This window comes from Nostoc sp. (assembly GCF_036917515.1).
Classification (GTDB): Bacteria; Cyanobacteriota; Cyanobacteriia; order Cyanobacteriales; family Nostocaceae; genus Nostoc.
The window spans coordinates 57,672-115,342 of sequence record NZ_JBALDE010000025.1 but is presented as its reverse complement, the minus strand read 5'-3'; the positions used below and the strand labels follow the sequence as shown (position 1 = coordinate 115,342).

Annotated in this window: 46 protein-coding genes, 2 tRNA genes and 3 pseudogenes (1 of these 51 only partly in view); 30 read left to right on the top strand and 21 right to left on the bottom strand. The window is 40.9% G+C overall.

Annotated features, from left to right (window positions below; genetic code table 11):
* The 3 genes from V7K89_RS03395 to V7K89_RS03385 form a co-directional block, all read right to left on the bottom strand.
* Window positions 1-367 carry the 5' portion of a right-handed parallel beta-helix repeat-containing protein gene (locus tag V7K89_RS03395; RefSeq protein WP_335184330.1) on the bottom strand. Its footprint begins 1,031 nt before the window's first position, so 367 of the gene's 1,398 nt are visible here — the first part of the coding sequence; the start codon lies at window positions 365-367; its stop codon lies beyond the left edge, outside the window.
* Window positions 368-1,195: 828 nt separating this feature from the next.
* Entirely contained in the window at window positions 1,196-2,665 is a 1,470-nt protein-coding gene (locus tag V7K89_RS03390) for an SLBB domain-containing protein (protein ID WP_335184329.1), read from the bottom strand.
* A 496-nt stretch (window positions 2,666-3,161) separates the two neighbouring features.
* The gene (locus V7K89_RS03385) at window positions 3,162-4,145 is read right to left on the bottom strand and encodes an ABC transporter ATP-binding protein (RefSeq protein ID WP_335184328.1); all 984 of its coding nucleotides are present in this window, start codon (window positions 4,143-4,145) and stop codon (window positions 3,162-3,164) included.
* Between the two features lie 227 nt (window positions 4,146-4,372).
* On the opposite strand from V7K89_RS03385, the pseudogene V7K89_RS03380 reads away from it, so the two are divergent.
* A pseudogene (locus V7K89_RS03380) lies at window positions 4,373-4,510 on the top strand (tetratricopeptide repeat protein); the annotation flags it as partial.
* A 45-nt stretch (window positions 4,511-4,555) separates the two neighbouring features.
* Here V7K89_RS03380 and hisB read toward each other — a convergent pair.
* Complete coding sequence (gene hisB, locus V7K89_RS03375) at window positions 4,556-5,197, bottom strand: imidazoleglycerol-phosphate dehydratase HisB (protein WP_335184327.1); 642 nt, start codon at window positions 5,195-5,197, stop codon at window positions 4,556-4,558.
* 96 nt (window positions 5,198-5,293) lie between these two features.
* Window positions 5,294-6,070, bottom strand: coding sequence for an enoyl-ACP reductase FabI (gene fabI / locus V7K89_RS03370; RefSeq protein WP_335184326.1), 777 nt, complete (start codon window positions 6,068-6,070; stop codon window positions 5,294-5,296).
* A 378-nt stretch (window positions 6,071-6,448) separates the two neighbouring features.
* Here fabI and ntcA point away from each other — a divergent pair, with 378 nt between their 5' ends.
* From ntcA to V7K89_RS03355, 3 genes are all read left to right on the top strand, one after another.
* Window positions 6,449-7,120, top strand: a complete 672-nt coding sequence (ntcA, locus tag V7K89_RS03365; RefSeq protein ID WP_094347373.1) for a global nitrogen regulator NtcA — start codon at window positions 6,449-6,451, stop codon at window positions 7,118-7,120.
* Between the two features lie 168 nt (window positions 7,121-7,288).
* On the top strand, window positions 7,289-8,779 hold the full coding sequence (locus tag V7K89_RS03360) for a DUF3084 domain-containing protein (protein WP_335184325.1): 1,491 nt from the start codon (window positions 7,289-7,291) through the stop codon (window positions 8,777-8,779).
* A gap of 143 nt (window positions 8,780-8,922) precedes the next feature.
* Complete coding sequence (locus V7K89_RS03355) at window positions 8,923-9,375, top strand: resolvase (protein ID WP_335184324.1); 453 nt, start codon at window positions 8,923-8,925, stop codon at window positions 9,373-9,375.
* 87 nt (window positions 9,376-9,462) lie between these two features.
* Here V7K89_RS03355 and V7K89_RS03350 read toward each other — a convergent pair whose 3' ends face one another.
* A complete protein-coding gene (locus V7K89_RS03350) occupies window positions 9,463-9,726 on the bottom strand; it encodes a DUF3146 family protein (protein WP_069070640.1) in 264 nt (87 codons plus the stop codon).
* A 1,381-nt stretch (window positions 9,727-11,107) separates the two neighbouring features.
* Between V7K89_RS03350 and V7K89_RS03345 the strand changes: the two genes are divergently transcribed.
* The 3 genes from V7K89_RS03345 (at window position 11,108) to V7K89_RS03335 (ending at window position 13,435) form a co-directional block, all read left to right on the top strand.
* Complete coding sequence (locus tag V7K89_RS03345) at window positions 11,108-11,308, top strand: heavy-metal-associated domain-containing protein (protein WP_334848121.1); 201 nt, start codon at window positions 11,108-11,110, stop codon at window positions 11,306-11,308.
* Window positions 11,309-11,729: 421 nt separating this feature from the next.
* Window positions 11,730-12,596: an aldo/keto reductase gene (locus V7K89_RS03340; protein ID WP_335184323.1), complete on the top strand. Its 867-nt coding sequence runs from the start codon at window positions 11,730-11,732 to the stop codon at window positions 12,594-12,596.
* Window positions 12,597-12,991: 395 nt separating this feature from the next.
* A complete protein-coding gene (locus V7K89_RS03335; RefSeq protein WP_335184322.1) occupies window positions 12,992-13,435 on the top strand; it encodes a Uma2 family endonuclease in 444 nt (147 codons plus the stop codon).
* Between the two features lie 53 nt (window positions 13,436-13,488).
* Here the strand turns inward: V7K89_RS03335 and V7K89_RS03330 are convergent, their stop codons facing one another.
* Window positions 13,489-13,965, bottom strand: coding sequence for a surface-adhesin E family protein (locus tag V7K89_RS03330; RefSeq protein ID WP_335184321.1), 477 nt, complete (start codon window positions 13,963-13,965; stop codon window positions 13,489-13,491).
* A 400-nt stretch (window positions 13,966-14,365) separates the two neighbouring features.
* Window positions 14,366-15,457 carry an alanine dehydrogenase gene (gene ald / locus V7K89_RS03325; RefSeq protein WP_335184320.1) on the bottom strand — a complete coding sequence of 364 codons (1,092 nt, stop codon included), beginning with the start codon at window positions 15,455-15,457 and terminating at the stop codon, window positions 14,366-14,368.
* A gap of 574 nt (window positions 15,458-16,031) precedes the next feature.
* Here ald and V7K89_RS03320 point away from each other — a divergent pair.
* From V7K89_RS03320 to V7K89_RS03295, 6 genes are all read left to right on the top strand, one after another.
* Window positions 16,032-16,202 carry a hypothetical protein gene (locus V7K89_RS03320; RefSeq protein ID WP_099099534.1) on the top strand — a complete coding sequence of 57 codons (171 nt, stop codon included), beginning with the start codon at window positions 16,032-16,034 and terminating at the stop codon, window positions 16,200-16,202.
* Window positions 16,203-16,567: 365 nt separating this feature from the next.
* Window positions 16,568-16,861, top strand: coding sequence for a hypothetical protein (locus V7K89_RS03315; protein WP_335184319.1), 294 nt, complete (start codon window positions 16,568-16,570; stop codon window positions 16,859-16,861).
* A 283-nt stretch (window positions 16,862-17,144) separates the two neighbouring features.
* Window positions 17,145-18,152 (top strand): WD40 repeat domain-containing protein, encoded by a 1,008-nt coding sequence (locus V7K89_RS03310; RefSeq protein WP_335184404.1) that lies wholly within the window; start codon window positions 17,145-17,147, stop codon window positions 18,150-18,152.
* A 662-nt stretch (window positions 18,153-18,814) separates the two neighbouring features.
* On the top strand, window positions 18,815-19,867 hold the full coding sequence (locus tag V7K89_RS03305; protein ID WP_335184318.1) for a permease: 1,053 nt from the start codon (window positions 18,815-18,817) through the stop codon (window positions 19,865-19,867).
* Window positions 19,868-19,931: 64 nt separating this feature from the next.
* Window positions 19,932-20,705 (top strand): TIGR03943 family putative permease subunit, encoded by a 774-nt coding sequence (locus tag V7K89_RS03300; RefSeq protein WP_335184317.1) that lies wholly within the window; start codon window positions 19,932-19,934, stop codon window positions 20,703-20,705.
* A gap of 87 nt (window positions 20,706-20,792) precedes the next feature.
* Window positions 20,793-22,292 (top strand): Ig-like domain-containing protein, encoded by a 1,500-nt coding sequence (locus V7K89_RS03295; protein ID WP_335184316.1) that lies wholly within the window; start codon window positions 20,793-20,795, stop codon window positions 22,290-22,292.
* 193 nt (window positions 22,293-22,485) lie between these two features.
* Here V7K89_RS03295 and V7K89_RS03290 read toward each other — a convergent pair whose 3' ends face one another.
* Window positions 22,486-22,680: a hypothetical protein gene (locus tag V7K89_RS03290; RefSeq protein ID WP_335184315.1), complete on the bottom strand. Its 195-nt coding sequence runs from the start codon at window positions 22,678-22,680 to the stop codon at window positions 22,486-22,488.
* 630 nt (window positions 22,681-23,310) lie between these two features.
* On the opposite strand from V7K89_RS03290, the gene V7K89_RS03285 reads away from it, so the two are divergent.
* On the top strand, window positions 23,311-24,837 hold the full coding sequence (locus tag V7K89_RS03285) for a hypothetical protein (RefSeq protein ID WP_335184314.1): 1,527 nt from the start codon (window positions 23,311-23,313) through the stop codon (window positions 24,835-24,837).
* A 42-nt stretch (window positions 24,838-24,879) separates the two neighbouring features.
* On the opposite strand, the gene V7K89_RS03280 is transcribed toward V7K89_RS03285, so the two are convergent.
* Window positions 24,880-27,021, bottom strand: a complete 2,142-nt coding sequence (locus V7K89_RS03280) for an NAD(P)/FAD-dependent oxidoreductase (protein ID WP_335184312.1) — start codon at window positions 27,019-27,021, stop codon at window positions 24,880-24,882.
* 160 nt (window positions 27,022-27,181) lie between these two features.
* Here V7K89_RS03280 and V7K89_RS03275 point away from each other — a divergent pair, with 160 nt between their 5' ends.
* The 6 genes from V7K89_RS03275 (at window position 27,182) to V7K89_RS03250 (ending at window position 31,216) form a co-directional block, all read left to right on the top strand.
* A complete protein-coding gene (locus V7K89_RS03275) occupies window positions 27,182-27,415 on the top strand; it encodes a hypothetical protein (protein ID WP_335184311.1) in 234 nt (77 codons plus the stop codon).
* 588 nt (window positions 27,416-28,003) lie between these two features.
* Window positions 28,004-29,128: an alpha-hydroxy acid oxidase gene (locus tag V7K89_RS03270; RefSeq protein ID WP_335184310.1), complete on the top strand. Its 1,125-nt coding sequence runs from the start codon at window positions 28,004-28,006 to the stop codon at window positions 29,126-29,128.
* A 107-nt stretch (window positions 29,129-29,235) separates the two neighbouring features.
* Window positions 29,236-29,319, top strand: a tRNA-Leu gene (locus V7K89_RS03265).
* A gap of 33 nt (window positions 29,320-29,352) precedes the next feature.
* Complete coding sequence (locus V7K89_RS03260; protein WP_335184309.1) at window positions 29,353-29,607, top strand: hypothetical protein; 255 nt, start codon at window positions 29,353-29,355, stop codon at window positions 29,605-29,607.
* A 488-nt stretch (window positions 29,608-30,095) separates the two neighbouring features.
* A complete protein-coding gene (locus V7K89_RS03255; protein WP_335184308.1) occupies window positions 30,096-30,893 on the top strand; it encodes a WecB/TagA/CpsF family glycosyltransferase in 798 nt (265 codons plus the stop codon).
* A 251-nt stretch (window positions 30,894-31,144) separates the two neighbouring features.
* A tRNA-Gln gene (locus V7K89_RS03250) sits at window positions 31,145-31,216 on the top strand.
* Between the two features lie 88 nt (window positions 31,217-31,304).
* Here V7K89_RS03250 and V7K89_RS03245 read toward each other — a convergent pair.
* Window positions 31,305-31,784 (bottom strand): hypothetical protein, encoded by a 480-nt coding sequence (locus V7K89_RS03245; RefSeq protein ID WP_335184307.1) that lies wholly within the window; start codon window positions 31,782-31,784, stop codon window positions 31,305-31,307.
* A 231-nt stretch (window positions 31,785-32,015) separates the two neighbouring features.
* On the opposite strand from V7K89_RS03245, the gene V7K89_RS03240 reads away from it, so the two are divergent.
* On the top strand, window positions 32,016-33,314 hold the full coding sequence (locus tag V7K89_RS03240) for a hypothetical protein (RefSeq protein ID WP_335184306.1): 1,299 nt from the start codon (window positions 32,016-32,018) through the stop codon (window positions 33,312-33,314).
* Between the two features lie 85 nt (window positions 33,315-33,399).
* Here the strand turns inward: V7K89_RS03240 and V7K89_RS03235 are convergent, their stop codons facing one another.
* From V7K89_RS03235 to V7K89_RS03225, 3 genes are all read right to left on the bottom strand, one after another.
* Window positions 33,400-34,545 (bottom strand): SpoIID/LytB domain-containing protein, encoded by a 1,146-nt coding sequence (locus V7K89_RS03235; protein WP_335184305.1) that lies wholly within the window; start codon window positions 34,543-34,545, stop codon window positions 33,400-33,402.
* A 205-nt stretch (window positions 34,546-34,750) separates the two neighbouring features.
* The gene (locus tag V7K89_RS03230; protein ID WP_335184304.1) at window positions 34,751-36,943 is read right to left on the bottom strand and encodes a GumC family protein; all 2,193 of its coding nucleotides are present in this window, start codon (window positions 36,941-36,943) and stop codon (window positions 34,751-34,753) included.
* A gap of 591 nt (window positions 36,944-37,534) precedes the next feature.
* Window positions 37,535-38,494, bottom strand: coding sequence for a ribonuclease Z (locus V7K89_RS03225; RefSeq protein WP_335184303.1), 960 nt, complete (start codon window positions 38,492-38,494; stop codon window positions 37,535-37,537).
* Between the two features lie 472 nt (window positions 38,495-38,966).
* On the opposite strand from V7K89_RS03225, the gene V7K89_RS03220 reads away from it, so the two are divergent.
* The 3 genes from V7K89_RS03220 to V7K89_RS03210 all read left to right on the top strand — a co-directional run bounded on the left by V7K89_RS03220 (window position 38,967) and on the right by V7K89_RS03210 (window position 42,319).
* The gene (locus V7K89_RS03220) at window positions 38,967-39,230 is read left to right on the top strand and encodes a hypothetical protein (protein ID WP_335184302.1); all 264 of its coding nucleotides are present in this window, start codon (window positions 38,967-38,969) and stop codon (window positions 39,228-39,230) included.
* A 309-nt stretch (window positions 39,231-39,539) separates the two neighbouring features.
* The gene (locus V7K89_RS03215) at window positions 39,540-41,882 is read left to right on the top strand and encodes a filamentous hemagglutinin N-terminal domain-containing protein (protein WP_335184301.1); all 2,343 of its coding nucleotides are present in this window, start codon (window positions 39,540-39,542) and stop codon (window positions 41,880-41,882) included.
* Between the two features lie 131 nt (window positions 41,883-42,013).
* Complete coding sequence (locus tag V7K89_RS03210) at window positions 42,014-42,319, top strand: hypothetical protein (RefSeq protein ID WP_335184300.1); 306 nt, start codon at window positions 42,014-42,016, stop codon at window positions 42,317-42,319.
* A 307-nt stretch (window positions 42,320-42,626) separates the two neighbouring features.
* Here V7K89_RS03210 and V7K89_RS03205 read toward each other — a convergent pair whose 3' ends face one another.
* Entirely contained in the window at window positions 42,627-43,658 is a 1,032-nt protein-coding gene (locus V7K89_RS03205) for a hypothetical protein (RefSeq protein ID WP_335184298.1), read from the bottom strand.
* 162 nt (window positions 43,659-43,820) lie between these two features.
* On the opposite strand from V7K89_RS03205, the gene moaA reads away from it, so the two are divergent.
* Both moaA and V7K89_RS03195 read left to right on the top strand, forming a co-directional pair.
* A complete protein-coding gene (moaA, locus tag V7K89_RS03200; RefSeq protein WP_335184297.1) occupies window positions 43,821-44,807 on the top strand; it encodes a GTP 3',8-cyclase MoaA in 987 nt (328 codons plus the stop codon).
* Window positions 44,808-45,233: 426 nt separating this feature from the next.
* Complete coding sequence (locus V7K89_RS03195; RefSeq protein ID WP_335184296.1) at window positions 45,234-45,494, top strand: hypothetical protein; 261 nt, start codon at window positions 45,234-45,236, stop codon at window positions 45,492-45,494.
* A gap of 479 nt (window positions 45,495-45,973) precedes the next feature.
* Here the strand turns inward: V7K89_RS03195 and rpsD are convergent, their stop codons facing one another.
* Window positions 45,974-46,582, bottom strand: coding sequence for a 30S ribosomal protein S4 (gene rpsD / locus V7K89_RS03190; protein WP_335184294.1), 609 nt, complete (start codon window positions 46,580-46,582; stop codon window positions 45,974-45,976).
* 461 nt (window positions 46,583-47,043) lie between these two features.
* Here rpsD and V7K89_RS03185 point away from each other — a divergent pair, with 461 nt between their 5' ends.
* Both V7K89_RS03185 and V7K89_RS03180 read left to right on the top strand, forming a co-directional pair.
* The gene (locus V7K89_RS03185; protein ID WP_442941569.1) at window positions 47,044-47,715 is read left to right on the top strand and encodes a hypothetical protein; all 672 of its coding nucleotides are present in this window, start codon (window positions 47,044-47,046) and stop codon (window positions 47,713-47,715) included.
* 318 nt (window positions 47,716-48,033) lie between these two features.
* A pseudogene (locus tag V7K89_RS03180) lies at window positions 48,034-48,201 on the top strand (IS982 family transposase); the annotation flags it as partial.
* A gap of 36 nt (window positions 48,202-48,237) precedes the next feature.
* Here V7K89_RS03180 and V7K89_RS03175 read toward each other — a convergent pair.
* Window positions 48,238-48,654: pseudogene (locus V7K89_RS03175) on the bottom strand (transposase); the annotation flags it as partial.
* 1,123 nt (window positions 48,655-49,777) lie between these two features.
* On the opposite strand from V7K89_RS03175, the gene V7K89_RS03170 reads away from it, so the two are divergent.
* Complete coding sequence (locus V7K89_RS03170; protein WP_335184293.1) at window positions 49,778-50,206, top strand: helix-turn-helix domain-containing protein; 429 nt, start codon at window positions 49,778-49,780, stop codon at window positions 50,204-50,206.
* Here V7K89_RS03170 and hetR read toward each other — a convergent pair.
* Complete coding sequence (hetR, locus tag V7K89_RS03165; RefSeq protein ID WP_289795126.1) at window positions 50,121-51,020, bottom strand: heterocyst differentiation master regulator HetR; 900 nt, start codon at window positions 51,018-51,020, stop codon at window positions 50,121-50,123. The genes V7K89_RS03170 and hetR overlap by 86 nt on opposite strands.
* A gap of 1,965 nt (window positions 51,021-52,985) precedes the next feature.
* Here hetR and V7K89_RS03160 point away from each other — a divergent pair.
* Window positions 52,986-53,108 (top strand): hypothetical protein, encoded by a 123-nt coding sequence (locus tag V7K89_RS03160; RefSeq protein WP_335184292.1) that lies wholly within the window; start codon window positions 52,986-52,988, stop codon window positions 53,106-53,108.
* Here the strand turns inward: V7K89_RS03160 and V7K89_RS03155 are convergent.
* The 3 genes from V7K89_RS03155 to V7K89_RS03145 all read right to left on the bottom strand — a co-directional run bounded on the left by V7K89_RS03155 (window position 53,105) and on the right by V7K89_RS03145 (window position 57,581).
* Window positions 53,105-55,438, bottom strand: a complete 2,334-nt coding sequence (locus V7K89_RS03155) for an EamA family transporter (protein ID WP_335184291.1) — start codon at window positions 55,436-55,438, stop codon at window positions 53,105-53,107. The genes V7K89_RS03160 and V7K89_RS03155 overlap by 4 nt on opposite strands.
* 222 nt (window positions 55,439-55,660) lie before the next feature.
* Complete coding sequence (locus V7K89_RS03150; protein ID WP_335184290.1) at window positions 55,661-55,882, bottom strand: hypothetical protein; 222 nt, start codon at window positions 55,880-55,882, stop codon at window positions 55,661-55,663.
* Between the two features lie 436 nt (window positions 55,883-56,318).
* Window positions 56,319-57,581 (bottom strand): inorganic phosphate transporter, encoded by a 1,263-nt coding sequence (locus V7K89_RS03145; RefSeq protein WP_335184289.1) that lies wholly within the window; start codon window positions 57,579-57,581, stop codon window positions 56,319-56,321.
* Window positions 57,582-57,671: the final 90 nt, after the last annotated feature.

The following is a 57,671-nucleotide window of genomic DNA, read 5'->3' as shown; positions in this document are numbered from 1 at the left end:
TTCCAGAACGTTTAATACCTAGTACAGCCCCATCTTTGGGTCTATTCTTGTATTCCCCGTTCATAATAAGTACCGTGTCGCCAGGATTAGTAAGATTTGCTGCCCTTTGAAGTGTTTTAAAAGCGGATGAGGTAGAAAGCCCACTATTTCTGTCGTTTCCGTTACTACTAACATAGTATGTTGTCGCAGTTGAAATACGACTAATCAGCTTGCGGTTAGGTAGTGGTATTTCCTGAATAGTGGATGACTGCGGAACATCTTTAAATAAAGACTCTGTTATTCTCTGTCCTTGAACCAGACCTGTTAATGCCCAGGGAAGTACAAGAGATGCGCTCAAACTGAGAAAACCGAAACCATGAATCATCATAGGGAAAAATAGGGTATGTTGCAAAAACTCAATCGTTAACGGTCAGTAACTCTAGCCTTAGTTAATAACCCAGTATTAGATACGATCGTATCACTGCCACTTGTAAGTTTATACACGGTTTTATAGGTTTAAACCTGCGCATTTTCGCGTAAATATGGCTGAACCACCTTTTGAGCTTGTGTTCCAAAAAATCGCAAACATCTGAATAAGATCACTGAATAAAAAATATCAGTATCCGGAGTTACTTATCCATGAATACCAAGCAACCGCACAAATGGTGTCATTTCCAATTCGACATCATTCTACTGTGTATACGCGATATCTGTGGTTAAAATAGTATATCTGTCATCAATTAGTTAATTTACTTAAATAATTCTTATGATAATAAGAATCATTAAATGACTAAAAATAAGTTATGGACTAGTACTTATGGCATCTGTTTTCTAAAATATTCTCATTATCATAAGAAATCCGAGTATCTACAATAAAGATTGCAAAAGCTATCAATGCACATTAAGAATTTACAGTGAGAGTTGTAAATTTTATAGTATTTCTCTGTGAGTAATATTACTTGAAATTATTATAATGACGGATATGTAGAAGTGGTCAGATAGCTTAGAATATTGGCAAATCAGAAGAGAGCATCTGTCAGAGTATTTATAGCAGACTTGTCCTAACCAGTATCACAGCCCCTATAAAATGCAATTTGGAAGAAGCGATGCCTTGTGGAGCGTTTGTTATGTGTAACTTGCTTTTGATTAAAGGATAGTGCAATTTTAGGGACGAAGAGGGTTGGCCAACGTCCCCAATTTGCATCTATCTCTTAAACTAGAGTCCGAATAAGTTCAAAAGATTGAAGATAACACCTAGAGGTCCAGTTATAGTGTTGACGGTATCGCCAGTCTTGGCTGAACCAGATCGGTTGACTACTACAACGTCATTATTGCGGAGTATGGGATTAGTTTGCTCATTAATCCCAGCAGAGAAATCCACTTTTACTATACGTTTAGTGACAGAACCATTAGGGTTAAGGCGAATCAAATCAACAGCATTACTACTAGCTCTAGCATCATTAAATCCGCCAGCAGCGAGTATAGCTTGATTTAAAGAGCTATTTGGCTGAACGTCTGTTAGACCTGGTTTTTTAACTTCGCCGACTACACCAACCTGAATCCGTGTAGGAGACAAAGTAGTGGTAGCTAATTGAGTAGCTTCTGCGGGGTTAATTTCTGTTGCCGTCGGAATAACAATCGTATCTCCATCTTGCACAATGATGTCTTGATTAGCATCACCACTCTGTAATAGTTGCCAAAGATTAATATCTATAGATTGTTCTGAGCCAGTTCTTGTAGGTCGGCGTAGCTTGAGATTACGAACATCAGCTTGTGCTGTAATTCCGCCAGCTAATTGAATTACCCGTGTTACATTTGGTAAACCAGTGGGGCTGGCAGTGCCACTGTTAGGGGTTGCACCTACTTGGCTATCTGTATTACCTGGGGTGACAAGATACGAACCAGGACGGTTTACTTCACCAATAATTGTTACTGTACGGGGTGTGGTTTGACTGGCGGCAAAGTTAGATGCAAATATATTGCGTGATTCTGCCACGTTGAAGTTAGTTGCAGTTGGTACAACTATAGTGTCTCCATCCCGCAAGGTAATATCCTGCGATAAGTTGCCTGTTTGAATGAGTTCCTTCAAATTGAGGGTGACAGCTTGCTCTGAAGAACGTCCTATCTTACGCCGTAATTGAACTTGAGTCACATCCGCAGCTAAAGTCACCCCCTGTGCTGTTGTTAATGCGGCTAATACAGTAGGGTATTGTACGCCTGGATTGTTCCCTGCGCCTCCGCTCAAGCTTAGAGTGTAAGCTCCAGGACGTGTCACCTCTCCAGCAACGAAAATATTGATTGGACGAGGCGATAACAGATTGACTGAGATCAAGGGACGTTTGAGAAAGCGAGCATATCTTCTAGCTATTTCGTCAGAAGCTTGTTCAGTTGTTAGCCCTAGTACGGACACACTGCCAATTAAAGGTAGGTTGATTGCTCCACCTGGGGGAATTTGATATTCACCTGTATATTCAGGTACTTCAAATACATTTACACGAATGAGATCGCCGCCTCCTAATGAATAATTAGTATCTAATTGTGTTTGTGTAATTGGTGGTTGTGTAGTTGGTGGTAATGGTTGTCCCTGAGCTAGACTGGCAGATGACACAGCGGCATTGACAGCAGTTAACAAAGCCATACCTACAGTTGGCTGAATTAGGAATTTAGACAAACTTTTGTTAAGCATATTTATTTGAGACTCTGAAACTACAATCAATAAAGTACTGTCTAAACATTTTTATTTTGACTATACCTAAATATTCAAGTTCCCCGACACTCTTATTTTCCTAGAAAAGTGTGATTTTCCGGAGGAAATTTGTTTATTGAACTTAAATTTTTAGTGAAGTTAGCTTAAAGTTAATGTTGCTTGAATAGAGGAATATCAAAAAATATAGGATTTACGCAACTCAACCCAGTTTATACAAAAAATTGTCTCTTAGCCAACAATCAAGTAGTCACAAACAAAGTTTTCTTGTCAAGTTAATTTGATGATATTTAAAATCTATAATGAGTAGTAAGGAATTACTAAAATTAGGAACAAGTTTATTAAATAAATACAAATAACCTTGAAAAGATGTTGAAATTTTATTTTTTGTGGGTAGCGTTGGTAAAGAGAACTTAAAAAGGCAGAATTTGGGTTTTGTTCTTCAAGCCAGTCGACAATTTACTATTTGGCAGCAAGACTAATTCAATGAGTTGTTTTTTCTTTGGATCTGTTGAATAAAAAATTCTTCTAGGGAATGACGTGACAAGTTAATGGTGATAATTTTACCTTCCATCAGACGAAGACTGGCAAGAAAATCATAGTAATTATCTTGTAGTGTACCGTGCCAGGAACCATCAGGCTCAAATATGAGAGTGGGTATCCATTTTTTGAGAATTTCCCAGTCACCACCTTCACCTTTGACATAATATGTGTTTTTTCGGCCTAAGAGTTCATTAAGGGAACCAGAGCAAATTAGTTCACCTTGAGCGAGGATAGCAATGCGATCGCAAATCTGTTCTACTTCACTTAGGATGTGGCTATTGAAAAAAATTGTTTTACCAGCGGCTTTGAGCGCCAGGATAATCTCTCGCATTTGGTAGCGTCCTACCGGATCAAGACCAGACATCGGTTCATCCAGAAAAACTAAATCTGGCTCATTAATTAATGCCTGTGCCATACCAACACGCTGTAGCATTCCTTTGGAATAGCGACGCAGTAGCTTTTTACGAGCATCGGCTTGCGATAAACCGACTAATTCCAGCAGTTGGGGAATGCGTTGACGTTGGACACTTTGGGGAATTTGGAATAGCCCGGCGGCTAGCTGCAAAAATTCCCAGCCAGTAAGATAGTCATACAAATAGGGATTTTCTGGTAGATAACCGATATGTTGCTTAACACTGCGATCGCCTATTGGTTTATCCAACAACGATCCCCGTCCAGAGGTGGGATGAATAATTCCCAGCAACAATTTTAAAAGGGTGGTTTTACCAGCACCGTTAGGCCCCAGCAACCCAAAGGTTTCGCCTTTGTAAACTGTTAAAGAACAGTTTTTGAGAGATACAACTTTTTGATTTAGCCAAAAACCAGTGCGATAGACTTTTCGCAACTCAGAAGTTAGGACTACTGGCGGAATGTCTGTCGTATTAATTTGAGAACTAAGATCATCTGCAACAGACTTCATCTTGGTTAAATCACTATTTACCAGCTTGATATTAATTACAAGTTACTCAGTAGGCTGATCATAACCATCACTACCAGGTGTGTCAATTATCGGAGTGGGGAGTGGGGGGATGACGGAGACAAGGAGGACAAGGGTGACTACTAACTGGAGTTATTGAGTACTCACAACAAGTTTTAGCGCTCGCCAGAAAAATCAAAGACTGTTGAAGTGAAGAACAGTCACTAGGGAGTCTCGGTGTTGCTTACGATTCTCTAGGAGACTACAAAAAAGCCATTGACTACTATCAGCAGAGTTTAGCGATCGCCAAGCGGCTGACCGTAGTCTCCAGTATAAATAAGTTAGTGGACCCTATAACTGGGGTTTAGACTAAACCCAATGCCCTGTTTGGCTAATGCCCCATTTGACTCCTTTCATAGAACGCCCTTAGAACTGGGAATTACGCCAGCACGTCGGGGATCAATTTCTACCGCTAGCCGTGTTGCTCTTGCAAAAGCTTTAAATGTCGCTTCAATGATGTGATGGGAATTAATGCCATCCAGTTGCCGAATGTGCAGTGTCATTTGGCTATGGTTCACCAGTGCCACAAAAAATTCTCGCACCAGTTGGGTGTCATAGGTTCCTACCCTCTGAGTAGGAATTTGCAAGCCATAGCTAAGGTGAGGCCGTCCAGAAAAGTCTAGCGCTACCTGAACTAAGGCTTCATCCAGTGGTGCAAGGAAACTACCAAAGCGGACAATGCCTTTTCTGTTGCTTAATGCTTGGTTCAAAGCTTGCCCTAAAGTAATGCCTACATCTTCGTTGGTGTGATGATCGTCAATTTCCCAGTCTCCCTTGGCTTGGACGTCTATATCAATCAGCCCGTGGGAGGCAATTTGATGCAACATGTGATCCAAAAACGGAATACCTGTTGCTGCTGTGCAAATTCCTCTACCATCCAGATTGATGGTAACTTGCACATTAGTTTCACCAGTGGTGCGATGAACAGTGGCAATCCGAGAGGTTTGGGTTAAGCGATCGTAGTTTGAATTAACTTGGTGATTAGTTGTTTGCATGAGGAATGGGGAATGGGGAATGAGGGATGGAAAATGGAGAATTGGGAATTAGGATTTGTTCGCTTGCTCTGCCTACTCCCCACTCTCCAAATGATCTTACATTCCCATAATTTCATATCCTGCATCTACATAGAGAATTTGTCCGGTAATCCCACTGGACAAATCACTACATAAGAAAGCTGCAGCGTTACCCACTTCTAACTGAGTGACGGTGCGTCGTAGGGGAGCTACTTCTTCTACGTGATGAATCATATCCAAAATCCCACCCACTGCTGAAGATGCCAAAGTACGGATAGGACCTGCTGAGATAGCATTCACGCGAATATTTTGCGGTCCTAGTTCAGCAGCCAGGTAACGCACGCTCATTTCTAACCCTGCTTTAGCAACTCCCATAACGTTGTAATTGGGTATTGCCCTAACACCACCTAAATATGTCAGAGTGACGATGTTACCTCCCTCTGTCATCAAAGGTTTGGCTGCACCACTTAACTGCACTAGTGAGTAGGTACTAATTTCTAAGGCAGTGTTGAAGCCAGAACGAGAGGTTTGGCTAAAATCTCCACTTAAATCATCTTTGCTGGCAAAGGCCAGACAATGGATCAGAATATCTAGCTTTCCCCACTGTTCGCGGATTGTCTCAAAGGTAGATTTAATTTGTTCGTCATCTTGGACATTACAGGGAAGAAATAAGCTGGGGTTAAGAGGTTCTACCAACTCCGCGACTTTTTTCTCCATTTTGCCACGTTCATCTGGTAGGTAAGTAATACCGAGGTTTACTCCAGCTTTATGTAGTTGTTGGGCGATGCCCCAAGCAATCGAGCGGTTATTGGCAATACCTGTAACAAGGGCATTTTTTCCAGTCAGATTTAGCATATAAATTGTTAATGCGATTAATCATTAGGAGCATACTAGAATCTGAGGCTAGTTTGTCTTTGTTTTATACAGTATTGACAAAAATGAATATTGCTAAGGGTGTATCCTGTGAGAAAAATCTTGATTTTTTATAAAGATATTCTCAAGATATCTTTATTTGTTCTTCAAAAAACCTTTTAAATACAGCTATTGGAACTACTTATCAACAATTAGTAGCTGAAAAGATCAACAATTATGTATCATTATAAACAAAGAGTTATGAAGAGATTAGTTGGAGTATAGGAAAGTACAGAAAGGTTGACGGTGCTTTATTCATTTTTCAGGTGTATTCTTAGGTAATCAGTTTTTGTTTTTCCGGCATTGGGTAGGGGAAGGGAGATGATCGTGACACAAGATAAAGCCCTAGCAAATGTTTTTCGTCAGATGGCGACCGGGGCGTTTCCGCCAGTTGTGGAAACGTTTGAACGCAATAAAACGATCTTTTTTCCTGGCGATCCTGCCGAACGAGTTTATTTTCTTTTGAAAGGTGCTGTTAAACTTTCCAGGGTATATGAGGCAGGAGAGGAAATAACGGTAGCGTTGCTGCGGGAAAATAGTGTTTTTGGTGTATTGTCATTGCTGACAGGAAATAAGTCGGATCGGTTTTACCATGCGGTTGCATTTACTCCTGTGGAATTACTGTCGGCACCAATTGAACAGGTGGAGCTAGCACTCAAGGAAAATCCAGAATTATCAATGTTAATGCTGCGAGGTCTGTCTTCACGAATTCTACAAACGGAGATGATGATTGAAACTCTTGCCCACCGCGATATGGGTTCTAGGTTGGTGAGTTTTTTGTTAATTCTTTGTCGGGATTTTGGTGTTCCTTGTGCAGATGGGATCACAATTGATCTGAAGTTATCTCATCAAGCGATCGCAGAGGCAATTGGTTCAACTCGTGTTACCGTTACTAGGCTACTGGGAGATTTGCGTGAGAAAAAGATGATTTCTATCCACAAAAAGAAGATTACTGTGCATAAACCTGTTACCTTAAGTAGGCAGTTCACATAAAAATAATTGGAGAAAGGGGAATTGGCACGTGTTGTATTTTGAAAAATGACACTAATAGCTAGAGGTAAATCTAAAATTGAATAATTTCAGCTATTGCCAATTTCCACTTCTTTCCAGACAATGCTTAAAAGTAGTAGGCTGTATCTGAAAGGATTTCGGTAGCTAAAGATGACCACCGGATACATCCTCATCGCAGCAATTTTGATTCTGGGAGGCGTAATTGCCACTGTCGGCGATCGCATCGGCACACGAGTTGGCAAAGCCCGCCTCTCACTTTTTAAGCTCCGTCCGAAAAATACAGCTGTATTAGTAACAATTTTTACTGGTGGTTTAATTTCAGCATCAACTTTAGGTATTTTGTTCGCTGCCGACGAAGGCTTGCGAAAAGGAGTCTTTGAGTTAGAGGATATTCAAACAGACCTCAGACAGAAGCGAGAACAGCTAAAAACCGCAGAAACTCAGAAAAGTCAAGTAGAGAGCGAGCTAAACCAAGCAAGAATTGCTCAAGCAAAGGCACAACAAGACTTGCAGGCAATTAACCAATCCTTGCAGGCGGCAAATACCAAACAGAGGGAAACGCAAGCCCAGCTGAACCGCACTATTAATCAACAAGCCCAAACCCAAACTCAACTCCAACGCACTCAAGGTCAGCTAGATCGCGTTGTGACTCAATACCAAAAAGCCATAGCTGAATTACAAAGTGTTTACAACCAGAGAAAGGAACTACAGGCGGCAGTTGAACTACTGAAGACAGAACGTCAACGGCTTTATGCAGAAGCAAAAAAAGCCATTGACGAAGCCAAAACAGCAATTGAAAAACGTGATCGCGAACTTGCTAACCGTCAAGAAGCTATACAAGTGCGCGATCAAAAAATTTCCCAACTGGATCAACTAATTCAAAAGCGTAATCTAGAAATTACAGCGCGAGAGCAAGTGATTGCCAAACGGGAATCGCGCCTCAAAGAATTGGAAGCACAACAGGAGGAACTAGAACAGGAAGTTGCCAGACTGGAAAAATATTATCAGTCCTACCGCGACCTGCGTTTGGGTAAGCTGGCCTTAGTTCGTGGTCAAGTTCTGTCCGCTGCTGTAATTCGTGTTACTCAACCTGCTGCTGCTCATCAGGCAGTGGTACAACTTTTACAAGAAGCCAATCGCAACGCCAACCTCGAATTAAGCGAGCCTGGTGCAAATCCTGCAAATGTAGAGCTACTGCGTGTGACCCAGGATAGGGTCGATCAACTGAGCAAGCAGATTGGCGATGGTAAAGAATACGTCGTGCGAATTTTCTCTGCTGGTAATTACGTCAGGGGAGAAAAGCAGATAGAATTTTTCGCGGATACAGCCCAGAATCAACTGGTTTTTTCGGGAGGCGCGGTGCTAGCCACGACTACTGCTGATTCTAAAACCATGACATCTTATCAGTTACAGCAGCGCCTAGAAATACTGATTTCTGCTTCCCAATTTCGTGCCCGTAATGCCGGAATTGTTGAAAATGTGCAGGTAGAGGGGACTTTTCTGCGCTTTGTCAGCCAACTAAGACAGTATAATCAAGCCTTGGAGATCAAAGCGATCGCAGCAGAGGATACTTATACAGCCGGTCCATTGAGAGTAAAATTGGTGGCAATAGTTAACGGAAAAATTATTTTTAGTACTTAAAAAATTATTTGCACACTGTTATTAGTAAGATTTAAACATATTGAACAGCAGCCAGAATAGTTGCTGCTGCTGCATTTTTTATTTAGCAGACACTACGCGTAGCAAGATCCCTGTAAGGGTACATTTCTAATTTTTAATTTATTATGAATTTCCGTGAATTTTCACCAACCCAACCAGTCATCTTAGGGTTTGATCCAGGTCGAGATAAGTGTGGTTTAGCGGTGATGGGACTGGATCGGCAACTGTATTATCATCAAGTCGTGCTAGCAAAAAAGGCGATCACTACCATTGAGACACTGCGTCAAAGGTTTCCGATCTCCTTGATGGTCATGGGCGACCAAACTACAGCCAAACAGTGGAGACAGAAATTATATCAAGAATTGACAGAACCGTTGAGTATTATTTTAGTGGATGAGCGCTACACAACCTTAGAAGCACGCGATCGCTATTGGCAAATGTTTCCGCCCAAAGGACTAATCAAGCTATTACCACAGGGTCTACGACAGCCTCCAAGACCCATAGATGACATTGTTGCCATCCTTTTAATTGAAAGATACTTAAATCGCCTCACTGAATCAGCAACCAGCCAATTTTAGATTTTAGACTTCAGTATGAGCGCTCAGTCGAACGCTTTTTTCTTCAATCCAGAATCTAAAATTCAAAATTGAATAACTCCCTAACTTTTAAAGTTCTGCCCGAATTGTAAAAGCATAGTCTCCTCCAGGTTCTAGCTGGTAATCTTGTTGCTCCAAGAATCGACCAAGAGGTTCTTTGATTAAGGCGCGACCTTGGGAAGGCTTGACGGCAAGTTCTCCCCGGCGAAAATGCCACTGGAAATGCCACTCAAACTCACCCGCACTTACTTCACCTTCAAGGAAGCCATGTTGCCAGGATTGGCGGGTAATTCTGACATGGGCAATGGTTTCTGGCAGACGTTTTGCACTCACAATGCTTTATGTCAAGTGTGGAATAACAGCCGATGATCTAGGCTACTTATTTTATTTACCAAACATATCTTAATTAGACAAACTGACAAAGTGGGTATTTGTAGTTGACTAGTACCGCAAGGCAAAATTCAAACAGGTATACAGCATAAGCGTTTCGTTGATTTGGAATGGTGAGGCAGTCGCTCACAGGGGGTTCCCCGATGAGGAACTGCCGTTAGCGCAGCGTAAAGCCTTCTCTTCTCTTTCAGAGACGAAGACAGCGAACGAGAGGCTTGTCTGCGACACGCTGCACGTAGCTTGCTTCCACGAAGTGGTACGCCAACGGCATGGCAACTCTTGGAGAGGCTGCACCAACGCTTAGAGCGAGCCTGCGTACTCTGTAAGAATTGCAAGCTAGCAAGAGCGTCTCGTAGAGAGCGTCACTCGTTCGCCCTTGGCGTTCCCAAAGGGTAGGGGTGGTTTATTTACACCGTGCTGTACTAGGTTATATTTATAAGCAGGATGACTTCAGTATACTGAAGTCAGTCGCGCGTTACCGATAGCTTACCCCTATGGGAAAGCAAACTACGTATAGCGTCTTGTACAGAAGGATTAGGAAGTCTTAGAGCATCACAGCTCATTCTAGAGATGAGAAAATAAGTCAAAAGAAAAATGCTAATTTTTTCATTGCTTCTAGCGATCGCATTTCAACTACTGGTACATTGTAGGAATCGTTCCCATTCGCAACGTGAACCAATCTCTAGCGTAAATACTTAAATTAGCAGTGTCTAACACTCATATCATAATTGTGTCACTGAAAGTCTTTGTCGCAAAGTCCGCAGTATACAGCAAGCAGATTGCAACAGGCGTGAGGTACAGATAATCGTAGGGAACATGGCTGTGCCCCTACCCGTATACTTCATTTACCTGAAATACGCTGTATCTATGCCCCAAGATAGCTGTTTTTTAAATCTATATGTACTCCAAAAATTGTGCAAAAGTACCTGAAGTATACAATCAATTAAAAACTATAGATTAAAAAGTTTCGTGATTTACACATACACGCTTGTACAATTGGGCAGTGCTGCGAGAACAACTATGTCGAACACCAACGCCTAGAAAAACAGGAAGAATGTCTCGTGGAGTCTTCAGAACAAACAAAAAATCGGCTTTTTATAAATTAGTAGTACTAAGTGTATTTTCATAAATTACTTTATATACTTTGGAATTTTATTTTGTTTTACTGTCTAAATAATTTGTCAATAATAATTTAGGTATAACTATTGTTTATTACTATTTCTATCATGCTCAATTCCCTAACTCCAGTAAGATGTAGGCTCACTCTTAAAATCGATATTATATTGATTAAATGTAAATTCAAGTTTACGTAATGAGGTAGGTAATGGCAATTAAATTGAAAGTTCCGGATATTAAAGGTGATGAGTGCGCCAAAAAAATCACTAAATCTATTCTGACTATGGAATCTGATGCCAAAGTAGACGTGAACGTTGATACTAAAACTGTAACTGTAGATACTGCGGCTTCTGAAGAGTCAATTAAACAGATGGTTCAATCTGCTGGTTATACTATAGAGGGCTATTAACTAAATCTCTAAATTTTCTAATAAATTTAGATGAAATGATTTAGTCAGCACAATTGCTTATTAAATCTACGTACGTAAAACGTACGTAGATTTAATAAGTTACTCTACTGAATCGCAAATTTTCCTCTTTTGACAGCAGGGCAAACGGATCTAAATATTTGCAAGCCTAAATAAAAGTTAAATTTATTAACATTGCAACCAAATATGGTTTTCAGAAAATTAAATTTTAAATCTCATGTTAGTCATCCTTATTAGGTAAAAGTTAGAGTCAATCGTCACTTGTCTGTCAAAGAAAGTGGTATTCTCATACCCAGTAGAAACAAGAATTACATTCAATCACCCTCAAGTCTAAGTACTAGGGAGGATTTATGATGAATAACTAACTGATAGATAATTGGGGCAGAAAGCTATAGCTAAAAGCATGGAAACTAAACAGCTAGGAAAAACTGGTATTTTTGTAAGTGCAATTGGTTTGGGTGGTATGCCCATGTCAATTGCTAATCGTCCTCCTGAATCGCAATCAATCCAAGTTATTCATCGTGCCTTGGATTTAGGTATTACATTTATTGACACTGCCGATGCTTACTGCAAAGATGAGTCAGATAAACACCACAATGAGCAGCTAATTCACAAGGCACTTAGTAGTTATAAAGACGATGTTAGCCAAGTGATTGTAGCAACTAAGGGCGGGTTGATGCGTCCCAATGGCAACTGGACAAGCAACGGCAACCCAGAACATTTGCGCCAAACAATTCGAGCCAGTTTTGAGACTTTGGGCGGTGCTAAACCCATCGATATTTGGCAATATCATTCTCCCGATACTAATTACACCATTGAAGAATCCCTTGCACCAGTTAAAGAAGCAGTGAAGGCTGGTTTGATTCGGTTTGTAGGAGTTTCTAACTTTTCCGTTGAACAAATTAAGCGGGCGCGGGATGTGGTGGATATTGTTTCGGTGCAGAATCAATACAGCCCTTGGCAACGACAGCCAGAAAATGATGGCGTATTAAAATATTGCGAACAGCAGGGATTGACCTTTTTACCTTGGAGTCCCTTTGGTGGTAGACGTCGCCATCAGGATTTGCAGGATATTTCTGAGATCGCTAAGTTAGCTAAAGAAAAAGGTGTGTCGGTGTATAATATCGTTCTAGCGTGGTTGCGTTCCAAATCGCCTGCCATTTTGCCTATTCCGGGTGCTAGCAAGGTTTCCAGCATTGAAAATTCAACATGTGCTATCAACATGAAACTATCTGACGAAGAAGTGCAAAAAATTGATCGGGCAACTTAATTATTCGGCGTTGCTAGTTAAATGTATGAATCTAGGTGTAAAGACGTTGCAATGTAACGTTTTTATAAAAATTTTGAAATCACGCAAAATCATTTTCATAGCTGAATTTAGCAACGCCAATTATTCCACTGGCTAACGTAAATGTGGTAAAAGTTGCCTATAAAAAAAGACATGATATTAGAAACACACTGCTTGCTAATGCGTGATTTTGCACAGACAGACTGGCAGACAGTTTTTACCTATCAATCCGATCCTTTGTATTTGCGTTGAAGTTACATCAACTCTAATCAATTAGGTGGGAAAGTTTATCCCTCTTCTGTCACTTTCCGTCAGGGCGATCGCTAAAAGCCCCATGAGGCAATCAATACAAGCTATACTATTGAAAAAAATCGGTCTTGTATTTGTTATTAGAAAATAATCGCGCAATCGCCTGTTATACAAAAGCTCTAGAATTTAGAAATGGCAAAACTTTTCGGAGAGTGACAGAACAGGGTTACACTGAAGTACCTTGTCGCACATCTAAACAGGGTCGGCGTCCTGATGTGGCTTATCTGACGCCTGAATTGGTAGCTCAATTTGGCAATGTTCCCACTTTACCCCAGAGTTTCCCTTTGATTGCTGAGATAGTTTCACCCACTGATTTAGCTGAAGAATTATTTCTTAAAGCGCAGGAGTATTTGCAGTCTGGTTGTGAGGAAGTTTGGCTAGTATTTCCTGAAAGTTGGTTAGTTTTTGTTATGACTGATAATCAGGTTTGCGGGTTTAAAGCTGGTGATGTGGTTGGTACTCAAAAAGTACTACTGGGTTTTAGTGTAGCTGTAGACGAATTGTTGGGTTGAAAAGGCGATTTATCTAATAGGGATATGAATACTAATGCGATAATGTAAGATAATCACTTATACATATTTGCGACAGACTGCATCGCCTTAGTAATTGCTTCCGCGTTTGTTTGTGCCCTTCTTGTTAATGCTGCTAACTGGGGGTCTGTAGAAAAACCAGTGCAAACAGCATTTACTAACTGACTGTTTACTGTCCCCGACTGAACTTGCATTGCTGGCATATTTAACCGCTCATTTTTTGTTACTTGCCCGCTTTGGTTGGCTTCGATTATCCAAGCGTACTGAATTGCATCAGTACCACAATCAGCTGCCATATATATCCGAGTCGCAGATATGTTTCCTTGAGTGTGATCTATATGCACCCAAAAGCCATAAGCGGAACCACTTGACTGAATATTATTTTTATCAATGGAAAAAATCTCACCTTGCGCTCCTTTGGCTATAGGTATCCATTGATTAGCGATCTGGGCATTAACGGGAAGGCAAACAGCAGAAGGCAAAAGACACAAAGCAATCAATTTCTTAATCACTGCTCTAAGTTAAATTTGATACCTTCATTATCAAAGCGATCGCGCTCTGAAGCATCGGTAACTTTAGCAGTTGAGTGTAAAGACTTGAAAAACTCGTTTCAATCCCTAATAAAGATTTTATTGAATTGCAATTTCAAGGTTTAGTTGTGCGAATGAACGAATTCAAAACAAACAGAATAGTCATATCACAAGATACAAATCGCTAAAAACCAGTCTCCATAAGGTGCGCGGATGGTTTGAAAGTACCATTGCCCTCAAGTCTTATATACATGGAGCATACAGCCTTTTTTACCCCTTCTCATTTTGTACACCTACCCATCCGCGCATTTGGCAAGAAAATTAGTCTAGTTACTGATCGCTACTACCATTAAAATAAACGATCGCCTAACACTTGCATACCTTAATTGACTAAATCAGGGAATACCTCTTGTACAGCAGGATGCACTAAGCGATGATTCTGCACATTCACACCCTTAGCCAATGCTGGGTTAACTTCCAGTGCCAAAATTTCCAAATTCGCCAACTGGACAACATAAGGTAATGTACTATTATTAAGTGCCTGAGTTGCTGTCCAAGGTACTGCTCCTGGCATATTAGGAACGCCATAATGCACCACACCCTCTTCAAGGTATACCGGATTTGTATGGGATGTAGGGTGTAAGGTTTCTATACAACCGCCTTGGTCAACGGCAACATCAACTATTACCGAACCAGGACGCATTTGTTTGACAAATTCGCGAGATACTAGTGTTGGTGCTCTACGTCCTAACACTAAAACTGCACCAATAAGCAAATCGGCTTCAATAACTGCGGCTTCAATATGAGCAGAGTTGCTGTAAAGCAATTCGACTCTAGACCCAAAGAGTGTTTCTAAGTAAGATAAGCGCTCAACACTCACATCTAGAATCTGCACGTTCGCACCCATGCCTACAGCAATTTTAGCTGCTTCTGTGCCGACAACGCCGCCACCTAAAATTACTACTTTGCCTGGTTTAACTCCAGGGACACCGCCCAAAAGTACACCTCTACCACCTTGCTGACGTTCTAAGAATCTCGCCCCAAATTGTACTGCTAGCCGACCAGCAATTACACTCATGGGAGTGAGCAAGGGTAATCTGTTAGCACCAGGTTGTTCTACAGTTTCGTAAGCGATCGCACAAGTGCCACAATCAATTAAATGCTCTGTCAATTTGCGATCGGCTGCTAAATGTAAATAAGTAAATAATATCTGCCCTTTTTGCAAAAATTTATACTCAGAGGTCAGTGGCTCTTTGACTTTAACAACCAATTCCCGATTCCAAGCCATTTCTGATGTAGGGACAATCTCGGCTCCAGCAATTCTGTAATCATCATCAGAAAATCCAGCACCATTACCTGCTTGCGTCTCAACGAAGATGCTATGACCATTTTCTCGCAGCACCCGCACGCTAGAAGGACTTAACCCTACCCGAAACTCTTGATCCTTATTTTCCTTGGGAACGCCGATTTCCATATATCGCCTCAGATAATTTTTTTTGTTTAACTGTAGCCTTGCAATTTCAAGCTTGCTATTTCCATCTTGCTAGTTCCGTATTAGAGATAGCTGGATTAGAGATACCTAACTTCTGTTCTAACTTTCTCAATTCAATCTGAGTAGCCCAAACTCTTACCCTTGACTATTGCCCCAGTATTTATACAATATATAAAGAATAGTAACAATTTATTAAAAAAACGATTGTATTGCTCCCTACTAGTATTCTATCAAGCCAACCTTGCGGAGTTCGTAGCGAGGGCTAAAGTCCTAACTACAAACTTATTCATCCACCAAAGTTGATGTAGTGGATTAGTAGAAAGCTCTTGCTGAATTTATCAAGTCATCTTGGCATTCAAGCACTGCAACGCCGCTTTTAAGCTATCCTGACTTTTCACGTCATCTGTAGAAATTCAAATCTCTCTTTATACGAGAGATTTAAAGAGAAGTTTTTCAGATACCATCAAAAGTAAGTAGTGATTATACCTACATTCCCTGACTTCTACTAGAAGTCTGATATCAAGTCCCGTTTGCCAAAAAAAGGTTTCTTAAAAACATGACACAAACACAACCAACAATTACACCTAAACTAGAAGAGCCTAAGTTTGGCTTTAACGAATATGCCGAACGCTTGAATGGTCGAGCTGCAATGATTGGCTTTGGTTTGATGCTGGTGATTGAATATGTTACCAATCAAGGGGTGCTATCATGGCTGGGTCTGAAGTAGTGCTATCAACAAACACGATCTTGAAGTTGTAAGCTAGTAATTAAAAGAGTTTCAACCAGCTGGAACAACCAGTTGGTTTTGACTTCAATATATTGATAGCGGCGTACTTCGCTCTAGATAGATTAATTAAACTTATTCATAAATAACTGCTCTAGAATGTAAGCAAGAGAGGAATCTAAATATTTATTAGCGATCAAAATATCATAGACTTGCAACTAGTATATGCAAGGCGATTAATGAGCAAATTTCCTCGCCCTACTAAAAAATCATAAATTAGTGTCTGCCTTGAATGAGAAAGGCAAATTATGGGTGAGGTATTCTTGGTAAATATACACAAAAGGTGAACTGGAACCAACCAAGCTGTGATGAATGCTGTATTACCTCGTTTTTTGAAGTCAACCTACCGAAAAGAGCCACTAATCAGTGTATTGATAACGATGGGTGTTATGGATGCTATGATTGGCGGATTAAATGATAGCTGGTCGTTGTTTGCTTTTGGTTTAGGAACGGCAGGAATAGCGCTAGGCTTTAAGTTGTGGCGTTTTCAGCAGCGTCGTGCCTTACCAGAGGAGCCTGTAGTGCAACATTATTTGCCCTCTCGTTCTTCTACTGCGCCTTTACCAATGTTAAGCGTTTCTAAGAAAAAACCACCTCTTTAAGATATGCAGAGTTATTCAAGTAATAACTCTGCAAAATTTACGAAAAAAAGTTAGGTTTAAAACCTCGCCCCGGACTTTGTCCCGCTACGCTAACGTGGGCGAAAAAATCCTTGTATCACTTGGTAGGTGGAAACCCCAACCCTTGTGGGTGGCTGTATTTAATTTTGAATTTTGAGTTGATTCATTGGGTTTAACTGTATCTATAAAAAGTGAGGAATAAAGAGTGAGTAGTGAGGGAAGAGGTGGCGGTAAATTTCTCCGGCCGAATATTATCCTGGCATTTATGGCAGCTGTGGCCCTTCCAGTGATTACCTGGGAAGGGTTTTATATTCATCAAGCTCATGCTGCCATTGAAGTAACGCCAAACTTCCCAGCTAATACCAACTTTGCTAATGCTCAACTGCTTTACACACTCATCGGACATAACGGAACCATTAAATCCCTTGCTTTCACTCCAGATAGCAGAATTCTTGTGAGTGGAGGTGCAGAAAACGAAGGTATAATTCGCCTGTGGAATTTAGCAAAGGGTAAAAAGTTAGCGACTATTAACAAAGCACACAAAGAAGCCGTAGAATCTTTAGTAATTTCACCAGATGGGCAAACGCTAATTAGTTGTAGCGATGACGATACAATTAACCTCTGGAACTTGAAAAATTTAAAATTTAGCCGCTCTTTTGTCGGACATACCAGTAACGTATTATCTTTAGCGGTGTCTCCTGATAGTAAAGTTCTCGTCAGTGGAGCTTTAGATGGGATTCGTCTCTGGGATTTGCTACAGCAGCGTCCTCTAGGGACTATAGTACGCTTTGATAATTCGATTTATACTTTAGCTATTAGTCCTGATGGACAGACCTTGGCTAGTGGTGATAATAAGGGTGTAATCAAGCTGTGGAATTTGAGTACTGGTAAATTAATCAGTCAATTGGCAGCTCATTCCGATGTTGTTAGCGCTGTAATCTTTACGCCAGATGGACAAACATTAGTTAGTGCTAGCCACGATCGCACCATAAAACTGTGGAATATTAATACTGGAGAATTAGTCCGCACTCTTACAGGACATAATAACTGGGTAAATGCGATCGCTCTTAGTCCCGATGGACAAACTCTTGCTAGTGCAGGCAGAGATGGAATTAAATTGTGGAATTTAACCACAGGCGAGTTAATAAATACACTCAATGGACATACAGACTGGGTAAGCGCGATCGCTTTTAGTCCAAATGGTAAAATTCTTGCCAGTGGTGGATTCGATCAACAAATCAAGATTTGGGGGATTCCCACAAAACGTAATTAACAGCAATTGGACAAAATAATCGTCAAAGAGTAGACTATATCCCCGATTCCTTTTAAGAAGTCGGGGATATAATTTTGACGCTCCTTCCAAGGCTTAGTGACTCCCTATCACTCAATTTTTCAGATCATGTAGAAAGTTAGGCTATAGCTAACGCCACAAAATTTCCCCAATCACTTCCTGTATCTGCTAAACTTTGGTCTTGCCTTTTGAGAGTTTTTGTAGTAAAAAATCAACCAAAGCTCAGATGAAATTTTGCTATAACTGCAACCAACAGCGATGTCTACAACGGGCTACGCCTACCCAAATCTTGAAGAACTGTGAATACTTGATGAAAATACAGCCGAACTAATATCTTATCCAGCAAATTACTGTAAGTATAAACATAGGTAATTTTAAATCATATGTGCAGTTACTTGCCCTCTAAATGGGAACAATTTCTGAACTTAGACAATCTTAGAAATGGCCATCGTCAGTAAATGCACTCAGTTAAAAGTCCCGAACTTGTGTAAAACCAAGGTTTGTAGCGCTCAACCGTTATTTGGAAGTAGGATAACTTGCTACATAAATGATGTTTAATTTTCCCGAACTGCTTTTGATCCCCATTTCGATAGAATGACTAGGCAGAACCCTAAAACTAAAAACCGCTTTTGACTGCGACGCCCATGAATCAATTGAACAATGGTTTTACGCTATTTTTAAGTCTGCTAGTCGAGGCGATGCCTTTTTTGCTTCTTGGGGTTTTATTCTCCAGTTTGCTGCTATTTTTTGTTGATGAGCGCAAACTAGTAGAAAAAATGCCCAAAAATCCGCTGCTAGGTGCTTTAGTTGGCAGCACAATCGGCTTTTTATTTCCGGTGTGTGAGTGCGGGAATGTACCAGTAGCACGGCGCTTCCTAATTCAGGGAGTACCCACACCAGTGGCAATTGGTTTTTTGCTAGCAGCACCAACAATTAACCCAATTGTAATTTGGTCAACTTGGACAGCATTTCGAGATCAGCCAGAAATAGTGGTCTTAAGAGTCGTATTTTCCCTAGCAATTGCCACAATTATCGGGTATGTTTTCAGTTTTCAAAAGGACTTAAATCCCATAGTCCAACCTGTGATCGCTCGTTATGTGAAGTTTAATCCACCCGCGCAGTCTGAAACCAAACGCCGTGGTAAGGCTTACCAAGCACAAGAGGAACCAACAATACCAAATATCTTGCAATCTGGGACTTACATCTTAGGAGGAACAGGTATACCTCTACGGATAGATGCTAATTTTGTAGTCCCACCTACATCAGTCTCTACTTCCAACAAACCGCTGGCAGCGAAACTACGTCTAGTTGTGGATAATAGCATTCAAGAATTCCGAGAACTCGGTGGAGTCATGGTTGTTGGAAGTGCGATCGCTGCTGCTATTCAAGTCCTAGCTCCCCGTGAATTAATTCTCAGTTTGGGTGCTGGGCCGATTACCTCAATTGTGGTCATGCTGATATTAGCAGTAGTCGTGTCTATTTGTTCTACAGTTGATTCTTTCTTTGCCCTATCTTTTGCCTCAACCTTTAGCAGCGGTTCATTGTTGGCATTTCTAGTGTTTGGTCCAATGATTGACATCAAAGGCATTGGTTTGATGTTATCCATTTTCAAACCTAAAACAGTTTTTTACTTATTTGCTTTAGCAGCACAGTTAACATTTGTCTTCACCCTTTTTCTGAACTTGCATGTCTTTTAAAAAATTATTTGTCATTAGTCATTTGTTCTTTGTCCTTTGTTTAATGACCAATGATCAATGACCAATGACTAACAAAAATCCCAAATCTAAAATTCTAAATCTATTACTCCCTTGGCTGGATGCTTTAGCAATTACAGCTTGGGGCACTTTAATGTTGAGATATTGGCTAACTAATAAGCTGAACCTGTTGATTCATCCAAATTACATTTGGTTCGTAGTTGTAACTGGTATTAGCTTGATTGTTATTGGTTTCTTCAAGATGCAGGAACTTTGGCAACGTCGTCGCCGTGATGTGACACCAAGTGCCCCGCATAGTAGTTTATTTCCCCCTGGTTGGGGCAGTGCTTTGTTGTTGACTACAGCGATTCTAGGTTTTATCATTACACCGCAAGTTTTTGCCAGTGATAAAGCACTCCAAAGAGGGGTAACGGCTGATTTATTGGGAAGCACACGTGTTAAACCTCAAGCCTTTCGGGCTACTGTTCGTCCAGAGGAGCGATCGCTTGTAGATTGGGTACGCACCGTCAATGTCTATCCAGAGCCGGATACATATACAGGGCAAAAAGTCAAGGTGCAGGGATTTGTCATCCACCCGCCGGATATAGGAAAAGAACATTTGTTTTTAGCTCGATTTGTCTTAACTTGCTGTGCAGCAGATGCTTACCCAGTGGGATTGCCCGTTAAACTCCCAAATAATCAAGAGCCTTACTCTGCTGATACCTGGCTGGAAGTAGAAGGACAAATGGTAACAGAAAATTTGGCAGGTAAACGCCAACTTACCATTGCCGCTACCTCTCTCAAAAAGATTCCTCAACCCCAAAATCCTTATAGTTATTAGTCATTAGTCATTTGTCAATTGTCATTTGTAGATAACTAACGACCAATGCCCCATGCCCAATGCCCAATGCCCAATGCCTCATAACCAATGACTAAATCTAAAGCATTTATCCAACCACTAGATCGTATAGCGATCGCACTAATGCTACTTTTGAGTGTGCTGATTGGGTTAATCATCTTGCAAGGTGATGTGGTAACTGCTCGTGTCCGGGAATTTACTTGGCAAAATCAACAAATTGGAGCAGAAGATAATTCCTTCACCCTCACCTTCAGCCGCCCAATGGAAGCAAAAAGCGTCGAGGATAACTTGAAAATCGATCCACCCCTAGCAGGTAAATTCAGTTGGGCAGGGCGGCGGATGGTTTATACACTGGTGACACCAGCACCCTATGGCACAAATTATAAAGTGCAGTTACAGGGAGCTAAAGATAAATTTGCAGAGCAAGAAGGCAAAAATCGCGTCATACAGCCTTTTACAGGTGGCTTTCGGACACGCGATCGCGTAATTCTTTACATCGGAACCGATCGAGAAGAACAGGGACGGTTAGTTCTTTACAACTTGACCCAAGAGCAAAAAAGGGTGCTTACCCCTAAAGACCTGATAGTAATCGACTTTGAGTCATTTCCAGATGGGGAGAAAGTTTTATTTTCTGCTCGCGCCGCAAACAATCAAGACTTACTTTCGGCCCAACTGTATACGGTGACAACAGGCGTTTCTGCTAAATCTGGACAAAAAGCAGAACTAGAAGGCAAAGTTGACCTGACTTTAGATAGTAAAGATTATCAAAACCTGAAATTTGACTTATCACCTGATGGGCAAACTATTGTCATCCAGCGGGGAAATAAAACTAATCCTGGCGACTTTGGACTATGGTTTATGCCAGCAACCAGTGATGGTTCAGCAGAAAAACCCACCCCGAAACGTCTAAAAAGCCAACCAGGGGGAGACTTTATGGTGACACCAGATAGTAAAGCCGTAGCAGTTGCCCAAGGACAAGGAGCAGCGATTTTACCACTGCAAGGTGATGCCAGTAAACCCCTAGATTTTCTGCCGCAGTTTGGTTTGGTACAGGCTTTCTCCAAAGATGGCTCTCAAGCAGCAATGGTAAAGTTTAATACAGATTACACGCGGGATTTATTTTTGGTGACAAACCAAGGTGTACAGAAACAGCTATTAAAAACAACAGGTTCAATAATCAGTTGCCAATTTGACATCGCCTCACCCACCCTCTATTGCTTGCTAACACAACTAGTATCTAAAGAACAATACATAGAACAGCCCTATGTGGTGGCAATTGATTTGAAAACTGGGCAACAAAAACCACTGTTAGTACTGCCTCCCGCTCAACGAAATGTGCAAATGAGTTTATCTGCCGACGGTTTGGGCTTGTTATTTGACCAAGTAGTACCGCAGACAAACACAACAGCATCATTACCCACAAACGCTTTGAAAACTGATGACGGAGATGTTATTGCTACCAGTAGCCTGTGGTTAATGCCTTTGTTGCCCATCGCTGATGCTGCGACTGTTGAAATTAGACCAGAACAACTTCCCTTAGCCGGATTTCATCCCCGATGGCTACCTTGAGCGAATAATTCGTAAGTCGTAATACTCGCTAAAGGCAAGAAGCAAGCTACGTAATTCGTAATTGTGAGTAGTAATAACTGTAGGGTGGGCACTACTAAAAACATCAAATTTAGGTTGCCTCGTTCCCAGTCTCAGACTGGGAATACCCCTCATTGAGCAATGTGATCGCGCCCTACTGCTTCAATAATTTAAATCACCTTGACAATGGCGATCGCACCCATTGCGTTTGGTGTTCCAGGGTCATGGGCTGTTCTGTATAAAAACGCCTGATCTCTTCTAGGTTTATAGTGATATAAAGCAGATTTCCACCCCCGATTTGATAAGGGTAGGAGTTATCAAAAAATTCCTTTGGTTCCAGGAAAATCCCAGTTCCATAAAGGGCATACATCTTGTGTCCAGAGAAAGCTACAAAATCTAAAGTTTTATTTATATAAATTATTACTTTTTTATTAATAATTTACAAGTCTTATAGTAAACGGAATCTCTGAACGTTGCAGTTATAGCGCAAACTCTTGGTTGTTTGCTGACATTAAATAGAAATAGCGATCGCTTAGGATTAGAGAATTATCATTAAAGAGCAGATACTTGTACGGACATCTATATTTAAATAATCGATAAGGCATTACAAAATGTATTTCCGAAGACAATTACAATTTATCTCTAAAGACAGATGCGATTATAAAAAATAAAGTATAATTTTAGGCAGTTTTTTCATGTAAAAAACTTCATTAGCCAGCCAATACAGTTTTATTTTTAATGTATCGGGTTTCTCCTCTTTCTCGCCTATCCTCGAAGGCTGCCAGAGTTCTTTTTCTACCTCTTCTTGACGGGGCAGAGCATCATAGTGTTATAACGGCATCAGTCTAGATACAAAATGGGGAACACCAATTGATAATTAATTGCTGGTGCTTGGAGAGAATTAAACTTAGCTTCTAGAGCAAACCCTGATTATACACAGTTGATAAGCAATGCTAATGCCAGCACTGCTGAATATTTTTAAGCAGGTGAGTCAAGAGTGATGAATGAAGCTGACACCTCAAACAAGGGGGCTGTGATGGAATCCCTAAATTATGCTAATTCGCCACAATCAGAGCAGGCGAGTTGTCCTTTTTACTCAGTTGTGCCTAATGACAATATGACAGTTAAAAAACTGCCACTCCTCATGCCAGCTGAAGATACACAATTTTTACAAGATACTACCCAGCAGGACTGGGTTGCAGAGCCTGAAAGCGGCAAACAAGCACTTATTGACTCGGAATTTCAGAAATTGCTGGCATTGAACGAAGAATTACGTGCGGCTAACAATAAATTGTATGAACAAGTGGAGCAGCTAAAAGACAACCTAGCTGAGTCAGAAAAGGTTTTACAATGGCAAAAAACGCGTTCTAGCGTTAGTGAGTCGATGCTCAACCAACACACTCAGGAACTAGCTGCGGCTCAAGAACAGATAAAATCTTTATTTCAACAATTAGAAACTGCTGTACAAACTGTTCAACGTCAGGAAATTTTCACTGATACTTATAAAGCACAGCTACAAATTAGCCAACAACGCCTTGCCCAGTTAGAGCGAGAATGTACGTTACTACACACTAATAACAACGAACAATCTCAGCAGTTATTGCAGTCAGAAAATGTTTGTCGGGAGCTACGTACAAGACTGATGCGACAACAACGCCAGACGTTGCAATTCAAAGCAGCTTTGGAAAAATGTCTAGATACATCGGTTCCTAACTATGACTCCTTAGAAGATGCTGCAAAACATCCTAAAGACATAACTAGTAGCCAAGGAAGATTTTCTAGAAAAGCTCGGTCTTTGTTTCCTAACGCCCAGCCAATTCAACCTTGGTCAGCAGAAGAATCCTTGAGTAACAGTCTAGATAATTCTTGGGGTGAACCTTCAGCACCAATTCCATTCCAAAGAAATGAAGCTTCTGCGACACCGCCATCATCTCCTTGGAACTGGACAGTTAAAAAAGACACGCCAACACCAACACAACCCCCGCCATCTCCAGAAGTTAATGATTCTCCAGATACAACTGAAGCGGTTTCACCTTCGGGTTCATCAAATTTAGATCAGCAATTAGATAGTTTAATCCAAATGTTTTTCACCTCCCGGGCTGCATCTACATCACCACCACCTGCTGGTAAAACGGATGTTAGTGATGCCCCGATTTGGGAGACTTTAGCAACAATGTTAGAAGACGATGAGGAACTAGAAAATCCACAGGAGGAACATTTGGAAGCAGAAATTAATCCTCCTGCAACTATCTCTACTTATTGGACGACGGATTCTGTGGTTTCACCAGCTAATGACTTACTGATTTCCTCCACTCCATCTCACACTGAAACGCCAGTCAGAGAAACTGAAGACTACTGGTCAGAAGTTTCACAATTGTCAGCAAGTAATTTGTCCTCAGAGTCATTAGGTGATAACACTAATGATGATAATTCACCTTCACCAGTAGTTTATCCCCAGCGTCCACCCAAGGGGCGTAAGTCGTTGGCATCTGTAGAACTGCCGAATTTTCGCCCCAAGAGTCAATAGTTAGTTGTCATTTGTCATTTGTCTAAAACTAATGACCAATGACTAATTCAGAATCCTTGCTTCTGACTTTGGAATTATGGCTTCTGGGTTGGTTTTTGCTACCTGGCTGGGCGATCGCGGTTTGCCTGTGGCGATCGCATAATTAATCGCCAATAACCACAGCCACAAGCCTGGATTCCGGGGTTCTAGCCAAAAACCTACTCGGTTCAAGAAGCGCAAAAACCAGGGACTTAGTAAAGCACTAACCAGGGCATGACGACCGAAGTTGAAATAACTACCAAGCCATCGCACTAAATCTCTAGGGCCAGCAAGTTCCCAAATCCATAAAAGCAAGGCAGGATTTTTCCTAGCGGCTTTCAGTGCTAAACGGTTAAAGGTCAACCAATCACACCGATCTTTGATAAAGTTATCTGCCACCTCTGGCGGTTCGTCTGCTAACAGCCCAAAAAAGGTATTGAGCATGGCGTTAATTCGTTGCGGCGGTAAAAATTTACCTGTGGGTACCATCATGCCTTTGGAAAAGAGCCAAGTCACGGAAACGTTGGTTTGATAGGCACGAATTTTGTTTAAGTGGCGGAAACTCAACAAGTCATGTTTGAGAGCAGTATCCAACAGCGTTGTTAAGCGCTCTAAGTTGCGAACTAAGGAACCAAAACCTGTGAAAACGAGGGGAGATTGAAGTGATGCAGCATCACCGATCGCAATTAATCGATCAAAGGCAACTGTGCGATCGCGACTTCCCACACTAAAATGCCCTGGTATATATCCAAATGTCGGCTTCTTCCACACCAATTTGTCCATATCGCACCTGCGATACTCTGGCAAAATCGTGAAAAAGTCTTCGTACATCTCCAGCAAGGAACCAGGATTTTCAGCATTGACTTCGTGGTAATGAAATAAATAAATCGTCAGTTCATCATCAGCTGCGGGAAACAATTCCCAAATCAACTGCCTTCCCCGCGAAATATCCCCATGACTGTAAAGAACGTCCCCATATTGAGAATCCCATACTCCCGGCTCAAATCCGCTTTCAATTGCCGCTCCTACTGTTGGACAGACACTATCAAAGGCACGACCACCGTTTAATTGCCAAGCGATGGGGGATGCAGTTCCCATTGCATCTATTAGCAGTCGTCCACTTACTTGCTTTTCAATCTGACTAGGCAAATGCTTGACTTGCAAAACTACCTGTGATGTGTCAATATCTGCACGGATAAACTCTGTTTCATCCCAAATTTCACCGCCTGCTGCTTGCAGTTTTTGCCCACACATTTGAAGCCATTTTTCGGAATCCAAGCCTAAATTTAGGACTGTGGGTGTGTGGAGGACGGGCGATCGCAGTTTGGGTGGATTATTAGCATCAAAAAACTTATTAAATCCGTCTTTGTATTCCCTGGCAATGATTGTTTCTAACTCAGCGGGGGTGACTAAACCCAAGTTAAGCAAGCTTTGAATTTCGTCACGGGAAATATTCCATTCTCGGTTCATCCGCCCAAAGCGCATTCGTTCCACCAGCAAGACTTTATATCCCAGTTTTGCCATTACTGCTGCATGGATTACGCCTAATGCGCCGCCAATGTAAATGATGTCGTACTGGGCATGGGGCTTAAGACATGGGGCATTGTTTATTTCTCCCCTGCTCCCCTGCTCCCCTGCTCCCCTGCTCTCTTGCGAAAACACCACTTGACGCGGCTGCTGCGGATTTTGCACCCCTTCGCGCCATCGTTGTTCCCACCAATAGGCACGAGTTAGGTCATATTCACCGTTAGGCATTTTCTGAAAATACTTGACGGTAAGGGGATAAGTAGAGCTTAGTGCGGCAAATATTGATTGCTGGGATAAATCAATTGCTGGCGGTTCTGGGTAATGATGCAAAAAACTGCTTCTAATTTCCTTGGTCAAGCGTTGCAGAATTTGTCTTTCATTGGGAAAGGGTTGTTCTGACCAGCGAAACACTTTCAGATAGGTAGTTCGTTGCACCGACCAGACAAATACTGAAAGTTCTGTAGGCAAGTTTTCGGAAGGAGCCACTCCAGCAGGTGTAGTAGTACTAGCTATTCTAAGGCAAAAGCCTTCCGAAGTAAGCTCTTTTTCTCCATTTCCAGGTTCAAAATCTGTTTGTAACCAACTACGCACAGATTCTATATCTGGAGTTGGAACTTCTAAATAAAGTATTTCTTTCATTTTTTCCTGACATCTCCTCTCAATTTACTCACTAAGACAGATTTTCTTAAGACATAAAGTAAGGTACACTCCGCCCTATTAGTTTCGTAAAGATTCAGTGAAGAAATTTTAAGAGTTTGTCAAAGTTATTGTTCATTTTGTATTTCTGTAAACCCACGCCATGAATTATCCCATTCCAGACAGTCCCCAAGAAATTATTGCTCTGCGACAACAGCCAATTGACGAAGAACTAGTTGCCAGTGCAATCGCTGGAGTAATTAAAATTGTCCGCGCTCAGGGTCAATCTTTGGAAGAATTGACTGCTCAGTTGTTAGCAGACGATTCACTGTTGGATCAGCAACAACGCCGTTGGTTAAGCCAATTAGTTGCCCAATCCTGGGAAAAGTTCTCCTAAAACCTTGGATAAGATGAAGTTTTGGTCGCAGGATGAGATTTCTAGGTTTATACCTAAATGTTGGCGATGCCTGCGGCGGGCTGCGCCTACGCATTTTCGGTATAGGAGTAATAATAGTCAGTATGGAATTGGCAATTGGGTTGTTATTTTTGCGTTCATGGCACAGAAGCCACTAAATTAACCATATCAGCGTTTTACGTTGCTTATGAATTTTACAACGTTCTGAAACGGAAAGACCTCTGGCGCAAAGCAGAGGTCTTTTTTTGGAAGTAATTTTCATGCTGTTTGAGCAACACCTCAGTACATAAATACAGTTGAGTGATCGCTAACCAAGTAAGTAAAAATAAATACAACTATGCTAAAAATCCATTTGAAAGCCTTGACAAGGAATAATCGTAGTCAGCGGCTCTAGTAAAGCACGGCGTAAATAAGTAGACCATTGAAAAGCTCTTTAGAGCTTATTCTATAAAACTTTTGACTTTTGAATCAGTGATTTTTGACTTCCACCTTGCGGTATTAGCCATTTAAAATCTTATGCAGAGCGATAAATCGCTGACTACGAACAAAAGTTTTATCTTAGATTTAATTATGTCTACCGACTTATCCACAGACGATCGCTTTCAACCCATTAACCTTTTCGAGTATGAAAAGCTAGCAAAAAAACACCTGTCTCAAACAACACTTGATTACTACAGCAGTGGTGCTTGGGACGAAATCACATTGCGAGATAATCGTGCTGCTTTTGAGCGAGTCAAGCTGCGACCTCGGATATTAGTCGATGTGAGCGATCGCAATCTAAGTACCTCGATTTTAGGACAACCCCTGCAACTACCTTTGTTAATTGCACCGATGGCTTTTCAATGTCTAGCCCATCCAGACGGAGAAGTTGCCACAGCCCTAGCTGCTGCATCGGCTGGTGTGGGTATGGTGTTAAGTACAATGGCAACAAAGAGCATTGAAGAAGTGGCGACTGCATGTAATCAGTTTCCAGATTCTCTACGATGGTTCCAGCTTTACATCCATAAAGATCGAGGATTAACTCGTGCTTTGGTAGAAAAAGCTGATAAAGCAGGCTACAAAGCACTTTGTCTAACTGTAGATGCACCCGTTCTTGGACAGCGCGAGAGAGATAGACGTAATGAGTTTGCCTTACCCCAAGACTTACATCTGGCTAATCTTGCGAGCATCTCAGGGCTAGATATTTCCCATGAAAAAAGAGAATCGGGGTTATTTACCTACTTTGCCCAACAGCTAAGCCCAGCAGTTACTTGGGACGATTTGGAATGGTTACAGTCTTTATCTGGGCTACCTTTAGTCATCAAAGGAGTTTTACGCCCAGATGATGCTGTACGGGCTGTAGAATATGGAGCCAAAGCAATTGTTGTTTCCAATCATGGTGGCAGACAACTCGATGGGGCGATCGCTTCTTTAGATGCCCTCACTGAAATAGTAGCCGCAGTGGATGGTAAAGTAGAAGTGGTGTTGGATGGAGGCATTCGTAGAGGCACAGACATTCTCAAAGCTCTGGCATTAGGAGCAAAAGCAGTACTGATCGGACGACCCATATTGTGGGGACTAGCGGTAGCAGGACAGATCGGTGTATCTCATATCATCTCACTGCTGCAAGATGAGTTAAATGTAGGAATGGCCCTTAGTGGCTGTGCAAAAATACAGGATATTGACCCTAGTTTATTGAACCTGCCACGCCTCTAAGCTGGAGATTCTTAAAACTGTTATTCCAGCAAAACTTTGAGAAATAATTTTCAGACTTGTTACAAAATATCTTAATTTAGAGTATACTAGTTAAGACTTAGATATAAGGGCGGGTGGCGGAATTGGTAGACGCACCACACTCAAAATGTGGCGGCCTTACGGTCATAGGAGTTCGATTCTCCTCCTGCCCACTACCAAACAAGTTGCTAAAAAGGTTAAAATTTATGCGCCTGAAAAGATGGGAATCTCCCCGTAAAGAAGGCAGAAATGATAAAGGAAAAGGCGGTTCTGCTAGGAAGCGTCAACTGAAAAAACAAAGGCAAATGTTACGCCAAAAACTTAAAGAAAGTAACAAGTCACACAATAATAAAAACCAGAGAGCAGGGAAAGATAAATTTATCTTTCCCTTATTTATTGGGATTTTATTTCAGAAAAAAATAAAATTTAGAGATTTTTCATTAATAGAGAGACTAAATTAAATCTGTAATAAATTTGTAAATCATATCAACAGTTATTAGCTGTTCTTTAAAATATACTAATTTTCATTTAACCTCTTAAGCGCATATTTACGTATAAAATTGGCAGACTTAGTGGCTAGCATTTTACTTTCCTACTTAAGGAGTTAAGTACTATATACTACTTTATATACATCATTTATCTAGGAATTTATCGCAATTATAATGCTTAGATGAACTAACCAAAAATTAATTATGAAGGAAGTATGAATTTTGTCAAGGAGTGTCTAAAATCCTTAACATAAAACAGTAAGCTAAGACACAGCAGCAAATAATTCTAGTATTACCGATTAAGCCAAAAGTATACTAAAAAGGCAATTGCACCTCCATGTGTTAACTTCCAACAATGACACAAGCCGACAAAAAGTCAGGAGTCATCCAATCTGAATATTAAATAATTTGGATTGGTCTAGGTAATCTATGAATTGTTTTCTTGGATACAGGAGTTATTGATGGTGGCGAGAGTGCTTCTACCTACTAAAAAAGTGCTTGATTTTCCTATTACTGCTTTACGGTTTGACGAGCAGATACAAACAATACTGAAGTGGGCGAGTAGGCGTGAGAGCAAAACTGTATATGTAGCCAATGTACACATGCTTATTGAAGCCCATTGGAATCCAGAGTTTGCCACCATATTGCGAAATGCAGATATAGTTACTCCTGATGGTATGCCTCTAGTATGGATGATGCGAAAAATGGGAGCGCTTTACCAAGACCGTGTAGCAGGGATGGATATTTTTCTCGCATTGTGTCAGCTAACTCAAACACAAAATCTGAGCATTTTCTTTGTAGGTTCCCAAACAGAAATTCTGTCTAGGATACAAAACAGGTTAGAGAAGGAATTTCCGCAGATAAAGATTGCGGCGATGGAACCTTTACCTTTCCGTCCTCTAACCGAAATTGAAGACGAAGCCTTAGTTCAAAAGATTAATTCTAGTGGTGCTAGCGCTGTTTTAGTTTCTCTGGGATGTCCCAAACAAGAAAATTGGATAGCTCAACATAAGGGCAAAATACAAGCTGTAATGATTGGGCTGGGTGGAGTTTTCCCAGTTTATGCCGGAATTCATAAGCGGGCACCCCGCATAGTTCGAGACTTAGGACTTGAATGGCTATATCGATGGATTCAAGAACCACGCCGACTTTGCGGCCGCTATGCGAAGACTATTCCACTCTTTATATGGCTGGCTACTAAACAACTACTATCATCAAGTCGGATTGCAGCAGTCTTCCTTCACGAGACTGGGGACTAAAGAAAAAGAAATAAGTGAGACTGACTCTAAAGCGTTTAGCATCAAGGGAACCAGATTTTAGATGCTAAGGAAAGAATTTTATGTCTGAAGCACGAAGATTCAAAGGTTCACCTCAAAGTGATGAAAGAATCAAAGTGCAAAGATTCCCACCAATCAATGTCCTGCTGTAAAAAACCATTATCTGAAATCAACTATTAAAGTACTTGACATTAACCTAAGACTAAGTGTTATACTAATCATAGTCAAATTATTGGGGCGTCGCCAAGTGGTAAGGCAGCGGGTTTTGGTCTCGCCATCCCTGGGTTCGAATCCTAGCGCCCCAGTTAAAATAAAGACAGGCATCATGCCTGTCTTTTAAAGTATTTAATTGCATTTTTCAGATGTGTCTCAATGCATCTAATCCTGTAGATGTTACTTGTCAGGCGATTTGAGAGCTTGATCTAGAGTCTGTCGAGCTAATTCTGCTTTAGCTCGCGCTTCTTGGTAGCGTACATTAGCTTGGGCAAAATTTTTGAGAACTTTAAAACCTTCCTTGAGTCGAGTAATTTCTTCTTCAGTCACCGACTCATCGGTGAACAGAATATCAACAGTTTTGCGAATTTCCAACGCTTCAGATCGTGACTCCTGAACTTTCAGCTTGAGCGTAGCCAGGTTACTCAGAACCTGAACAGCTTGTGTAATGGTATCCTCACCATTAGCAGTTTCAATAGTTGACTCTTTAACCTCAATTAATTGTTGAGGGCCAAATCCTTCTTCAAGTTCCGTGGGTAGCTTACCTGCATCCATCAGTTCCATCAGTTGATCCATTGCTTTATCACGGGCTTTGGCTGAATCTTTTCCAGAAACAGTAAGGATAATTTCTGGGCTTTGAGCGAGAGTGTATTGAACCATATTTGAGCAGAAAGTTTGCTGGTTAACCAAGCTGAGGAAAACAATTATAACATGTTGCGTCTTTGGTCATTTATTGGTTTATTGGCTTTAGTATCAGTGTGTTAATATCTGATTTATTATCTTTTTTAATGATTTAATTGTTATTCCTACTTTTACCACTTTTACCAAGTCTCTCAAAATAAAACTTTATACTTAAGAAAAGGAAATAATTTTCAACAGGAGGGGAGAGCAATGGCTCCCAGTCCCACCATCATGCAAGCTGTGGAACAACTGGGCTACCGTGTCACTGTTGGTGATGTGGCAACTCAGGCAGGATTGAACGTCGCTGAAGCTAATCAAAGCTTGTTAGCCCTGGCATCTGATGCTGGCGGACATTTACAGGTAGCAGATTCAGGTGATATAGTTTACCTTTATCCACAAAATTTTCGAGCAATTTTGCGTAATAAATACTTCCGGTTACGATTGCAGGAATGGTGTAAAAAAGTCTGGAGTGTTCTGTTTTATCTGATTCGCATTTCTTTTGGAATTTTCTTAACTGTTTCCATCGCCCTGATAACTATTACCATCTTCGTGATCATTACTGCTGCTAATTCAGACCGTGACGGCGACAATCGGGGCAGTAATTCCGGCGGTGGGGGGTTCTTCTATTTTCCAAATTTATTTTGGTATCTTAGCCCAAATTATGACACCCACTACCAGGAACAAAGACGTGAAAGGCCAGAAGAAAGCAATCTAAATTTCTTTGAAGCTGTGTTTTCGTTTTTATTTGGCGATGGTAATCCTAACGCCAACTTAGAAGAACGTCGCTGGCAAGAAATTGCTACGGTGATTCGGAGTAACCGTGGTGCAGTGGTAGCAGAACAAATTACCCCATATTTGGATGACATTGGTGAGGGATACACAAGAGAGTACGAAGATTATATGTTGCCCGTTCTAACGCGGTTTAATGGGCAACCGGGGGTAAGTCCAGAAGGGCAAATTGTTTATTACTTCCCAGAGTTGCAGGTGAGCGCAGTTAAAAAGCGCCGTCATGCAATATCAGATCGTTTAGAGGAATTTCCCTGGCGTTTTAGCGCTGCAAATTCTGGGCAAATTATGCTGAGTGCTGGGTTAGGAATACTAAATTTTATTGGTGCTTTAGTACTGGGAAGTTTATTGAGAGATGGAACTGTTGCCGTCCAATTAGGTGGACTGGTAGCTTTTGTACAAGGAATTTATTGGCTGCTATTAGCTTACGGAGCAGGTTTTTTAGGCATACCGTTATTACGTTATTTCTGGATTCAGTGGCGTAATCGCAAAATAGGCGATCGCAACCGCGATCGCCTTTCCAGAGCAAGGCTATTGGCAAGTCCTGATGCACTTTTGCAACAAAAAATCAACTATGCCCAACAATTTGCAACAGAAAAAGTCATTGGCAAAGAAGATTTAGTGTATTCTAGTGAAACTGACTTACTCGACCAAGAAGTTGAACGTTCTGCAAAAATTGATGCTGAATGGCAACGGCGCTTAGAACGTGGGACTGGAGAATAGGGAGCAGAGGGGCAGGGGGACAAGGGGGAATTATTGAACAAGTCTCTCCCTTGTCTGTTCTCTATGCCCAATGCCCAATCCCCAATTACTTCGCCTGAATCGGTGTTAGAGCTACACCTTGATAATAATGTCCCAAAATTTGCAGATGGTTTACTCCTTGCCGAGCCAAATTGTACGCCCCCCACTGACTCATGCCTAAAGCATGACCGTAGCCAAGTCCTTGCAGTACAAAACTACCATCGCCTCCTTTGGTGACGGTAAAGCGGGTACTTTTTAACTTGAGGGCTGTTCGCACTTGTTCGCCCTGTAGCACCTTCGTGCCCTTGTTGCCGACAATTTTTAAAACTTTAACACTGCCAAAAGGTGAGTATGTTTCTGGAATCATCGCCGTCACACTGCCCACCTCAATAAATTTAGCGCTAATTTCACTGGGTGAGAAGGTTTTCACCCAATTACACTCGCGGATATTTTGATCGTAGTCTTGAACAGCACGTAGATAAGGTTCGCTGCTTCCCCAAACATCTTCTACGTTTTCGGTGTGTCCCCCAGAACAAGCGTGGAAGACTGAGAGAATAATCCGGTTTTTGTAAGTTAGTACTTGCCCTAGAGTAGAATCCACTGCGGTGTAAGTAGCAGGAGATTCACTGATGACACCTTTATAGATTTGCCAGCGATCAGGCGTATTACCTAAATCGTAAACGGGATTATTTCGTTGTTTTTCCCGTTCGTAGAGGGCATAAGTGCGGGCTGCGATCGCTTGGGCTTTTAAAGCTTCTTGGGGCCAGCTAGCATCCATTTCGCCACCAAGAACGCTGTAGAGATATTCTTGATCGTCAACCCAATTAACAGCCGTTAAGCCTTTGTCTGTGGGGACAACTAGAGTTCTGCCCCGATACCAGCGATCGCCAATATAAACAAATCCTTTGCCAGTTGGCTCAATCCAAAATAAACCAGATTGCCACTTATCTAAAGCAATTCCGCCAGGAACGGCTTGAGCATAATATGCACTCATTGCTGGCAACTCTCCAAGAGTCCGGCCAGTACTATCCTTAACGATCCCAGTAGTGGAACTACCCACTTTTACCTGATTAACGCCCCTCTCAATTGCCACACGTAGGATTACAGATGCTTGGGCTGGGGCAACCAAAGCCATCCACAAAAAAACACTTACCCACCAATAACGTATTTTAATCTGAGAAAATAAAGAGCCTAAGTAAAGTTGGAATTTCATACCGATCATCTAATCACACTAGTATCTAATTAACGCTCTGGATTATGGCGTCTACTACTTTAAGATGAGACAGTTCTCCAACGCTGGAGGTTGCCACCTCCTACTTATTATGCATTTTGCTTTAAATATAAGGTAGAAATCAAAACTTGGGAAAGTGAATCGTCTAAATCTGACTGCTGTGAAAGAGAAACTTTTATTCTCCGATTTACGATGCCAATACCTTTTGAGAATTGCTCACTTCATTAGCGATAATTCCAATTAAATTCAACTTACTCAAAATTTCTGTTGCTTGAGTCAGTTCAGGTCGAGTTACTTTTCCCATACGCTCTACCATTACAATACCACTGCAAAAAGATGCCACAATCCTGGCATCAACCGTGCCTAAAATAGATGGAGCATCTATTAGTACTAGGTCATAACTTTGCTCAAACACCTCTATTAGTTCTTTCATCCGTTGAGAACTGAGCAACTTCACTGTATCTTCTGGTTCTGGGCCAGCAGTCAAAATATCAATGGAGGGGTGAATCGGCTGGATATAATCTTGAAAATCAGTAGTTGTCTCATCAATTAATAACAGAGATAGTCCCCAGTCATTGGATAGTTCCAGGATTTTATGCAAGCTAGGATTATGTAGGTTAGCATCAATTACTAATACCCGTCGATGCATCCGGGTAGCACTAGCTACAAGACCTAACACTAAGGTTGTCTTCCCTTCCCCTGATAGTGCTGAAGTAAACATCAGCGACTTGAACGGTAAAGGATATTTTAATATTTGAATATTTTGATAGATCATGTCCAAAGTTTCATGGACAGGCAATTTATTACTTGCTTCTATTACAGAATATTTTGAGCTTCTTTGACCATTCCAAGGCAGGGCAAGCCGCCGTTTTTTGACACTAATTGATGGTAATTTTGGTACCGATCCCAATACACGTATGTTTGTCAGTTTCTTTAAATCTCCGACACAATAAATAGCGTCATTAAACTTTTCTAAAATTAGGGCTACTAAGATACCTAAAATTGGCCCAATTACCGCTCCTCCAAGCAAGAGTAATAATCTGTTGTTACCTATATAAGTACCGGGAGAAGGTTCTGCCAAAACTTGCCAGTTATATCCTTCTTGAGCAATTTTTAGTCCTAATGACTGTTGTGCCTGGAGTAGTTGTTCAAGGTTTTTGCGACTACTTTGTACCTTTGGTAGCAGACGATTATACTCTGCTATTAAACTTGGGTATTTGTTTAGCTCAGAGCGTAGTTGCTGTTCTGACTCGATGAGATTCTTTTCATTAGCAGTCAGTCCTAAAACACTTGTCTGTACTAAAACAAACTCATCTACAAGCGTTGGATCAACTCCTAGCATTTGTCCTTTTGATAAAGGTTTATCTTTACTGCTGTTAGTAATAGTTTTAACCTCTTCTCGTAATAAGGAGAGTTGACTTTGGCGTTGCTGTTTTAATTTTTGTACCGATGGGTAATCATCTGTATAGCGCAGCCGCTCTTTAGCCAAAGCCAGTTCAGTTTTTTGAATTTCACTTAATAATGCTTGATAGCGGCTTGACTGATTTAATTGAGAAGAAATTAGTGTATTCTGCTGGGACGAAGACGCTATTAGTTGCTCTAGATTACTGTAGCGAGCATTTACATCTTGAAGGTTGGCACGAGTGGTTTGTAACTGTTGTTGAATATCGGCTAGAGATTCTAGCAGAATTTTACTTTGGACTTCGGGATCGAGTAATTTATGTTTTTTGCGAAACTGTTCTAAGTTTTTCTCAGCTTTACTCACCTCTTTTTTTATCTCAGGTAGGCGAGTGTTTACAAAAGCTAATCCCTGATTCAGACGTTCTTTTTGCTGCTGTTTGTTGTAGTTTTGATAGACTTTCTGTAGAGCTTGAAGTACTTTTTGTGCTTTTACTGGATCTTGAGCATTAAAAGAAACTTTAAATGTCTGATTAAAAACTTTATTTGTCCCTATACCTCCCGCTTCTGGAGTTACTTCTAAAAGTGCTTTTTTATTATGTTCTTTTTGACTATTGATATCTTGTAAGGTAATATCAGGATAATCAGAATGAAGTAAATCTACAGCTTTCTGAAGCAGCTTAGAACTCAGCATGAGTTTCATCTGAGTAGTGGAATCAACAATTTGAGAATTTGAATCATAAACTTGAGTATTTGACTGTGCCCCTTCAGATAAATTGGAATTCACCAATATCTGCATATTACTCTGGTAAGTAGGTTTAGCAATGACGGCCAAGAGGCTAGCAGCTGACATAACTACACAGGAAACCCCAAAGATCAAAAAGCGTCGGCGAAGCAAAATAGTAGATAGTTGTCTAATGTCAACTGCGCCTTGTGCTGAAGTAGTAACTTGTTGCTTTTGATTCAGACTAATCTTAGCCACTATTAAACTCCTCTAATATCGAAACACTATATTTATTTGGAAGATTTATGAGAAATATGAAATGATTTTTTACACTTAATAGCTACGATCGCATACTTTATTCTTCTTCCAACAATGACAAGCAAATTTGGCATAACATTATGCAAACTGGCGCTTTCATGTTCATCAATTCATCCATAGAAATTCTTAATCAGTGTTGAAAGGATAAATTTCTAATAAATATTTTATTTAAAGCAGAAAAATCTTGACAAAAAATTAATTATTCTTTCTAAGTATTTAAGTATAAAATTATATAATTTATAGCACTAGATGAATTTTGTGTTTTTTTTATAACTTACAAGATAAAATACACTGAGAAAAATATTTAAACCATAATATTTGTACATTATTGATATATCTAGTCAACCGTAAATTGTTGGTTAAATAGTTGACTTACCCGGAAAACTGAACTACTGTTTATTTGCTTGATATTATAATTGAGACTATTCAAATCTAAGATAGAGCCTGGTTAATTTTAGATTTTAGATTAGAAGCGTTTAATAGAAATCTAAAATCTAAAATCGTTCGACTGAGCGTAGCCGAAGTCCAAAATTAAACACCTACCTTGGTTAACTCCACTTCTCGCCGTCTGGGTACTTCATGAATCATAAAATCGTAAGCCATATCAGTACAGGGAAAAATAGCACGAGCTTCTTTGAGGAGATCCTTCAACTCCAAAGTATTTCCAGGGGCATAGCGGGGACTGAAATGACTCATAATTAGTCGATGCGCTCCAGCAGCTAAAGCTGTTTGCGCTGCCATTGTGGTTGTGGAATGCAACCGCTGGAAAGCCATATCTGCATCTTGATGGGCAAAAGTTGCTTCGTGAATTAATACATCAACATCACGAGCTAATTCCACTGCACCATCACAATAAATTGTGTCTGTACAATAGGCAATTTTTCGACCAATTTCTGTAGGGCCGCACAATTGGGTGCCATCAATCACTCGTCCGTCCGTAAGGGTAACAGTTTCACCGCGTTTGAGTTGACCGTAAACCCGACCAGGAGGAATTTGTAACGCCTTGGCTTTTTCCACATCAAAACGTCCGGCTCGGTCTTTTTCGGCTACGCGGTAGCCGAAAGCTGTAATCCGATGATGCAAATTACCGCAGCTAACAGTGAAGTCATCGTCTTCATAAATTATCCCTGGACGGATGGTGTGAACTTTGATTGGGTAAGAAAAGTGGGTGTAAGAATAACGTGAGGCGGATTGAATGTAATCATTTAATCCCGGTGGACCATAGATATCAATTCGTTGCACATTACCAGCCAAGCCGCAAGTAGCAAGAAGTCCCATCAAGCCAAAGATGTGGTCGCCGTGCATGTGGGTGATAAAAATTCGGGAGACTTGACTGATTTTCAGTTCACTCCGCATAATTTGATGCTGAGTACCTTCGCCACAGTCGAATAACCACAGTTCTGCCCTTTGGGGTAATCTCAGAGCGACACTGGAAACATTGCGCGATCGCGTGGGTACACCGGAACTCGTCCCTAAGAATGTTATCTGCACAGTGTTCTTTAGTCTTCCTATTGCTCAATTTGCAGCTCTATTTTCTATAGTGGCACGGTTAATGAGCAAAATATTTAAGATTTTGGAGATTGGGCATGGGGCATATAAGCGATCGCCTTAATAAAGCTTCTGGATTTATTTAAACCGTAAGCAGAGTGTGAGACTTGAGGAGATATCAATTACTCAATTTTCTTGAGTAATCAATGGTGAGTAGCCAGATTCATGAATGCTTTAAACAAATCTGGCAGAAATATATGAAGTTTTGTAACACAATACGTAATTATAACTAGTCAAGCTGAATTCATAATTATCAGAGTTCACAAGAGCGTTAGAAACCTAATGGTTTCGTATCACTCTAAACTCTGCATTCTTGATTCCTTCGTTGCCAAACTGTACTAATCAAACTCACGTTAATTTAGTACATCACAAAATAAGTTTACACATTTATCACTTTGCAAGGAGAGCAAAATTTATGAATTCTCAAACATTACAGCAGTTACAAGACGAAATTAAGAATGAATTAAGTCAGAGCCTAATGAATGCTAACTTCGAGACAGTGCTCGAAAAGTATGGTATATCAGGAGAAAAAGTTCTGAAACTTGAGTGCAGTATCGACTTAAGTCAAATACAAATAAAAAACACGGAAAACTCTAGTAATAAAAGTTTACTAATTCCAGGTAATCATATTGTGAAATTAGATTGCGACTGGTGTCCTTGTTGTGGTTGTTGTGAATAAGCCTTAAATTGATATGAATTTTGGTAAATAACAAAACACTTGTTACTGAGTTCGATCTAGCCCACTCAATATTTGGTAAAAATATTGTACTCATTGTATATTCTGTTTTCAATTACATTGGAACACAAATTTTTAGGAACACAAAATTATTGTGTTCCTATTATGTCTTGTTTACGAATAGAAAAGTTCTCAGTCTTGGTTAAAGAACAAAATGCAGATTACTTGTTTCAATGTATTCTAATTAATATTAAGTACAGGATCATCGTTATTGAGTAACCGATAGTTTTTTAGAGAAATGCAATATCAAGTATGATTAATATTTCGTTCTGGTTTCAATGGCTAAGATTTGCAATAATTGGTGCAATCAGTTTCTCGGCAAATAGTGCTATTGCTCAAGTCAGCCCGGATGGTACTCTACCTACTAATGTGAAAACACAAGGGAGTACCACAATTATTGAAGGTGGAATCCAAGCAGGAAGCAATTTGTTCCACAGTTTTAAAGAGTTTTCTGTACGTGATGGAGCCACGGCTGAGTTTAATAATGCTGATAGTGTTCAGAACATTATTAGCCGCGTAACGGGACCCTCTCTTTCTGATATTGAAGGCATCATTAAAGCCCAATACAAAGCTAACCTGTTTCTGATTAATCCTAATGGCATTGTTTTTGGGCCCAATGCTTCTTTACAAATCGGTGGTTCATTTGTAGCAAGTACGGCGAGTAGCCTGAACTTTGCTGATGGGATCAAGTTTAGTGCCACAGATCCTCAAACTACACCCCTACTGACAGTAAGTGTTCCCATTGGTTTACAATTCGGAGCAACTGCGTCTCCCATCCGTAATCAATCCCAAGCAAAGAATCCAGATGGCAAAACAACTAATATCTTCAACCAACCTGTTGGTTTACAAGTGAAGCCAGGTAAAACCTTGGCATTAGTGGGCGGTGAGATCACATTGGAGGGCGGAAATTTAACTGCAACTTCAGGACAAATAGAGCTAGGAAGTGTTGCTGGCAATAGTCTGGTCAGCTTGAAGCCAAAGGATCAAAGTTGGATATTGGGATATGAAGGTGTCCAGAATTTCCAGAACATTCGATTCATCCTGCGAAATTCTCAGATTCCATCTCAGGTAGATGCTAGCGGTGAGAGTGGTGGTAGTATCCAGCTATGGGGAAATTCCGTGGAACTAGTTGGTTCTCTTGTGCGCTTGATAAGTCAGACTAAAGGTAACACAAAAGGTGAAGACTTAAACATTACCGCCAGCAAGTTTATTGTTTCGGATGGCGCACAAGTGCTGACTTCTACTAGTGGCACGGGTAAAGGGGGAAATTTAAACGTAAACGCCTCCGAGTCTGTGGACTTGATTGGTAGTTCCATTACCCAACTGACTCCTCTTACTCTACCTAGTTCATTGGTAAGTGCAACTTTTGGCGAAGGAAATGCAGGTGACCTTACGATCACAACTAAAAGGTTGCGTATCCAGGATGGGGGCCTAATATCAGCAGAGTCTAGTGGAATCCGTCCTTCTCGTATAATGTATAAACCAGCCACAGGAAACGGAGGAAATATAACTGTCAGGGCTACTGAGTCACTAGAGATAACAAGAACTTCAACAAATCCCTCTTTGACCACCGGATTGGTAGCTTCGACTAAAGGTTCTGGATCTGCTGGAAATTTGGATATCACAACGGGGCAATTGATTGTTCGCAATGGGGCTATAACTGTAAGCAGTGAAGTTCGAGAAGGTGTAACATACGAAGTACCCGTTCCCGTTTTAGGAAAAGCAGGTGAACTGAATATAACCGCTCGCTCCATACTGTTGGACAACCAAGGAAAACTCACATCTAATAGTAAGTCAGGTGAAGGTGGTGATATTATTCTACAGGTGCGGGACTTATTACTGATGCGCCGTAATAGTCAAATATCCACTAATGGAGGGGGTGATAAAACTGGCGGTAATATCACCATCAAAGCACCTAATGGCTTCCTCGTCGCCACTCCCTTCGGAAACAACGATATCACCGCCAACGGCTTCTCTGGCTCTGGTGGTAAAATCACAATCACTGCTAAGAACCTCTTTGGTTTTGTGCCTCGCACAGGTGCAGACGTAGAAAGGCTTGATCCAACAGGCGAAACAAACCCGAAGAACCTGGAAACAAGTGATATCACCGCATTTTCTCAGCAAAACCCTTCATTAAATGGCACTGTACAAATTAACTCACCAGATGCTGACCCCAATAAAGGATTAGTAGAACTACCCGTAAATCTGGTTGATGCTTCGCAGCAAATTGTTGCTAGTTGTAGTTCTGGTGGAAAAATAGCCAGAAGTTCATTTATTACCACTGGACGTGGAGGACTAGTAGCCGATCCCACAGAGCCATTGATAGCTGATGATGCAGTGCTGGCAGATTGGATCACACTCAAGCCAGAGAGTCAGAATCGTGTTGGCGGTATTCAGAAAAGAGCCGTTGTTCAGGCAAAGCGAAACACAGAAGAAAAATCACAGAAAGTTAATTCTGTCAATGAACCTACTCAAATTGTAGAAGCCCAAGGCTGGGTAAGGGATGACAATGGAAGTGTAGTTCTGGTTGCTCAAGTACCCACTGAATCGCCCCATAATTCCTCGCTCACCACTACATCTTGCGCTGCTCATTAAAATTTGAGATATGGCGATATTTCTTTCGTAACTTTGCAGTCATGCGTGATGCCTACGGTTGGCTACGCCTACGCAATTGCTGCTCTTGTTGCGATCGCTCTGCTTTCCACAAATCATGATGCAATGAGATTATGAAGAATTCACAGGCTTCTGAATTCTGCAATAACTCAGATGATGACTTGCTTCCAGAGTATAACTTTGACTATCGCAAAGCCTTGCCCAACCGTTTTGCTAGTCAGCAAGAAAAAGCTCCTTTGACAGTTACTCTCAATGCTGATGTCGCTGAGATATTCAAAACATCAGAAGCTGTTAACAACGCTCTCCGTGCCTTACTCTCAGCAATTCCAAAAACTGAAAGGTATAGCAGGAGGCAGAAGACAGGAGGTAAAACATTATTATTCCTAACATCCAGGCTTTCAATATGTCCTAACCTTTGATTCGCTTGCTATAACCCTGTTCTGTCACTCTCCGAAAACTTTTACCATTTCTGAATTCTAAAGCTTTTGTATAGCAAGCGATTGCGCGATTATTTCTTAATAACAAATACAAGAGCAATTTTTTTCTAATAGTATAGCTTGTATTGATTGCCTCATAGGGCTTCTAGCAATCGCCCTTCCAGAAAGTGACAGAAGAAGGATAAATTGCGTACCCTGAAATAACAAATGAGTTCGCCAAAGTAACAAATGCGTTCGCCAAAGTAACAAATGTGTTCGCCGAAATAGCAAATGCGATATTGCCTATTCTCTAATTCGTCTCCTGAATTTGCAAACGGACAGTGTGTTCAGTCGCACCACTAAGTTGCAATTCCATGATTTCACCACCCAGAGGTTCCAAGCAAGTGAGGAGCGATCGCAAGTTGGGTGTACTTGCACCAGTATCTACATATAATCGATCAGCTAAATTACCGATCCGTTTCCAAGTCATGTAAAGTTTAGCGATCGTTTGTTCAATTTGCGATGCTTGATTTACCAAGTCAGCAGCAATGCTCAAACAGCCGACCCTTTGGGCTTCTTCTAAGGCTGTTTCAATGTCAACATCTTCCTGTGTTAGCGCCTGAACTTGAGCCGCCCCTTTAAGATATTTCGCCAAGTTACGCGCTTCGCTAGTTACCTGTTTTAGGGTATCCACATCAGGATTGGCAGCTATTTCCTTTTGGATAAACTTTTGATGCGATTCTGGCAGTTTTTCCATTTCCTTCACTAGTGGAGCGATGTAGCGCGGGGGAAGGGTGTTATCTGCTGCTTTTTCTTTGACTGCTTCGGGTAATAAATCTGAGGACATAGCTGTCCATTCATCATTGAGTTGACGCACTTCCCGCCTAGTGATGCGATCGCCTTTTTGGGCAGCTTCACTCACCATCTGTTGCACTTCTGGGACTGCTTTAGAGGTTTCGACAAATGCCCGTTTGCTGAAGTTGTTCACAGATCCGGGGTCAAGTTTACCGTCTTCAATCAGAGTATCAGCACTATTCGCCAATTGTATCCAGGAGTATGCTTGACTTTTGCTGATTTCCCGCTCTTTTAGCCATCGCAGAAAGCCAGTACCGCGTCCGTCACCACCCACTTTTTCTCTGTCGCGGCTCGCCCGTAAAATTCGCCCCCGCCAGATTTCTGTTTGCAAATCAAAGCGATCGCATACCTGCCAGGCTATTTCTAGCTGCTGTTGAAAATCTGACTCTAGAATCTGTTCATCTTCTGGATCGGGCAGTTCAAAGCTGATATCGGCTGGCTGTTGTAAGGCAGCAGCAAGGTCATTGATGGAGTCGGTGTCTTGCACGATTGATGACTAACTAGTGGATGCGATCGGCTTATTATGCCATAATCTGTGGACTCTCACTTAAGGGGGAGTACGGTATTTTGAGTTACAACAAAGATAGTAAGAAGGGGTAAACCACCTTTGTAAAGTCTTTAATTAATCAGAGACAATAAAAATAAAACGATGAACCAGGTAGACTACCTCCGCATTAGCTTAATTGATCGCTGCAATTTTCGTTGTCAGTACTGTATGCCAGAGGGAGTAGAACTGGATTATATTCTCAAGCAACAACTGTTAACTGATGAGGAATTGCTCACCTTAATTCAAGAGGTATTTATTCCAGTAGGCTTTAGCCGATTTCGGTTGACTGGGGGTGAACCCTTATTGCGTCCGCGTGTGGTGGATTTGGTAAGGGCGATCGCAACTTTACCCCAAACTCAAGACCTCTCAATGACCACTAACGGGTTTTTGCTGGCTCCGATGGCACAAAACCTCTACAATGCTGGTCTGCGACGAATTAATATTAGTCTTGACTCTCTCGATCCCGACATTTTTGAGCAAATTATTGGTAATCAGGGGCGTTCTCGTTGGCAACAAGTTTGGCATGGGATTCAAGCTGCCCATCAAGCCGGATTCGACCCCCTGAAGCTGAATGTAGTGGTGATTCCTGGCGTTAACGACCACGAAGTTTTAGATTTAGCTGCCCTGACAATCGATAAACAGTGGCACGTTCGATTTATTGAATTTATGCCCATTGGCAATGTGCATTTATTTGGCGATCGCGGTTGGGTATCATCAGCCGAGTTACGAGAGTCTATCCGCGATCGCTGGGGCTTGACAGAATCTCAAGTTCGTGGTGCTGGCCCTGCTGATGTCTTTCAAATTCCCGGTGCGAAGGGGACACTAGGATTTATTAGTCAGATGTCAGAATGTTTTTGCGATCGTTGTAACCGGATGCGCCTGAGTGCTGATGGTTGGCTGCGTCCGTGTTTATTGAATGAAACAGGTCAACTCGACTTGAAAACTGCTTTGCGTTCTGGCACTAGTACTGCTCAACTACAAGAGCAAGTGAGGCGTTTACTAGCAATCAAGCCAGAAATTAACTTTAAAGCACGCGATTCTGGTAATAAGGGTGTATACACCCGCACGATGTCGCAAATTGGCGGATAGTCATTGGTCATACTGAATCAAAGGCTAAAACTCTCTTCCTGTATGGGCTGTCAAATTATGGATTTGCTCAACTCGACAGGGAGAGGAACATGCCTGCGGCGGGCTTTTCTACCAGACGCTGCGCGTAGCTTGCTTCCACGAAGTGGTACGCCTACGCTAGGATTGATTGAGAATTGGTGAAAAAGGTTCTTGCTAAAAATTTGGACTTTGGACAAAAAAGGTAATAGCTTTTATTAAATCTCTTATTAAATCTCTGCCTACTGATGGTGTTATCGATCCATTGTCCCAAAATGATATTGTAGTGCAATAGAGTCAGCAAGCACTAGAAATAAAGAAATAATTTGAGCGATCGCTTTCAATATTCAAGAGGGTTCGATTGAGTTTTATCTTGATAAACAAACAGTTGTAGCAACTCCCGGGACATTCTTGCATTCTCCCAAAGCCCAACTCCATAGTTTTGAAAATATTGGTTCTATATCAGCCAAAATGCTGATTTTGGCTACTCTAGGTGGAATAGAAAAGTTTTTTGCACAAGTCGGAACTAAAGAAAATTTGTTAGTTCCACCGTTACCCATAACTCAAGAAGTAATTGACCGGATATTAGCAACTGCTCCTGAATATGGATTACAATTGTTCTTCCTGAAGCTGATAATTCTCCATAAAATTGTGGCTTTGATTCAATACTGAAAATTAATTGGATAGTTGGTAGGGCAAGAAGTAGAAATTCTTCAACTAATACGAGTGCATATTGCCAAGCACGGCGGCCAACCCCTTCTCTGCGAGACGCTATGCAAACAGGGAATTCAAAATTCAAAATTCAAAATTCTTATCTCCATAAATAAATTTAGGGGCTTGTATCATGAGTCTGTTTTGGTCAATATTGCCAGAAGTATGTATTTTTAAAAAAATTTAACTTCTTTGCACAAAATATAGAAGAGAAAGTACCAACACACAATTTATCCTGTGGTCAAAATGTGAAAGTAATAGATGGTTCTACAGTGATATCTTTACACTAAATAGCCAACCTCAAAGGAAAAATAAGGGGTGTGCTTAAACACAGACCCCTATACTAATTATTCTCAATTAAAAAGTGTGAGCAGAGGTTTCGTTTCTTCTGGTCACACTTTGGGACTTGGCCTTTGCAAATAACTAAGGACAAATGATTATTACGCTTGTCGTGAGTAGTATTCCACCACAAGTAGTTCGTTAACTTGTAGTGCCACCCATTCCCGTTCAATAACGCCGTTGACTTTACCAACCAACTTATTTTTGTCAAACTCCAAATGACTAGGGAGGTTTGCCAAACCAGGATATTGCAAGTTAGCTTCTACCAACTTCCGTGATTGTGCCCGATCCCTGACTGCAATTACTTCACCAGGACGGCATTGGTAGCTAGCAATATTTACCACACGACCGTTAACAGTTACGTGACCGTGATTTACCAGTTGACGAGCTGCTGGGATAGTCGGGGCTATACCCAAGCGGAAAACGGTATTATCCAAGCGCATTTCTAGCAATTGTAGCAGCACTTGTCCGGTAGAACCAGTAACACGTCTGGCTTTCCGCACATAGCGCAGCAATTGCTTTTCAGTCAAACCGTAGTTGAAGCGGAGCTTTTGCTTTTCCTCTAGACGGATAGCATATTCAGAGCGCTTCTTGCGATTTTGACCATGCTGCCCAGGTGGGTAAGCGCGTCTGGCACTTTTACGAGTTAATCCTGGTAAGTCGCCCAAGCGGCGGACAATTCTGAGGCGGGGCCCTCTATATCGGGACATGAGTTTCCTTAATCTAATCCTATTTAAACTTTACCCAAACATTCCATTTTGACATTCTACTGATGATAAATCAGCGGATTCTTGGTTTTTTGAAGGTACTTGCCTTGGTATGACGTATCCTACCAATGTAGAGGCATCTCCTTTACGCCAGTTGCTTTAAGTCGGTTGAGCCGACACACTAGCTTCCAAGCCTGAATTCCGACGTGCCCCGCCGTACTACTGCCAATAAGTTTTTTGTGTTTATTTAGTTTCGTAGGCTACTCAATTATCAAATTGGTTTACGCAGTATTCTTACTCTGAAATACTTTTTACGTTGCCTACTTATCTTTCAAACAGCTATATTAACACAATTTTCGACATAATTAATTATGTCTATACTTTACAACCTCTGAAATTCTTAGATTACAGAGGATTTTTAGGATATTTGAGTTAGCATAACTTTGGGTGTTTGGAGAATGGCAATGTCAATGAGCAAAAAAGTGGTTAGCAGAGTTAAGAACAAACAAGGCAGTTCCACCTTCAGGATTTTAACATTACCAGTTTTGGCTATAGCTGGATGTTTAACAATCTTGCCGAATGTGGCTGTTGCTGCCTCCTACAGGAATGATTATAGTGTCTGTGCTGGTCGCCTTTTGAGTGTGGGTGTAAAAGCAGAAGCGGTATCAGAAGGTTGTGCAGCAGCATTGCGTCCAAAAGATTTGGCTGCTTGCGTGGTGAAAATTGATAAGGAAACCCAAATTGCTGCAACGGATGCGCTTTCTTCTTGTGGGAAGGCTCGGCGTCCTGAAGAGTTAGCAACCTGTGTAGTTGGCGTCAGCCTAAGTACTAAGGAAGAAGCTAATCTGACAGTTTTAGATTATTGTGGACGCAGTTTGTTACCCGTACGCTTTGGCCAGTGTGTGGTTGGCTTGCGTAGTCAAATCGACTTTCCCACTACTCTAGCGCTAGATACTTGTATCAGTGCTGATGATAGTGTTATCGGTGCTTCATCTTCGTCTACACCGCCAACAATAATTCCTGCGGGTTCAAGTCCAAGTTTAGAGACTACCCCATTTCCAAACCAACCAGTTGTTCCAACCCAACCAGTTGTTCCAACCCAACCAGTTGTTCCAATCCAACCGGGCACTAATTAGATTACAGTGTTTTGTGTAATTGATTGAAAATACAGGTTGAATATAGAGTTGCTATTTGCCAACCTGATTCAGGGACTACCAAAAAATAAATTATCCGATTTTAAATTGTAGGTTGGGTTGAGCTGTTGCTCAACCCAACCTCATATATTACAATGCTTCAAGCTGACTAAGTAATTTCCGTTTGCTGACTATAAATAACGCAATGTGCAACTTATTGTTTCGTTACACAAGGCTGATGTATGAACGATTGAAAAGAAAATTCCCACAATCCTTATCTAGAGAGAGAAAATTGTCACCAGTGACTGAAATGAGGAAAAAATGTTTTCTATTGAAGAGTTTATCATTGCCGTATTTCGTTGTGTTGACGACTTGTTGATTGAAATCACACATACCTACCCGATCAAGAGACGAGGTTTTGCTCCAAGCTTAAGGGAAAGCGAAGTTTTAACAATGGAAATAGTGGCAGAGTTTTTGGGAATGGATGCAAGAAATTATTGATAAGGAAATAAAAAATCATTGGAGTTACAGCAGATTGCAGGTAAATGAGGTACAGTAACAGCAGTTTGTAAACCAGTTTTTTAAATGCTTGGGATTAATCAAATCGAGCGCAGTTGCAATTAAAATATCAACCATTTTTGCAGTGGTTGGAGAAAAGGAGCGTAAAAAAGCTTTTAATTGTGACCACCAGTGTTGAATGGGATTAAAATCAGGAGAATAGGGTGACTGGTAAAGAATACTTGCACCTACTCCTTGAATTAAAGGCTCGATTTCTTCCACTTTATGTGCCGGAACATTATCGATCACAACTACTGCACCAGACCAGAGTTTAGGAAGTAAGCATTTTTCCACAAATACTTTAAATGCGTTTCCATCCATTGAACCATTTAAAGTTATTACAGCCAAAACTTTTTCTAAGCTAATTGCTCCAATTACTGTTACCTTTGCTCCTCTATAAAATGTTTAAAATCATACATACTTCCATGCAGACTTCGGGCATGAGTTCTCCCTAACCCCAATAAAACTCCCATTTCATCGAGAAATACTAAGTTTTTTGGGTCGATTTTTTGGACTTTCTGCCAATACTTAGTTCTCAACTCTTGGACTCTTTCTGTTTTCGCTTGACTGCTACGTAACGTCTTTTTTTTACTGTAAGTTTTTGCTTTTGCAATGCACGACACATTCTGCTTGTGCTGATCCAATGATTGTGAGTTATACCCCAATGCTCACAGTATTCTGATCAAGTTGCATCTGGATATTGTTCAACCATTAAAGCTAGTTGAGTTTCATATCCATCTCACTCGCCCTTGATTGCTCCACCTTGTTTTCTCGGCTCTATATGACCTTGAGTTTTATTCATGGAGAGTAGTTTTTGTACAAAGCTTTTGGTGACACCAAATCTCATAGCTACTTTTCTGATAGAGGTGTCTACTTAAGAGTAAGCCATTACTATTTTTTCTCGCAAGTCGATGGAGTAAGCTTTCATTTTCAGATTTGATGAACTAATTGTTACTGTACCTCATTTACCTGCAATATGCTGTATATGCGAATTGAATATATAGCTCAAGGAAAATACAGAATTTATGGTTCAAGTTTTCAAGATTTAACGTTTAAACAAAGAGCATATTTTAACGCTATTACAGATGATATAAATTTAGTTGGAAATGAAAAATCAGTAAGACTTTATTATTCATATACAGCAAGATATGTTAATTAAGCTAAAGATATATTAGGAAGCGGCTGTCTCAATTTTTATGCTGAGGGTTCGTAGTTCGAGAAATTAACATACCAAGATGGAAAGAGATTTTATATAGTTGCTTAAAAAAATAAGCGATTAGTATTGCAGGTCGCTACATTTAACTCTCCAATGGCTAAAAGCTGAAATCTAATACCAAAATAGTTTCCCTAACCCAACACCTCACCAGTTTGGAAAAATGTCGTGAAATAGTAATTAGGCGACATTGAAGCAGAAGGGGTAGGGAGAGGAAGCAAATAGCACCAAAATAGCGATCGCCCTCACCCACTCTGACCAATATCGTCAAATGCCGCCACACTGTATGCAAGGATGACGGCAAGATTTGGCGGGAATCCGATGAACAAACAGGAAGCAGCAGATTTTCTTGGCGTGAGTGTCCGGGCGCTTGAGCGGTATGTACAACAGAGGCGAATCAGTGTTAAGTATGAAAAAGGTAAAACTCGCCTGACTGCCAACTTTGACTCTTCTGAACTGGAAGCATTCAAGGAAGAACTCAACCAACTGATCGTAAAACCTGCTTTTGAATCTCGTCAAATAACGACAGAGCAACAGCTATTGACAAATAAATTAGTGCATGAATCTGGCGAGGTTACGGAGTTTGGCGAGATTGGGGTTCATTTAGAATTTTGCACAGTTTGCACAGTTAATTGTACTAGTCTTCTCTTTCACCAAAAGCCGTCTGTAAAACCACTGCAATACCACCGTCTTGATGATATTTGTCTGCCCAGGCACGGATAACTTCATCTAATTCTTCCATAGCCTGATCCATTTTTTCTGGCAGTATGTCAAGTTCTTCCAGCAAGCGCATGGCGTTTCGTCGCCGTTCTGCCCAATTTTTCATCATGCGGAAATACCGAGCGGTATCTTCTACGGTGATGTGTGTACGTTCTTCATCGTCTGTTGGGGTATAAGAAAGACGGGTAAGCGCGTAGAAGGGCATTCCCCAAGGAGAATCAATCCGTGTTACTGTTCCTGAATAAAGCAGACGACGCTTGATATGCTCACCCAAAGCTTCACTCAAAGGCATTTGGTGTTCGGGTGGTAAGTCTTCTTGCGATCGCTTGTGTAAAAACTCGATCAAATCCAGAAACTCAAAGGAGCTAACTAACTGAGCATCAGGTAAATTACTGGGCAGTTTCTGCTCAATTTGTCTTTTTTCTTCACTTGTCAGACTCGTACCAGGAACGCGCGATCGCCCCGGTTGCCAAGGATATTTTTCTAGCCAGACATAAGGCAATTGAATCAAATAGCGAGGTTCTTGAGAACCCAGCATTTTTAACAGTTTGCCTTCTGTTAGTGCTTGCCTGACTTCTTCTACAATAATTTTTACTCGTTTCGGCTCCAGGTGGTGCAAATGTCCTGTCATCCGCAGGTTTTGTCCCTGCTCTAGATAGGTCATGTAAATTGCACACTTTGCTGCTGTTGCGGCTGCATCTAAAAATGCCCCATGCCTGTGCCCACTCGTCCGCATGGCACTAAAAGCCAGATAAAGCATGATCTGATCCATCGCACTGGGGTCAAGACGTTTGATCAGATCTATGTCGTTACTCATATTACAGACAATTGAATAGCACGTTTACACAATTTTTAATCGAGTGAAAATAGGTAGTATACACCTGGCTAAAGGCTGTCTTTACTTCAAACTATATTAGTATGCGATAAGGATGATATTAGTGGTAGCACAAACTACCATTTTCGCATATTTCCTGGTACAAAAGCAGAGTCGGTAGTTGTGACTATAACTGTCTCTACATCTAACCGGAAAATGAAAGACACCACCAAATTCAGCTTAACGGCCGTTTATGTCCCAACAGTCAACTATGCTGCAATTAATCTACAAAGCATTTCAGTTTTCTGGTTTTTTTCATCTTTCAAGAGTAATAACATCAAGCTGCTTACACACTCAGAGTAAAAACTAGTTTGCGTGGTTAATCTGGGATATCTGTTACTAGAAAAAGATGCTTTTTTCAGCTTTGGCGAATTATTTGTAGTGCACAAGTGACTAGAAATAATTGGGAATAGTCTCAAAACAAATCGCTTATCAGGTGTAGCTACATTTAGAGGTTGAGCTATACAGCTTGTTGTGAACTATCATTTTGTTCACAACCTCCTGTGATGTCTTTGCAGTATCAGCCGTTGGCTTGAGAAAAGATAGTAGACATCAAGTAGAGCAAATAATTCCAATTTCAAAATACCTATTTTTTTTCAAATATTGTTCATTATCTTATCACGACTTTTTAGATTTTAAATAAAATTATATACCTTTAATTTTATAAATTATAACTATTTAAATATTTTATATTCTACTTAAGTCAAGGTTTGATGATATTTTTAGATCTACTCTTAAATCCCAGTTTTATTTATGATTTTATTTTAATTTCTGGACACAAAAAGCCGCGATTAATTTCGACTAAATCGCGTATCTATAAGGCTTTGGCGCTCATACTAATAACTAAAAGATTATTTAATAGCCATACATATAATAAAACATCTTAGGTTCTATCCGATGATTATTTAGAGCTTTTTTTGCAATAAATTTATATTTATTTCATGAAAGAATTTTAAACTTTCATGATTTAACTAATTTATTGGCTACTTTCAAGTATGTTTTTACCTCGCTATTTTATATATTTGAGAGACTTAATTTACGTAGATGGTTTGTTACTATCAAAGGATGATAAGCCGCAACAAGCGACGATATCAGCTTTTTTTCTGGGTGTCTTGGCGAGCGCAGATTAAGTTGACTGGTATAAAACGACAGAAATAAAGATACCATCTTACGAAGCACAATTAGTAAGTGGGTGTGAATAATTAAAGATTTGTAGTGACTTAGCGTCGTCCGGGGTCTTTTCCATAAGCGACAAATTAAACCGAAGCATAAGGATTTTAGCCCTCAATACAAGCCAAGTTGAGAAATTTACAGTGCTTAACATAAGTTAGTTTATTCTTGCCCACTTATTTAGCTTCCCACACGGAAAAAACAAGCAGTCTGGCTGCTCAATATCAACAAAGGGATTATATTCTCAATAAATTTCAAAGTAGTCGCATTAAGAACTGCTTATTGATACAGATTTATGTAGGTGCAGTCTACCGTAGACATCGCTTTGAGTCTTGGAAACTACCAAACCTAACGAAAAATACTGATTTTGTCGTTGGTTCTTAACATTGGTTGCGATCAAAAGTAATTAATGATGTACTTCTAGAAAAAACGGGGTACTCTAAACATTTGTGCGACTTCTTCATCTTTTAGTTCCAAATGTACTGCAATGGTCTTAAATCCTTGTGAATCTTCTCTTTGAGCAAGTACTCGTGCTCAATTGCTGAAGTCAGTACTACTCATATTGCTTACATATACGTGTTTTCCTACCTGTATCAGGTTAAATCCCTAAAAATATATTACAAGTCGATTTCTTCTAAATACTGTTTCTGATCTATTAAGTGTGATCTGCACCTATACAGCATTTTGAAATCATTCGTAAAAACTTAAATCCCCGACTTCTCAAAGAAGTCGGGGATCTTGTTTGTCACGGATGATTTAGAGAAGTTACAAGTGGGTACATTAGCGTCAAGATTGATGCTAAGAGTTATGGCAGGTAAAGTAGCTCCCATCACACTGAAGCTGATTGAACTCGCCATTTAATTCGTGGGATTAGAGGGTTTAACCTGATTTCGCATTGTTTCAAAGCTGAAAGCAGCAGCGCCAAAAGTTACAAATAACACTCCCAGAATTTGTACAATATCCAAATTTTCTTGAATAATTAACCCAGCAAAAATTACAGTTAAAACTGGGATGCTACTACCGATTAGCGCCGATCGCGAGGCACCTAATTTACTAATACCAACATTATTGAGCAAATAACCTGCAAGAGTCAGCACACCTAAAATAAACGCGCTCAAAACCAGTTCCAGTATTTTAGAGGGGTCAACTATTACCAAGTTCCAACTGCTTGGCAAAGGTAACATCAAACAGATAAAACTCAACAGCAACATGGTAGTGAAGTTAATTAAAGTAAAAGTCACAGGATGCAGTTTGCTAGCACAGACTCGCGTCAGAATTATGTAGGCAGCAAAAGCCACACCCGAAAGAATGGCGGTGCTGCTTCCCATTGAAGTATTACCGATACCGATGCTAGAAGAACCCCCTAAAACTAACAATTCACCGCAGCAAATCGCGGCGATCGCCGCGATGCGGAATAGAGTGGGACGATCGCGAAACAGAAACCACGAAAATAGACCACTAACCATTGGATAGATAAAGAACAGTGCGATCGCCATTCCAGTTGTGACTTGAGCGATCGCAATATAGATTAGTACCTGAGATAAAAATAAAAAGCATCCACTTACAATTGACAACACCAAAATCTGCTTGGTAGCTGCATTGGCAGGTGTGGCATTTCCTCGGACTGAAGCGGACAAGTTTTCCAAGTCTTGCCACAGTCTTGGATGCAATATAGGAGATAAAAGTACCATCAGTGGTACGACTACCATAAACCGTAGCGTCAAAATTAACAGAGTATTGCCCAAAGTCGGCGGTAGCAATTGCTCTACGTCTAATACTCCAAAAATCTGAGAACCTTCGTGGAAAATCACCTTGATGGCTACGTTATAAAGTGACGATATCACTGCCGATAAGACAATCAACAACAAACCGATTTTGAGTGTCGATAAACTAGAAGAATTAGGCGATCGCGATTCTAGGGATTTTGCTTGAATCTCCGGTTCTAGTAGCGCAGTGGTTGATGAGGATTTAGCTTTGGTTTGCGATACGTTCTTGCGGCGGACAGCAATTGGTTCATTAGGATCTTTTGGAGAAGGTCGGATCATTCTCGGTTGTAGCAAAGATCCGAGCAAACTTTCTGATTTGGTTTCGTTTTCCGGCGATTCTTGATTTAAGACAGAAATTGGTTCGGTAGCATTATCCTTTGGTGGCGGAACTACAGCCGCAGTCGGTTCTGATGGCGTTTCCTTTACCGACAAGTCTTTGCTGGGTACAGAAATTGGATTCGTGACGTTTTCTTTAATAATCGGCGGCTTTGATATTGTTTCCCTTGGCGACAAATCCTTGCTGGGGACAGAAATTGGATTCGTGACGCTTTCTTTAATAATTGGCGGCTTTGATGTTGTTTCCCTTGGCGACAAATCCTTGTTGGGGACAGAAATTGGATTCGCGACGCTTTCTTTAATAATCGGCGGCTCTAATGTCGTTTCCCTTGGTGAAGATTTATTAGAAGTCGGGGAAATTGGCTCAAGGGAATTTCTTACTACTTCCTCAAACTCTGGTAGGGATTCAACAGAACCGTTTTTTTGTGGCTCCGTAAACTGTAAAACAGTAGGTTTACCTGCTGTTGCTGGTTTGCGTGAAGTTTCTTCTATAGTTTTTTCTAGTTCTCCATGCAGGCGATCGACAAACTCCGCCAAAATTGTTTCCCCTTGCTGCTGCTGGCTATACATCCGTGACAGCTGTTGGGAAAGATTACTTTGATAGTTCTTCAGCTCCTGTTGTAAAGAATTAAAGGTAATAGTAACGGTGTCATCCAGACTGTCAAACATGTGTTCGACTTTTTCATTAATTTCACCTACTACATTGCTGCTCACTTCAGCAGACTTCAGCGCAGCTTGTTCGTAAGATTTGCCCTCTATATTTTGATTTGCTAAAGTTGCTAGAGAGGATTGCAGTTGTGAAGATATATGCTTTGCCAGAACTTCTGCCAGTTGCCGAATTAACACTTGCTGCTCAGTAATTTGGCGCACTTGTTGTAAATGCTCTTTTTCCTCTACCAAGCTTTGAATCTCATCAGATAACCGATTTTTTTCTGACTGAAGCCGCTTTACGTCTTCCTGCAAAGCTCTGAGGACATTCTGCTGAAGATTTTCTAAGTCTTCAACTACAGCCCAAAGAGCATTTTCTGCTGCTCTAGATAGCTCCCCTCTGACTCTTGGGTTTTCTGGTTGCTTCTCGAATCGCCCCATTAGCTTCTAACCTCTAACACTTTGACGATAAAGCTGCTTCCTGTACACTTTATTGGCGATCATCCTAATTTCCTGTATTTTGTCAGATAAATTAAAAATTTTAACAGCACTTCCGCATTTCAACGTAATTTTGTCATAGTAGACACAAGTTAGCAAAGCATTTAAGTTTGCCACACAGCTTACTACACTGTGTTCTCTTCAGCATTGATAAGTATTAAACCATTAGATTTTGAATTTTGGTGAGGTAGCAGCACCCGTCTTGGCGCTTTGTGTCGTTAGCGCAGCGTTAGCGAGTCTTCGAGCGTCTGACAAAGTGGCGTTAGCGAGCTTGCGTTCGCGTAGCGTCTCGTAGAGAGCGTCACCCGAAGGGCGATTCCCATAGTTAGCAACGCCAGAGTGTCTGGGATATTGCCTAATCCGAAGGGATTTTGGCTTGATCGCCACGCCTGGAAGTCCCTTAGATAGAGACTTTTTGATTTTTGGTCAGTTTAATTTTTATAAATTATTTGCCAATGAAATTTTTACTTTTAAAGAAATCTCACTCCAAATAAATATTTATTATTTTGCTGCCAATAATAATTGTCAAAGATTCACAGATGCGTGTGCGTAGGCGACTCGTCGCTAGATATCCCCACCAAATTGTCTGACTTGCGAAACTAACTGTAAATTTGTGTGGAATGTAACTTATATGACAGTTTATCTCTCTAAATAGAGATTAAAGTATCTTTCTGTGGAAATTCAAAGTTACGCTATCCCCTGTACAACATTCTAATGAATGAACAGCAATTCTGCAAAAGCACACTTTTTTTGGTATTGTTGCAGTCCGGGTTTTGCTTTGAGTAAATTCCAGTAGAAAAAGTTTGGAAAATATTAATAATTCTTAGAAGAATAAAATCTGGGCGATGCTGAAAATAGCAGCGCTAAGAGCAGCACTCACAGGGATTGTAATTAGCCATGCGGCAGCAATGCCTTTTAGTGTTTGAAACTTAATCGACTTGAGATTTTGCACTAATCCAATACCAACTACACCACCGACGAGAGCGTGGGAGGTGGAGACTGGTAAACCTAGCCGGGAAGCGATGAGGATGGTGGTAGCAGTTGCTAGTTCGGCACAAAATCCACTACTGGGTTGCAAGGCAATAATATTTTCGCCAATGGTAGCAATGACTTTTTTTCCCCAGACAGCTAAACCACCAACAATACCAGCACCACCAAGGATTAAAATCCAAAGGGGGATAGTTATACCATCGGTAGGTACGCTACCAGTGCGATTGATGTAAACGATCGCAGCTAAAGGAGCGATCGCATTTCCCACATCATTAGAACCATGAGCAAAGGCGACGAAGCAAGCACTTAGCAATTGGAATCGGCCGAATAATCTTTCTACAGGATTGGGCATGGGGGATTGGGTAGTTGTACCCTTATCTGCTAACTGTCGCCAACTAATGATTGTAAGTCCAACTGCTGCTACTGCACCAGTTAACAGAGGAATGTCATGAGAAGGAATTGTAAAACCAACTTGCTCAATTACAAAATCGGTTAGCGGTTGTGTGAGTGATGGTAAGACAATCACACCGAAGACACCTAGCAGCGCAGTACTCAACCAAGGAATCCACTCTTGTAATTGCACTACTTGATTAGATTGATCTAAAATCCAGTGCTTGATTTGACTGTAGAGTAAAGCAGCGATCGCACCACTAATTAACGGTGTTAAAATCCAGCCAATGGTAATTAAGCCAATCGATGACCAATCAATTGCATTTACTCCCAAAGCTACCCAACTAAATCCAGCGATCGCACCAACAACCGCATGAGAAGAGGATACAGGTAAACCGCGTGATGTGGCAATTTGCAACCACACACCACACGATATTAGTACCGTTACCATCCCAGTAACTAATATTTGGGGTGTAGCTGCAAATAAGGCGGGATTAGCAATTTTCGTTGCTAAAGTTTCCGTTACCTCATGTCCAAACAACACAGCACCCGTAAACTCTAAAACCCCAGCAATTATTAGCGCTTGTTTGAGGGTGACAGCTTTGGAACCTACGGAGGTTCCCATCGCGTTAGCGACATCGTTTGCTCCGAGATTCCAGGCGACGTAAAAAGCTAATAGAGCTACGAAAAGTAGGGTAATAAGCATTTTGTTGGGGACAAGGGGAAAGTGAAAAAGATGAGGATGAAACTTGAGCTTTTAAGGGTGAACTTTGAACCTCTGAGCTTCGTCGTTGAA

Excerpts from the sequence above, each read along its gene's own strand:
- fabI (WP_335184326.1), bottom strand. The coding sequence starts at position 6,070 with ATGCTAAATCTGACTGGAAAAAATGCCCTTGTTACAGGTATTGCCAAT.
- V7K89_RS03240 (WP_335184306.1), top strand. The coding sequence starts at position 32,016 with ATGGCTCCCAGTCCCACCATCATGCAAGCTGTGGAACAACTGGGCTAC.
- V7K89_RS03185 (WP_442941569.1), top strand. The coding sequence starts at position 47,044 with ATGTCAATGAGCAAAAAAGTGGTTAGCAGAGTTAAGAACAAACAAGGC.
- V7K89_RS03320 (WP_099099534.1), top strand. The coding sequence starts at position 16,032 with ATGACACAAACACAACCAACAATTACACCTAAACTAGAAGAGCCTAAG.
- ald (WP_335184320.1), bottom strand. The coding sequence starts at position 15,457 with ATGGAAATCGGCGTTCCCAAGGAAAATAAGGATCAAGAGTTTCGGGTA.
- moaA (WP_335184297.1), top strand. The coding sequence starts at position 43,821 with ATGAACCAGGTAGACTACCTCCGCATTAGCTTAATTGATCGCTGCAAT.
- V7K89_RS03315 (WP_335184319.1), top strand. The coding sequence starts at position 16,568 with ATGAATGCTGTATTACCTCGTTTTTTGAAGTCAACCTACCGAAAAGAG.
- V7K89_RS03305 (WP_335184318.1), top strand. The coding sequence starts at position 18,815 with ATGAATCAATTGAACAATGGTTTTACGCTATTTTTAAGTCTGCTAGTC.
- V7K89_RS03355 (WP_335184324.1), top strand. The coding sequence starts at position 8,923 with ATGAATTTCCGTGAATTTTCACCAACCCAACCAGTCATCTTAGGGTTT.
- V7K89_RS03260 (WP_335184309.1), top strand. The coding sequence starts at position 29,353 with ATGCGCCTGAAAAGATGGGAATCTCCCCGTAAAGAAGGCAGAAATGAT.
- V7K89_RS03285 (WP_335184314.1), top strand. The coding sequence starts at position 23,311 with ATGAATGAAGCTGACACCTCAAACAAGGGGGCTGTGATGGAATCCCTA.
- V7K89_RS03280 (WP_335184312.1), bottom strand. The coding sequence starts at position 27,021 with ATGAAAGAAATACTTTATTTAGAAGTTCCAACTCCAGATATAGAATCT.
- V7K89_RS03310 (WP_335184404.1), top strand. The coding sequence starts at position 17,145 with ATGGCAGCTGTGGCCCTTCCAGTGATTACCTGGGAAGGGTTTTATATT.
- rpsD (WP_335184294.1), bottom strand. The coding sequence starts at position 46,582 with ATGTCCCGATATAGAGGGCCCCGCCTCAGAATTGTCCGCCGCTTGGGC.
- V7K89_RS03170 (WP_335184293.1), top strand. The coding sequence starts at position 49,778 with ATGACGGCAAGATTTGGCGGGAATCCGATGAACAAACAGGAAGCAGCA.
- V7K89_RS03270 (WP_335184310.1), top strand. The coding sequence starts at position 28,004 with ATGTCTACCGACTTATCCACAGACGATCGCTTTCAACCCATTAACCTT.
- V7K89_RS03360 (WP_335184325.1), top strand. The coding sequence starts at position 7,289 with ATGACCACCGGATACATCCTCATCGCAGCAATTTTGATTCTGGGAGGC.
- hetR (WP_289795126.1), bottom strand. The coding sequence starts at position 51,020 with ATGAGTAACGACATAGATCTGATCAAACGTCTTGACCCCAGTGCGATG.
- V7K89_RS03275 (WP_335184311.1), top strand. The coding sequence starts at position 27,182 with ATGAATTATCCCATTCCAGACAGTCCCCAAGAAATTATTGCTCTGCGA.
- V7K89_RS03390 (WP_335184329.1), bottom strand. The coding sequence starts at position 2,665 with ATGCTTAACAAAAGTTTGTCTAAATTCCTAATTCAGCCAACTGTAGGT.
- V7K89_RS03255 (WP_335184308.1), top strand. The coding sequence starts at position 30,096 with ATGGTGGCGAGAGTGCTTCTACCTACTAAAAAAGTGCTTGATTTTCCT.
- V7K89_RS03385 (WP_335184328.1), bottom strand. The coding sequence starts at position 4,145 with ATGAAGTCTGTTGCAGATGATCTTAGTTCTCAAATTAATACGACAGAC.
- V7K89_RS03235 (WP_335184305.1), bottom strand. The coding sequence starts at position 34,545 with ATGAAATTCCAACTTTACTTAGGCTCTTTATTTTCTCAGATTAAAATA.
- V7K89_RS03300 (WP_335184317.1), top strand. The coding sequence starts at position 19,932 with ATGACTAACAAAAATCCCAAATCTAAAATTCTAAATCTATTACTCCCT.
- V7K89_RS03340 (WP_335184323.1), top strand. The coding sequence starts at position 11,730 with ATGGAAACTAAACAGCTAGGAAAAACTGGTATTTTTGTAAGTGCAATT.
- V7K89_RS03215 (WP_335184301.1), top strand. The coding sequence starts at position 39,540 with ATGATTAATATTTCGTTCTGGTTTCAATGGCTAAGATTTGCAATAATT.
- hisB (WP_335184327.1), bottom strand. The coding sequence starts at position 5,197 with ATGCAAACAACTAATCACCAAGTTAATTCAAACTACGATCGCTTAACC.
- V7K89_RS03210 (WP_335184300.1), top strand. The coding sequence starts at position 42,014 with ATGAAGAATTCACAGGCTTCTGAATTCTGCAATAACTCAGATGATGAC.
- V7K89_RS03290 (WP_335184315.1), bottom strand. The coding sequence starts at position 22,680 with ATGTATGCCCTTTATGGAACTGGGATTTTCCTGGAACCAAAGGAATTT.
- V7K89_RS03220 (WP_335184302.1), top strand. The coding sequence starts at position 38,967 with ATGAATTCTCAAACATTACAGCAGTTACAAGACGAAATTAAGAATGAA.
- ntcA (WP_094347373.1), top strand. The coding sequence starts at position 6,449 with ATGATCGTGACACAAGATAAAGCCCTAGCAAATGTTTTTCGTCAGATG.
- V7K89_RS03345 (WP_334848121.1), top strand. The coding sequence starts at position 11,108 with ATGGCAATTAAATTGAAAGTTCCGGATATTAAAGGTGATGAGTGCGCC.
- V7K89_RS03155 (WP_335184291.1), bottom strand. The coding sequence starts at position 55,438 with ATGGGGCGATTCGAGAAGCAACCAGAAAACCCAAGAGTCAGAGGGGAG.
- V7K89_RS03245 (WP_335184307.1), bottom strand. The coding sequence starts at position 31,784 with ATGGTTCAATACACTCTCGCTCAAAGCCCAGAAATTATCCTTACTGTT.
- V7K89_RS03145 (WP_335184289.1), bottom strand. The coding sequence starts at position 57,581 with ATGCTTATTACCCTACTTTTCGTAGCTCTATTAGCTTTTTACGTCGCC.
- V7K89_RS03295 (WP_335184316.1), top strand. The coding sequence starts at position 20,793 with ATGACTAAATCTAAAGCATTTATCCAACCACTAGATCGTATAGCGATC.